This window comes from Collinsella sp. TF08-11AT (genome assembly GCF_003437035.1).
Classification (GTDB): Bacteria; Actinomycetota; Coriobacteriia; order Coriobacteriales; family Coriobacteriaceae; genus Collinsella.
Map to the genome: position 1 here is coordinate 1 of NZ_QSRL01000003.1, position 57671 is coordinate 57671.

Genomic DNA, 57671 nt, shown 5'->3' on the forward strand with positions numbered 1-57671 from the left:
TGCGCGAGGGCAGCGCCACCTACGGGAAGGTGTTCACCTGCACGCTCGACCCGAGCAAGGCCATCTACGTCCCGCGCGGCGTGGGCAACAGCTTCCAGGCGCTCGAGGACGGCACCGCCTACACCTACCTGGTGGACGCCCACTGGTCGCTGGAGCTCAAGAGGACCTACACCTTCGTGAACCTCGCCGACCCCGAGCTCGCCATCGAGTGGCCGATCCCGCTGGACCAGGCCACCGTCTCCGAGGCCGACCTCAACCACCCGATGCTGAGGGACGTCGTCCCCATGGCGCCGAAGCGCACCCTCGTCACCGGCTGCGACGGCCAGCTGGGCCATGCGGTGCGCGCGCTCGCCGAGGATCGCGGCGTGGCGAAGGACTTCGACTTCTGCGACATCGACACCTTCGACATGTCCGACCCGGAGGCCTATTCGCAGTACGACTGGTCGCTCTACGGCACCGTGATCAACTGCGGCGCCTACACGGCCGTGGATAAAGCGGAGACCCCCGAGGGCCGCGTGACCGCCTGGAAGGCCAACGCGACGGGGCCCGCCCTGCTCGCCCGCACCTGCGCCGGGCACGGGATCACGCTCGTCCACGTGTCCTCCGACTACGTCTTCGACGGCACGGCCGAGGTCCACACCGAGGACGAGCCCCTCAGCCCGCTGTCCGTCTACGGCCAGACCAAGGCGGCCGGCGACATCGCCGTGGCCGGCTGCCCGCGCCACTACATCATGCGCTCCAGCTGGGTCATCGGCGAGGGCCATAACTTCGTCAAGACCATGAGGGGGCTGTCCGACCGCGTCGCCGACCCCGAGGATAAGCTCACGCAGGTCACGGTCGTCGACGACCAGCTGGGCCGCCTGACCTTCACGCGCGACATGGCCGAGGGCATCTTCCACGTGCTGGGGACGCACGCCCCCTACGGGACCTATAACTGCACCGGCTCCGGCGCCGTCAGGTCCTGGGCGGACATCGCCCGCGCCGTCTTCGAGGCCGCCAACGGCAACGGGGAGAAAGTGGTCCCGGTCAGCACCGCCGACTACTACGCGAACGCCGCCGGCCCCATCGCCCCGCGCCCGGTCCACTCCGCGCTCGACCTGTCCAGGCTCGAGGCCGCCGGCTTCCACATGCCCGACTGGGAGGAAGAGCTGGGGGAGTACCTCAAGACTTTCGCCATGCAGGATGGTGAAGCCTAATGTTTGGTCAATATGGTCCTTCTGAGACGTTTAAAAATGTGTTGGCGCTACTTCTCACCAAGGTGTTGTTCCCTGGTGCGAGACTTGTCCGCCGCCCCTTTTACCTTCGTGGTGGCAAGTGTCGCTTCGTTTATGGTGAGGGTTTCACCTGTGGTTATTCTTGTCGTTTCGACCTTGCTGGTGACGGCACCCCTCTAATTGTCGGCAAGAACTGCAAGATAAACGATCGAGTTCATATCTCTGCGCATGAGAGTGTCGTTATCGGAGATAACGTGCTCATGGCTTCGAATATTTTTATATCTGATAACAGTCATGGGTCCTATGGCGACGATTCCTCGTTGCCCGATATGGCGCCTGATGATCGAAAGATAGTTACTAAGCCCGTGCGCATTGGCGATAACGTGTGGATAGGCGAAGGTGCAGCGGTGATGCCCGGTGTGACCATTGGCAACGGTGTGATTATCGGTACCAATGCGGTGGTGACTCGCGACGTTCCCGACAACGTGATCGTTGCCGGGGTTCCCGCTAAACCCATTAAGCGATTTGTGGGGGGGGGGTGGCTTCCCAGTGGAAAACGGTAAGACCCCAAAGGTAAGCATCGTCGTCCCCATGTATAACGTGGGCGAATACGCCGCGGCTTGTCTTCGCTCTCTTATGGGCCAGACGTATAAAAACATAGAAATTGTGGTTGTTGATGATGGGGCAACCGATGATACGGCAGATATATGTGCCCGTACCATTGCGGATGATGATCGAGTTAAACTCGTGCACAAGGAGAACGGAGGCCTCTCTTCCGCTCGTAACTTCGGCCTCGCCCGTGCTACTGGCGACTTTGTCACATTTGTGGACGGTGACGATGTCCTGGACAAGTGGGCCGTGGGGCATATGGTTGCCCTTGCCCAGAAGACGGGCGTGCCGCTTGTCACATGTGAATATAAGAAGATTGACTCGACTGACGACTTTGGGTGTCAAGAGATTGGCGAAGGCAAGATCGTTTCCGGCGACGAACTTCTTGGAATGTTGCTTCTGCTTAACGGTGAGTCCGGCTCTGCCTGCGCGAAGCTGTATGCTAGGGAACTATTCCCGCTCCTTGCGTTTCCCGAGGGACAACTGTTCGAGGACTTTGGCGTTGAAGCTACTGTCTTCTCTAGTGTTGATAAGGCTTGTATTTCTGGCGCAGAGCTTTATGGCTATCTTGCCCGCGAGGGTTCCATTACTACGAATAAGAAATACGAAGACAAGCACCTTGAGGGCATGGAAGCGTCTTTGTCAACTGTGAGAGACGTGGTTGATGATAGACCTGAGTTGAAAGATGCGTTTGCTTGCTTTGAGGCTTTTTGCTCTCTTCGCGTTGCGTCGAGGCTGGATTTGAATAAATGCATCGACAGGCGCAAGGCTAAGGCTTATGTCCTTAATGCGAGGAAACGCTGCAGGAAGGTCGCCGGCAACCCTCTTGCGAGCAAGACTTGGCGCTTTCGCTGCGGGCTTTTTGCATCTTCGCCAGCACTTCATAATCTTGTATACAGCCTTTACGGCAACTTGACCGGAAAGGTCGTAGGATGATGGATACACTCGAGCTTGATTTGACAAACTCGCATCGCATTGTTCCTCGCAAATCTGACGCCGGTGCATATAACAACGCCTATTTTCTCCTCGCCCTTCTATCATGCTTTCTCTTTCCTTTTGCTTCGATTTTCTTCATTATTCTTTATATTAGGTCCGAGAAGCATTCGAGTGTGGGCCTGGCGATTCTGGTTGGTCTTTGCTCTGGCGCAATTGCCTATGGGGTTAATACGACATTAATGGCTGACATTGATCGATATACCAACAGTCTGCCTATCTTTCGTGAGACATCATTTTGGGACCTCCTTTCAATCAAGGGTGTCTATTCCTCTGTGGGGTCTCATGGTTACAACCTTTTTGCTTGGATTGTTTCGAGATTTAATGATGACCATCTTCTGCGAAGCGCAGTTACAGCAACTTTTTACTCAGTCTTGGCCTTTATTGTTGACGATTATGCCGTGCTTCAGGGGTGGTCGTTTAGGAGGACTTGTGCCGCCCTTTTGATTTCAGTGGCAATCCCACCGTTTTTCAACGTTCTCTCTTATGCAAAAAGTACCCCGGCTTTTTCGTTGCTTCTGTTGGCACTCTATTTGGACTTTGGGAAGCGTACCGGGCCGGTTGTATTGATTTTGCTTTACGCCTTTGCCGCCTCTACTCATTCATCTGTTTTACCGGTGATAGCTTTAAGAGTTGTGCTGCTTTTCGTAAAAAATGAGATTGCCATTTACGGCATCAGTCTTGCATTACTTCCTTTATCAAATATGCTTTCCGCCGCCTTACCGGCCTCCTTCAGGACGATACCTGTTCTTTCTCTATTTATGAGCGCTTTGGATAAGTTTTCTGTATATAGCGAGTTCAGCGATTGGGGATGGGCCGCGGCATCTCAACATAGTGTGTTGCTTATGGGGTACCGATATTATTTTGAAGCTATCGCTGTTTTCTGCATCCTTTTGGTGTTTAGGCGTTACGACGTTTCTAAATCCGGTTTGCTTGTTTTTTCAGGCATTTGGTCTGCCCTATGCATTGCAGTTTCAGTATTTTTTGCCGCAGATGTTTTCTTTCGGTATGCGATGCCTTGCTCAACGTTGTTTGTCTTAGCTTCTTTGAGTCATAAGGATGATGCCGTAAATCTATTTATAGATATCGCACTTGCGATTATTGCGGTTATCGGTTTTGTCGTTCAGTGGGCTTATCTCGCAAGCGTCGCCGATATGTCCTGCTTTATTCTTCATGGTTTGTTCGGAGTTTAGTTTTGAGTTCTCAACACAAACATTTCTACAGCAATGTCGTTTGGCAGTACGGACTGCAGATTGTTAAGTATATTTTTCCCCTCATTACGCTGCCTTATCTGACACGCGTGCTTCTGCCGGAGGGTTACGCGATCTACGCGTATGTTGTGTCGTTCATGACTTTCGCCCAGACTTTCGTCGATTTTGGCTTCAACCTTTCCGGTACTAAACGCATAGCAAAATCCGAGACTGTCGAAGAGGAGAACCGGGCTATCGGCGCTGTGACAGAGGCTCGCCTGTTGCTTGGTGTAGCGACCGGCGCTGTCGTTGTTGTTGTGGCCTGGTTCATCCCCATTACTCATTCGAACATGCTATATACCATGCTTGCATTTGTTGCTGTATTCGGTAAGGCAGTTGCTCCGGACTTTCTTTTCCAGGGACATGAAAACATGGGCCCATTGACGACTCGCTATTTTGTCTCGAAGGGTGTCTCTACTGCCTTGACGTTCGTCGTTGTCCATTCTATCGATGACATTCTGTGGATTCCTATTCTCGACATCCTTTCGAGCGTTATTGCCCTTGCCTGGTCTTTCATTTCCGCCAAGCGAATGTTCGGTACCACCATTACGTTCGTCCCCCTATGCGAGGCGCTTTCAGAGCTGAAGGTTTCCGCGCTCTATTGTTTCTCGAACATGGCCTCCGTCGTTTTTTCCGGTTTCACTACGCTTTTGATTGGTATCGTGATTACCAACAAGGCGATGATTTCCTACTGGTCCCTTGCTGTGACTGCAATTAATGCTATCCAGTCCCTTTATTCGCCAATTGTGAACAGTCTGTACCCCCATATGGTCAAGGGGGGTGACTACGGTTTTGCAAGGAAGTTGCTCCTTGTCTCTATACCCGTTCTGCTCATTGGCACCATCGCTTTCGCAGCGCTTTCCGATGTAGTTATGCTCGTGCTCGGTGGCAAGGACTATCTATCAGGTTCCTGGGTTATCGCCTGGGCTTCACCCGTACTCCTGTTTTCCTTCTATGCAACGATGGTCGGCTGGCCGATTCTTGGCGCCTCTGGCAAAGTCACTGAGGTTACCTTCACCACAGTTGGATCTGCTGTATTTTGCATTGTTTCGCTTTTGACCGTGTCTGCAATAGGAGTCGCGAGTTTGCAGGTCATTTGCATCATCCGTTGCCTTACTGAGGCAATTATGTGCGTGAGTCGCATTTGGCTCGCGCGCGGATACTTGTTTCCGTCTCGAAGTGTTACCGCCGATTGCGAAAGGTAGGGAATAAGAAATGAAAAAGTGCGTCGGTATATTGTCACGCCATGCAGTGCCGAACTACGGTTCCATTCTGCAAGCATATGCCCTTCAGGATGCGTTCGCCTCAATGGGTATCAATGCTGAGTATGTTGACTACCGCATCCCCCGGGACTTTCCTTTAGCAGATGCCATGAGGACCTCTGGCGCGCTCGGTCCGATTCGTGCGATTCCAAAAGCGATTGGTGCCCGTAAGTTCGAGGCGATGAGGAGTGATTTGTTGAAGCAGAGCCGTAGGGTTACCGACTCAGAAGAGCTCGGTAAGCTTCTTGCGGAGTACCCTGTCCTTTGTGTGGGAGGCGACCAAGTGTGGAACATCATGTCTGATGGAAACATCGAGGGCGCCTACCTTTTGGAGGGCGCATCAGACGATGCCTACAAGTTCTCCTTCTCTTCCTCCTTTGGTAAAAATGGCCTCGATCCACGCGAACGCGAACGTGCCGCCAAAGCGTTTGCGCGCTTTGATAGGCTTTCAGTGCGCGAGGAAAGTGGGCAGAAAACTCTTGAGGAAATGGGACTTGAGGCGCAAACCGTTGTCGACCCCGTGCACCTGCTCTCAAAAGAGGCCTGGTTTGATCGTATTGAGCCTCGTGCTCCCCGCGGGGTGAATGGGAAGTACTGCCTGATCTACAACCTGCATCCAAGCGATGCATTCGACCGCTATTCTGCTGCCGCATGCAAGTCACTCGGCCTCGAGGTCGTTAGCATTCGTCCGTCGCTTCGTAAGACGATGGGGAAGAATTTGTTCTACCCGTCGCTTCATGAATTCCTTTGGCTGTTTGACAATGCTACCTGCGTGCTCACGGATTCATTCCACGGGACTGCTTTTTCGTTGCTGTTCAATACGCCCTTTGTCGATATTCTGCCTGAGCAGTATGCGGAGCGTAACAAAGCAATTCTTTCTCGCTACGGGTTGGATTCCCGCATAAGCACGGAGCTTCAGCCAGAAGAGCTTTGCCTCAACGATTTTGATTGGGCGGGCGTCAATGAGTCGCTTGCCGTCAACCGTGAGTCCTCCTTGGAGTTCCTTTGTGACACCGTTGGCGAGTTCTCCGCCCGTCTTGCTCGCTAGAATAATGAATGGAAGGTCGTATTTTGAGTCAGCCATCTGTTTCCATCATCGTCGCTGTTTACAAATCTGAACAATTTCTGCCGAAGCTTCTTCATTCCTTTGAGGTTCAAACCCATAAGAATCTCCAGATTATTCTAGTTGACGATGGTTCTCCCGATGACAGCGGTCGCATCTGTGATGACTATGCTACACGTGACCCTAGGGCTATTGTTATTCACAAGCCTAATGGCGGCACTTGCTCCGCTAGGAATGCGGGACTTGGTGTCGCGACGGGTGACTATCTCATGATTGTGGACGGTGACGACTGGCTGGAGCCCGATTGTGTCGAATATTTGGTCGACTTGGCAGAGAGCACCGGCTCCGACATGTCCTACTCGGTGAATCTCTTTACAACGCGCGATAGGGAGCAGATTGTTGAGGATGTCCGAGAGACCTGGTCGGCAGAGCGCGCTACCTCTGCCATCATCTATCCCTTTATGCGACTAGGGCCTTGGAATAAGTTGTACAAACGTTCCGTAGTTGTCGACAACAATATTTCGTTTTCCGTTCCTTGGTTCGGCGAGGGTCTGTACTTTGCTACCGAGGTTGCACAGCACTCTAATCATGTGGGCGTCGGTAGACGTAAGGTCTACAACTACCGTCTGAATAACATGGGTAGCGGTCTTACCAACTACAACGTTCAAAATGGCAAGAACGCCCTTGGAAATATTAAATTCATTAAAGAGAACTTGACTCTGGACACTCCGATGGTTCGCCACGCATGCGATTGGCATATCTGGCGAAACTACGAGTTCCTACTCACTCAGATAATAGGTGCGGATGAAATGGACTCCGAAGGTGAACTCGTGAAAGAATGTACGGCGTACGTTAGGAAGAACTGGCTGTCCGTGTTCAAGAACAGCGAGGTCGGCCGTTCCGAGAAAGTAAAGATTGCATGCTGCGGCATGGCACCCGTGCTTTACGCGAAGCTGGTCATAGATCGAAATCGGAAGGGGCTCGAGGCCGATAAAGGCAAGTTCATGGATGTCGAGGAGTAGGTGCATGGCGAATTTAAAGCACGCAATCAAGCAGGGTATCGTCGCTCTTAAAGCCAAGAATATACAGCCTGTGATGCAGGCCGTCGGCGATGAATGCTTGCTCAAGGGGAAGACCGCCCTCGTAGTGGGAGGCTCAGGCGGAATCGGCAAGGCGGTCGCCAAGGCGTTCCTGAAGAACGGCGCGAATGTTGTCATCGCCGGCACTAGGCGCGCGAAGGTCGACAAGGTGGTGTTAGAGCTTGGCGGGAATTGCGCCGGGGTTGTTGTCGACCTTGCCGAGCCAGAGACCTTTTCGAAAGTCATCGACGAGGCGGTGGCATTCTACGGCCCCATCAATATCCTAGTCAATTCTGCCGGCGTTCACACCGAGGACGTCTCCATGGGCGGGTTTCTCGATTTTTCAGTTGAGGAATACGATCGTATCTTGGACATCAACCTGCGCGGCGTCTACTTCATGGTGCAGTCTGTTGCAAAGCGCATGATTTCCGATAAGGTCAGCAATGGGCATATCCTTATCGTCTCATCCTCGGCCGGCAACGAGCCCGCATGGTCTCCCTACCGCGTGTCGAAGTGGGGTCTGAAGGGCATCACTGAGGGCATGGCATCCGCCCTGGTTCCTCATGGCATTGTAGTCAACGCGATTGCGCCCGGCAGTACGGCGACTCCTCTTCTTGGCGTCGAGAAGGGCGACAGCATCTCCGCTGAGGACAACAGGCTTGGCAGGTTCGCCATGCCCGAGGAGATCGCAGAGTTCGCCGTGATGTTGGCCAGCCCCATGGGCGACATGGTCGTTGGCGATACTTTGTACGTCTCCGGTGGCCGTGGGGTCTGTGATATCCGGTAGCGGCTTTGCGGGCGCTTCAAAGTATGAGATCTCCTTTACCGTAGAAGCAGCCTGGCTGCCTCGGAAGCTTGCGTCGAACCGTCTTCGAGGGAGACTAAGCATCGAAACAGCCTCTTTGCCAAGCCTTCAGTTGCAATGAAACTTATGGTGCAACTTTTCGAGGTGACACCTCCGATTGCGGTGTTGTACCAGGTCCTGCCTCCGTTGTCAGAACATTGCCATTGATATGCGGCCGCGTGCTCAGCGTCGATTGAGAACGAGGCCTCAATTCCTGCGCTCGTTGCGCAATCTTTCGGCTGCGTGGTGATCCTCTCTTTATTCGACAATAACGAGAGTTTGGCGTTTTGAGTCGCAGCTGTTGTTCCATCCTGGAAGGTGACAACGCACCTGTAGAGACGTTTCGCAAGTGCGGCACTGGCGGTGAACCGCAGCGTAGGCAGCTTTGAGGCGGCATTGCCAATCCCGGTGTCGTACCAGCCCTTCCCATCATTGTCGGAACATTGCCACTGGTACGAGATGGCACCTAGGGCTCGCACGGAGAAAGACACTTCGGATCCAGTCGAGGCGGCCGTGTCTCGCGGTTGCCCGGTTATTTGGTTAGCGCTTAGTTTTAGTTGCGCAGTGTTTGAAGCCGAGCTAGTCCCATCAGGGAAGAATGCCAAGCATCTATAGCGGCGTTTTGACAATCCCGTACTTGCAGTGAACTCGATTCTCGCCTGCGTGGAAGTCTCACCTCCGATCCCCGTGTTGTACCATGATCTGCCCTCATTGTCGGAGCATTGCCACTGGAACGAAGTAGCCCGCTCTGCTTCGATGGCGAAGAACGCTGTTGACCCTGCGGCAGTTGTGCAGTCTTCGGGCTGGGAGCTGATGGCGTATCGGGCGACAAGGACGAGGCGTGCGGGCTCGCTTGCGAGGGTGCTGCTGTTCGGGAACGAGACTAGGCAGCGGTAGAGCCTCTTCGCGAGCTGGGCATTGGATGCAAACCTCAGGGTTTTCTGCCTGGAAGTTTCGCCGCCTACACCCGTGTTGTACCAACTTGAACCTCCGTTGTCGGAGCATTGCCATTGGAACGATGTCGCGCTTGGTGCCGTTACGGTGAATTCGGCTTGGGCTCCGTTGTATACTTCACAGTCCTTCGGCATGGTTGTTATGGCGTACGTGGTCTCATAGCTTGCTGTGAGGTCGTACTTGGCGCTCCATTTGCTGTTCGATTCTTTTGTGACGCTAGATGCCGCAGTAAGCTCAACCTTGGCGCCATCAGTCTTCCACTCTCTCTGATTCATAGCATAAGCAACAATCCCATTCTGAATCCCCGAGATGCTCGGCGGGAAGGACTGGTCGTCGGCATCGATGGAAAAGCTCTCTTCCTTGGCATCCAGGTGCTGCTGAATGCGGTCGGCATATTTCTCGGCCCATTCATCGGCCTTGCCGTTTCGCACAAAGTAATTGTTGGATAGGTCGGTCGAGCGGTAAGCGTAGTCGGCCTTTTGGTAGTTTGCTGTGTGATCGGAGTGGGCTATTGCCATGAGCTCGTCGGTCAGGCCAAAGTACAGATGTCGCTGGTCCAGGTCCCCGTACCAGTTGTCGCTGGTGTCGTCCCAGGTTAGGTCCATCTGGCACCATTTGCCGTCGATCTTTACGGCGTTCCAGGTGTGGCCGTTGCCGGTGATGCGGCCGTTGGCGATGCCCGCGGCGTCAAGGAGCTTGGAGTAGATGCGCTGGTAGCTCTCGCAGGTGCCCTGGTGGCGCGTGAGGCCGCTTTCGGCCGAGCACCAGTTGAGGCTGTGGTCGTACTCCAGCTGGTCGAGCGTCCAGTCGTGGAGCCACAGCGCCATGTCGTATTCCGAGCCGTTTGTTTCTTGCCTGCACTGGGCCACGGCGTTGTTGACGATTTGTGTGACGCTTGGGCGGGTGGCGTCGTTTACGGTCACCTCCGCCGTGGCGCGCAGGTAGTAGATTCCCTTGTCGTTTTGGGGGTCGTTTCTGTCGTTGTCCATAAAGTAGAAGTAGATGCGGTACGTGCCCGATGCCGTGAAGTCAAAGGTAAAGTCGTGGCCCGCGGTGCCCAGGCTGTAGTAGCTGGCCCATGCCGGGCGCGACGGGTCGCAGACGCTATCCTGGCTGCCGCCGTCCCAATAGGTGGGCACGTCCATGCGCGCTTTGGCCTGGGACGAGCCGTTGGCCTGGGTTACGTGGAAGGTCGTCGCGGTGCCCGCGGGGGCGTCGTTCCACGAGACGGTGAAGGTGACGCCGTTTTGGGTTGCGGTGGCGGAGTGGGCGTAGCCGGTTTGTGCCGTGGCGGAGATGGCCTCGGGCGTGGGGGTGACCTGGGCTCGGAGGGATGGGGTGGGGACTGTGGTGGCCGTGCCGATTGCGGCGGCGGTGCCGGGGGTAGCGGCGGTGCCGTCGGCGCTTTCCGTGTTGACGGCGCTGGTGCCGGTGGACGTTGTGGTGCCGTTCTCTACGGTATCTGCTGCCGCATTTGTGTTGCTGTCGTCTTCAGCTTTGGCTGTGTCGCTGTTCGTGGCGTCGGCTTGCGTCTGCTGCTCGGCTGTTGTTCGAGGCTGGATGGCTTCCGCGATGGCTGCCACGGGCATCGTCGCGCTGGCCATGGACGTGCACGCGATCGCGCAGAGCAGGTAGTAAAGGGGTCGTTTCATAGCGGAGCCTCTCGGTGAGCAGCCAATAGGGTCCGAAGGCAGCTCCAGGCCAGCACTCCGCACATATTTTGTTGGGTTTATTTTACGGGAACCCCAGTCAACATCAGGGAACTTTCTGGGGAATGTTGGGGAGGGGGAGGAGTTGGTCCTCTGCCTCGCTGTGCGCTGATGTCTTCGCCCTCGGCGATGCGCCCGTCGGCGAGGAGTGCGAAGCGGCCATGCTGAACAATGCCACTCCACCTGTCTGTGCATCCAAACTTCTAGATTATGCATATCGGGATTTTCACGGTGTTGTCGGCGATTTTGTCTCGCGGACCGTGTGCATGCATTAGATGAGGAGGCGCTTGTATCCGTAGAGACGCATCGGCATTTTCGATGCGACCGCCGTCAAGACAATTGGGTGTGCATCAAGGCGCTGTTAACTGCATGAGCCGATTTCTTATAACCTGTTTAAGCAAAGCAAGAATGGGGAATAAAGCTTGGTGCCCATCGCGAACTGGCGATGGGGTACGCTACTGCCGTCAATATCGCAAACGACGAAATTCCGACGTTCGCAACATTGACACCAGCGTTGCCTGCTGCTAGCTGGATAAGAGCCTCGATGGTCATAAGTACCAATTCCTCGCTTTCGTCTAGTATCGCATAGGCAAGCATTGTTTTAGGTGGCCGCGAAAGCGTTGGTTGCACTTGCTGCGCCTTTGATTAGCCTGTCCGGGGAGGGTTAGTCGCCGCTTGTTGATCCGGACAGGTTGATTTATTTGGGGGTATTTTGGTCGAGTTCGATATCACTCGTATTCCTCGATATAGTTCCAAAAGTTCATATGCCCATTTCGATCATAGGGTCTCTTTTGCCGAAGTTCAGGCCAAGATTTTAGATTCAGAGTACGTTTCCAATCACGCGTTCTACCCTTTAATTTCCAACGAGATCATTACTGTTCGGTATCGTGGAGGCAAGCGAAGCTGCAAGGTTCGTAATATCGCTTATGCCTCGCATTTCGATCACCGCGTCTTCCAGTACTACTCTTATCTGTGGTCGGACTTATATAACAAGAAGGCTATTGCCGAAGAGTTTGATGAGGTTGCCGTAGCGTACCGCTCTTCGCTTTCATCAGACGGCGCCGTAACTGCTGGTAGCAATATTTCCTCAGCTAAAAAGGCATTCGACTATATGCGTGTGCAAGATTCGGCTTTTGTGCTTACGGGTGATTTCGAGAGCTTCTTCGACAACTTAAACCATGTCCATCTAATGGCGTCGTTGCGTTCGTTGTTTCCCAGTGGACGCTTGCCGGACGATCACTATCAAGTCATTAAAAATATCCTCCGCTATTCGTGCTGGCCTATTGGTGATTTGGCTGCTCGACATGAATTGCCATGGCCAGTAATCGATCCTGCTCGGGAGAAAACGATTAGTGATGCGGCTATCGATCTTCGGTTCAAGTCTATTCGCGAACTTAACAAGCTGGATGTTATCTTGCCAAAGTCTGAGTTTCTTGCAAACAAAAGTAAAGTCATCACCAGGCCGTGGCGGCGAACGGGTATTGATCTCGGCATTCCTCAGGGTCTTGCTGCAAGTGGAGTGCTCGCTAACATCTATATGGCCGATATCGATATGAAAGTCAGGCTTGCCGTTGAACGGGTTGGTGGCTTGTATCTTCGTTATTGCGATGACTTTATTGTTGCCGTTCCAAAATCTGGCTTTGATGCACTTGTAGAGGCAATCAATCTAATGACCGATGTTGATTCCGTTAAACTGCAGCCTGAGAAAACCAAAGCGTTCCGGGTTGATAGCAGCGGGGTTGCTCAGCTTGATTTTGAAAGCGTTCGTACGGGTAAGGTCCTTTCGTACTCCGGTGCACATCCGGCACAGAAAGTTAGCTTCTTGGGGTTTGACTTTGACGGGCGCGTTGTAAGACTTCGACAGTCTACGGTTGGAAGGTACCATAAGCGTCTCCGTGAGGCAGCCAGTGCGATTGCGCGTTCTAATCAGGGGGAGGGAAGGCACGCATCAAAAAAGCGCGTCTCCGCTCTGTATCAACATTATTCGCCGCTTGGTATTAAGGGGAGAGGGTTGTGCCCATCGGCTGGCTCCGACTCTTCTGCATTTTTCCGCTACGGGAACTTTCTTTCCTACGTAGCGAGAGCCCAAAAGGCGTTTCCCAATGATCCGATTGCCCCCGATGAGTCTAAGATTTACAGGAAGATTAAACGCTTGAGTGCTCGGTAGACGATAGTTTTAACGCCAGATCATTCATAGCCATAAATACTTAATCGATATCGGCCAATTCCGATCACTAGGTAACAATTGATGTGCCTTCACGCGGTCGCGGAACGATGCCTCTGAAACTCGAGCCGAACATCAGAATGATATGACAAGAACGGTAGTGTCGCGAAAGTTGGTGTAATGGACTCCTTGGCCCCTGTGTCCAGGATCCGGAATCTATCGATATCCTAGGCCGACTCCACTCTGTCGGCAAGCTCAAGGCTGGATTCGACCATCTTCCCGGCAGTCTTTTCCAGCTCGGCCCAGTCATGACAGCACGATGCTCCCCTTCGCAGCGCCGCGTCGTGCAACTCGGCCATCTTCCTCTCCGAGAAGTAGCGCGAGGTTGCCATGGAAACGGCCAGGATAACCCCGAAAGCGGCCTGAACGCGCCATGGTGCGCGTATTCTAGGCGAAGGCACGGACCCTTCCGAGCCAGGACGGGCCGCTCGCTCGGCCAACTTTGGCGTACCCTGCTGGAACGGCTTCCGTCAACATCCGTAAAACTACCGCAAAGAGGAGGCCACAGTGATAGATAAGAGGCTTATTGAAGCCGTTCCCGGAGCCGAGAGACTTAAATCCGCAATGATTACCCCAGAATTGTTTGTTAAGGACCTCATGCAAGACTATTCTGGGCGTCCGTTATATACATACGAGGAATGGACGCGCGAGCTCATCAACCACTCCAACGCTTTCAAGGAACTGACCAGAGGTGCGGAGTTTCATGCGCCCGTATCCGAGGCAAATGGGGAGTGCGATGCGGTATCAGACGCGTATCAGTTAGATTTCAAGCTCATCTTCGGAAAATCCATGATGCGCGCCGTAAGTCTCACTTCGTCAAGGCGAGTTTCAGACCGCGGAATAACTTTAGAACAACTTTGCAGAAGTCATGTAAAAGAACAGAGAGGCTTACGCCTGCATGCAATTCTCAGGGATTACAGCCTCGCCAAGCTTGACGAGCTTCTAAAAACTGAGAGTAATAAACAATTGAGCGAAGAAGACCGTGAGGCCCGAGGACTTCTTCGCTCAATCAGTCATTCGAAAAACTTGCTGCTAATTTATCCTTGCCGCTTTGAAGGCATCGACAGACTGCCTGAACTTGAGGAAACCGCCAACGCCGCACTTTACTATGACTTCCGGAACGTGCTCGACGTCCGACGGATACACCATCCCGGCAAGGACACCTTCCTTTCATATTTTTGCGACGACCGCATGGTTGTCACAAGAGCGAGCGGGCACGGCCTATCCAAGTTCGACGATATCATGGTCGCAAAAAGCAGAACATACATGGATATTATGCGTATGCGTGATCCCGGAGAGTATCAAAGGCTGCTGAAACTTGTTTAACCGACCGCAAGGGCTAGTTTTGTGGACATCAACCCAAGATGGGACCTGCCAAGAGGACCGGACGCCGCTGCGTTCGGACTCGTTTTTCTGCATTCAAAAGCAACGCTGAGCTCGACCTCACGGCTTGCGCCTGCTGCTCGGCGGCCTTCTGAGGCTGAACCCCCTCTGCAATGGCTGCCATAGGCATCGTCGCGTTGACCATGGACGTGCACGCGGTCGCACAGAGCGGGTGGTAAGGGGGGCGTTTCATAGCGGAGCCTCTCGGTGTGCAGCCAATAGGGTCCGAAGGCAGTTTCAGGTCGGCACTCCGCACATTTTTTGTTGGGGTTTTACGGGAACCCCAGTCAACATCAGCGACCTTTCTGGGGTATGTTGGTTGATCCGGGGTGCGCAAAACAACAGTTTCAAATATTGTTGCTTCCTGTTCAATTCTGTCTATCTACAATTAATCGCAAGCGTATGACCTGAGGAGATTGTTTACAGGTGGAATCGGTCACTATTCATTGGATTGTCTTTTATGTCTTTATCGGTTTGTCGAGCGTTCAGCTTGTCCGCTTTGCTGGGCCCTTGGCGATCGGAGGGCAATACACCGTCGAAGAACTGTATCCCTCCGATGAGTCGGGCAGGCTGAACGTTGCCTACCGAATTCTCGCTCCAACAATTTGTTGCCAGCTCCCGGTGTTTATTATGGCTGCGATTTGCGATGCGTTTTCAGTTCCAGGTCCTTCGCTGCGATACATGCCTACCCTTTTCTATTGGTTGTTTCTTGGGGTAATCAAGCATGCAAGGGGTAAATTGCGGTACCGGACTCTTCCTTTCTCATTCGAGGCGTTCATGTCTCTTTTGCTGTCCGTCGCATTCGATCACTTTGTTATCGATGGCTATCTCGGAGGCCAGGGGCTAGATGTGCTTGATACTTCGAGTATTGCCTTTGAGTTTGAGCTGGCATTATTTGGTGTTGTGACCTTTTGGATTTCAACCTTTTTTAAGCGTTATCAAATTAAGTTTAGCCGTGTGTACTCAAATGCCGCTCCATCATATGTCGTTCCTTCGGACTCCGTATTTGGTTACTCTTCAATCGATACGGGTGAGGCCAGGCTCTTCTCATACGAGCGCGAATATGGCGATCTCTTACCTCAGCGATTTTCAAGTGATCTTCTGTTGAGAAGTGTTTTCTTTGCAATTATGGCGATTGAGGACGGGAATCGGCCCGAGTTTATCCGAACGATCGAGCGCATGGCAGCTCATTTCCATTTGGCAAAAACCACTGGAATAATGCAGCAGACGAGCGATGCTCCTTTGTCTGATATGGATAGCGTTAAACTCGCAATTCCCTATATTGAGCGCATGTGGGACCAGTTTCTTGTTGAATTCGCCCGTTCTGCCGAAGGGGCAGGGGGAGACGCCCTACGAATCTTCAAGTGTTACTACACCTACGATTACTGTATGTTGTCGCGGACTATCCGCAATCATTTTGCGCCGTTTTACGGGGACTATTGTGGAACGAGATTACTTAATGCTAATCGCGTATTTTGTGATGTTCTTGAATTTGAGGAAAGGCAGCGCTACGGATTGCTTCCAAAGACGGTTTCTGCGACTGGATCGATATGCGCCACTGAGCTTGGATGGCTTTCTGGGGAGTACTGTTATTGGGCCGATTACAATACGGTTGTATCCTGCCTGAATGAAAATGATGGCAATGGCGTTAAACTGGTCAGCAAAAATGATGTGAATAAAACCCAGATAACCGAGACGACCTTAAGGCTTAAGGAGCAAGGTGTTTCCGTTCTTGAGGCCAAGTATGTGCCCGGCGCTTCGGCGACCATCGTGTGCATCGGCGATTCCTCGAAGATTTCGAGTACTGTCGGTAGTGACTGGATGGTTGTTAGCTAGGTGAATCATCTTTGCCTTTCCGCATATTGATTGCGCATTCTCGTGCACGGACGCGAAAATGCTTCGCATTAGTTTCAACGCGAAGAGTATTTGCTACATGATTAACTTTTTTGGATGCGCAATTACTGCGCATCTAGGTTAACATCCAGTTAGTGATGCAGTTGTCGTGGGCTCTACGTGAGGCGATGACAAAGGAGGGTCGTTGTTTGGTTGTTATCGGCAACGGCCCTTTGATTTTAGGAGTTACTTTGGCGATGGAATTTTAGACTTTCGCTCAACTTATCGAACTCCTAGAGAGTCATGGCGTTCTAACTGATGCCGCTGCGCTAGATTGCCTGAGGCGCGAAATGAATATTTGCTCGTCGGAACACTGCTGAATATTGGGTCACCTGTGCGGTTCGAATTTTCAATTGTCGAGCAGCTTTGTCTCCGATGAAGTCTTGCAATTCTAGTAAAACCCAAACATATGTTCTATACTTATGGAAGTAGCTTGTTTGGAGGCGCTAGATGGAAGTCGGAAGAGATGACATTGTAGAAAGCGTTGTACGTTTGATAAATGGGGTGGGGCGTAGCCCATATTTATTCGTCGGCTCGGGCTTTTCCCGTAGATACATGGGTACCGACGATTGGGTTGGTTTGTTAAGGCACCTCTGTCCCCGTCTTTCCGATGATCCCTTTCGGCTTGACTCGTACCTGGCACGTTGTCCAGATGAGTCTGACAATAGCGCATTGCCCTCTGCCGCGACGATGCTTGATAAGGATATGCGCATAGCTGTTCTTGAGGACCCTCGCTTCGCTTCTTTTAGAAACGATCATGTAGAGGACATTCGTCAGCGTAAATCTATTTTAAAGATCATGGCGGCCGAGAGGTTATCCTCGTTCAAACCTGAATATATGACGCATGAGCTTGATATCTTGAGAGAGGTTGGCAGGCGGCGTATCTCTGGAGTTATAACAACCAACTATGACTGTCTCCTGGAGTCGCTATTTCCCGAGTTTAAAGTTTTTGTTGGCCAAGACGATCTCGTCTTTCACAGAACTTTTGAAATGGGTGAAATCTATAAGATCCACGGTTCTATGGATAATCCTGAATCTATGGTTCTTGAGGAGGCAGATTACGCAAAACTCGCCGAAACACAGGATTACTTGGCTGCCAAGTTGTTAACTATTTTTATGGAATACCCAATTATTTTTATCGGTTATTCCCTTAACGACCCCGATATCCAAGCTATCCTCATGTCGATTTCGCGCTGCCTCGGTTCTAACAATCTTGCGTTGCTTAGAAAGCGCTTTATCTTCCTTACTAGGGGAGAAAACGCAACCTCAACTCATTCGTTTACCTTTCCAGGTATTGGCGAGATAAGCATGACCGAGATTAGGACGAACGATTTTGGTGCAGTGTATGAAGCAATTGGACAATCCAAATGCTCCTTCTCGCCCAGGATCATTCGTGAGCTTCGCAGGAGCATCTACGCCTTGGCTGATGAGGGCGATCCGAATGACTCTCTGGTAGTTGAAGCGAGTTTTAGCGACCTCGAGAGACTTCCGGAGGGACAGCATCTTGTGCTGGGTATCGGTGTTGCGAATGCTTCTTTAGGGCACGGGCATATGGTCAAAGCCGAACTTCTATATCGTGATGTTGTGTTTGATGACGAACATGTTGCTCCTAAGCTTGCCGTCGAGGAATACCTTCCTTCGCTGCTTGCTTCTAACTCGGGTGGTTTGCCCATGTATAAGTATTTAAGCGCGTATTCAGGGGAAGTTCTTAATCCAAGGATGCTAAAGGAAATAGATGAGAAGAAGGATTTAGATGCTTTTCTAAACAACAGCCTACGAAAGGCAAAAGGTAGCTATCATCATTCGGGAATTAGACACTCGGTTCAGTCTGTTATAGCTAACGAAGGCTTTGAGGAAGCATTTAAAAAGCTTGTGCTACTTGAAGAAGATGAGATCGATCTAAATAAGTTGCTTGAATATCTGAGGGCGCTCATCATGGACGATCGCAAGATAATCCACGGTAATAGCGAGCTGAAACGGCTTATTAGAATGTATGATTTCCTTAAGTACAAGAAGGCCTTCGACATATCGGCTACTAGTGAGTAATCCCACCTAGCGTCTATGAAGAAGGCCATCTTTGTAAACTATGGCATCTGAGCGTATAGTGCGAACACCACGTGCAAATGCATACTTAATATAACGCTTTCTGCTTGAAATCACAATGGTGTCTGTTTCGACCCGCCAATCAAGGGAAGATAGTGTAGAGTATCTTCCTGCAATACAAAAGCTCTTTGGGAGCTTTAAGGGTGACGCTTTCAAATTGAGAGTGTTGCCCTTTTTTCATGTATGCAATGTGTGACGTACTAGCCAAGCACCATCCCGGCAATGGAATGATCGAGCATGGGCGGCTTCTACTGGTTGACGTGATCGTGGTCAAACAAGTGATATCGATTAGAATTAAATCAATTGCGCTGGAAGCCTTCGGGCGACACCTGAAGAGGGTTGATGCGTCGGTCCTCTTTTTTTGTTTGGATGTAAGATTCGGCCAGGCAAAACAAGGATCTCATTTGGGGAGAACAAATATCCGGCGGTTTTCCGCTTCGGGACGCGCGGTTTAAGGGTGCTTTTCGGAAGTGCGGGGAAAAATCGGAAACCTCCGAGCATAAATCGAATTTCGGCAACAAAACCGCAGGTCGCGGAAGGCTAAAACAGGGGTCTGGTCTGTCGATCTCGGTTTTTCACCGCACTTCCGGAAACGCCCGACGGAAGCATGCGGCAAATTTTGGAACCCTCGAGCACATCGTCCTTTTCATGAAAAGAACCCGCAGGTAGAAGCGTTGCCACTATCCAGTGTGGTTGACGTATCTAGAATATGCCGCACACTTCCGGATTTTGCATAAGCTCGACTGGTTTGTTTATCGATTGGGGCAGAGGAATCTTGTCTGGACCTCGTTATATGTATTTAAATGGATGAACTTAACCTATAAGTTAAGTTCATCTAGAAATGGGAGGTGCCCTTTGGCAGAAGGATATGATCTTGTCGAATATAGAGACCTCAAGGGTCGACCGTTTTGGGAATTGACGGCTTCTCCCGACAACTCTCAATTCCAGAAAATGTTGTCAGACCCTAAGCGGAAATTAACCGCTCGAACAATGATCGGCCAGAATAGCACGTCAACTTCTGGAATCTGAGCCTTGACTTTTATACTTGGCTTTCGAAACGGAGAACACAATGAATAAAGTAGATTTATCTGATTTTTACGCCGATACAGAAACCAGCGAAACACGCGCTTATGAACACGCGCTAGATATCGAGTTTATTGTTCATCGCGAGATGAAGCGTCTGGGTTTAAGCAAAAGCGATTTGGCAAAGCGTATGGGCGTGAGCCTTCAGTCGCTTTCGAAGCTGTTGAATTCTCAGCCCAATATGACGCTGAAGACGATCGCTAGGTTCGAGCTTGCTTTGGGTATCAAAATCGTTCCGCAGGTTATCGCCAGCCATTCCAAAGAGTTGCCGTTTCTTTCATCTGATGATTCTGTGCGAGAGCAATGTGCATTGCCTGCCATTCTCCCTGCAGAGCTGTCAGCAGATTGCGATGTGCCTTTTCAGGGTGAATAGCATTTCCTCGATGAATCTAAGTCGAATGAGTTGCCACTCTCACATCCTCTAAAAAGTTCTTAAAACAGCCTTAAAGGCGCCTTGGCTCGCTTTTGCAGCGTACAATACGCATGTTTGACTATGGCAAAAGTAGTTTTTTGGGGAGGGGGAACGCCGTGGAAGTGCTGGCTGTTGGCAACACCGCATATGTTGACGATGGCTTTTGCTCCAAGGCGTTCCCCGGCGACCATGTGTAGGTCGTAGCCGCGCAGGACGCGCGCCGCGATGAGTCGTCGTACCATGCTTCGTGGAAAGAGCTCCTCCAGCACCTGGACCAGGCCTACGAGTTTGAGCGCGTGGTCTACCTTTCTACCTACCTCACCCCGCATACCGTGACTTTTGGCGACATTGGGCTGCTGCGCTCGGTGTTTCGTGCCTGTATGGGACGCAATGTGCAGCTGCTGTTTATTGCGGGGCCCGCGGGTGCAGAGGGCACCACTGGCGGATGTGACGACGACGCCACGGCCGCCAGTGGCGCCCAGACGGGCAAGGGCATTATCGCCCGCGCTGCCAACGACCTGTGCCGTTACTATGCATCGCGCGACGGCATCCAAGCCAAAGTCCTGCGCGTGCCGTATCTGTATACCGCATCGCCGGCATTAACCGACCCATTTTTGGTGCCGCTATTCGACGCATGCTCGGGCGGGTCGGTCGCGCTTCAGGGTGCGGCAGATGCGCCGTTTCCCCTGCTGTGTGCCGAGGAACTCGCGGTGTTGGTGCATCGTATCTTTGACTGCTGGGATGCCAACTTTGAGATGCTCGACGTTGCAGACGCTTTTGGCCACCCGAGGCCTATGGCGTGATCGTTGACGCTCCGGGTGCGAGCGTGACCTATCACACGCTCAGCATCTAGGCGTTTCGTCGCCCAACGGCGCTATACTGCAGCCGTTGCCCACGATGCGGGGAACACCCGCATCGTGGGTTTTTGCTTATGAAGGGACGGTGCCGCGTGGACGTACAGCAGCTAGAAGAGGCTTGGGCTTTGAGGGCCAGCGCGCGTGAGGCGCGATTGGTTGCGGCCTCGCATGTGCCGGCGGCGCTGTCTCTGTTGGGGATTGTACGTTCCGGCGATCGCCTGGTTGCGTTTGCCGATGACTTTGCCGATGCGTTTGCGCGCGGCTTTGAGTGCTGCGACGTGGCTATGGTGGAGGAGCCGTCGGTTGCGGCGTTTACTGCTGCGTCCGAGGGCTTTGATGCTTCGTTTGAGGTCGAGGGGCCGCACCTGTGGTGGTTCGTCAACTCTATTGGCGGGTTTGGATTGCGCGTGCCCGATCTGCGCGCGTTAGGACGTGCCGCGCGTGAGGCTCATGCGCTGCTCGTGGTGGATAACACCGTGGCTGGTGTCTTTGGGTGCGATCCGTTGCGCTTGGGTGCCGTGCTGTCGCTCGAGGCACTTGACCGCGTGTGCGCCGGTGAGGCTCCGCACAAGTTGGTTGCCATATCGGTCGCGCGCTCGCAGCTCAAGCGCCATCGTGTGGATGCTGCTGCCGAGTGCGCGCATGCTCTGCTTGAGGGCTGTGGCTTGGTCAAACTTGATTTGCCTGCTGATGAGGCCGGTGTGCTGGAGCGCGGGCTGGACTCGCTCGATGCCCGCATGCAGGCACATTTCGACCGCGCACGTGCGCTGGCCGAGTACTTGGCTGCCAATGAGATGGTGCACGCCGTGCGCTATCCTGGACTGAGCTCGCATCCCGACCATGCGGTTGCAACTGGAATCCTCGAGCACGGCTTTGGTCCGGCAGTTGAGTTTGACCTTATCGAGCGCAGTGCGGGCGATTTGTTCGATGCTTTGCCGGGGGAGTTTCGCACATCGCCCGCCGGCGGCGCAACGACGCGACTCTCTGCTCCGCGCGGCAAGCAGGGGAGCACCATTCGCCTCTTCGCCGGCACCGACAACCCTCTGCAGGTGGCTGCCACCCTAGACAACGCCCTCCGCAAGTAGCTAATCGGGGTCTGTGCCACGAAAACGGCCTATTTACTACGTTTAAGCCGTAGGGGTCGACCATACCCGCTTATTTTGAAAATCGCCAAGCTGTCTACCAGCGGTTTTATTTTCATAATGCCCGGTATGGTCTAGGGTATTCAACTAAACGTAGTATATGGGCCCATTTTGTGGCGCGAGCCTCAATCCGAGGGCGCGCTGGACAACAATTCAGTCCCAAAAGGACTATCCTGCGTTGATGCTGGCGATGAGGTCGTTGGCTTTGGTGGCGATGACGTTGTTGATGTCGGCCTGCAGCTCCTCGTACGCCGCTATGGCTCGCTCGCCGGCGGGGGTGAGCGATGATCCGCGGGCGCCGTCGCGCTCGATGAGCTTGCAGCCCAGCTGTCCTTCCGCCTCGTTTACAATGCGCCAGGCTTTGGAATACGCCATGCCCATGCTCTTGGCGGCGCGGTTGAGCGAGTGCTCGCGGGCGATGCCCTGCAGCAGCAAGACACAGCCGTGGCCGAACACGCCCGGCAGGTCTTTGTCGCACGCTTGAATGACCAACTTTGCCGTCGTCTTGTACTCCATGTGCTCCGCGTCTCCCCGCTAAAGTGTTTGCTGGGCAAACGCAAAGCCTGCGTCAAACCCTCGTGTGCTCTTCTTAAATCATGCATTGTAGCAGTCAAAGTGCGTTAAGATACTTCCCCAGTATTGGGCGCCCAAGGTTGGGCTGGGTCCTACGAGGCCTGCAGCCGGCCGGTCGCATGGAAAAAGGAGAAACATGGCTACGTTCTTTCCCGGTGAGTCCCACACGTTTTCGGAGTATCTGCTGGTCCCTGGTTACTCGTCCTCGCAGTGCATCCCCAACAACGTCTCTCTTAAGACGCCGCTAACCCGCTTCAAGCGCGGTGAGAAGCCGGCAATCACCCTGAACATCCCCATGGTTTCCGCCATCATGCAGTCCGTCTCGGGCGTCGACATGGGTGTCGCGCTCGCTACCGAGGGTGGCCTGTCCTTCATTTACGGTTCCCAGAGCGCCGAGTCCGAGGCCGCCATGGTCAAGGCCGTCAAGGATCACAAGGCTGGTTTCGTTCAGTCCGATTCTACGCTGACCCCCGATATGACCATGGAGCAGGTCATCGAGCTCAAGGAGAAGACCGGTCACTCCACCATGCCGGTCACCGACGACGGCACTCCCAAGGGCAAGCTCCTGGGCATCGTCACCAGCCGCGATTATCGCCCCAGCCGCGATGACCATCAGAAGAAGGTCTCCGAGTTCATGACCCCGCGTGAGCAGCTCATCGTGGGCGACAAGAACATCAGCCTCAAGGTTGCCAACGACGTCATCTGGGACAATAAGCTCAACGCCCTGCCCATCGTCGACGACTACGATCACCTGATGGGCATCGTCTTCCGCAAGGACTACGACAGCCACAAGACCAACCCCAACGAGCTGCTCGACGGCGATAAGCGCTACATGGTCGGCGCCGGTATCAACACCCGCGACTATGCCGAGCGCGTGCCTCTGCTCATCGAGGCCGGTGCCGACGTTCTGTGCATCGACTCCTCCGAGGGCTTCAGCGAGTGGCAGAAGCGCACCATCGAGTGGATCCGCGCCAACTACGGCGAGGACGTCAAGGTCGGTGCCGGTAACGTCGTCGACGCCGAGGGCTTCCGATTCCTGGCCGACTGCGGTGCCGACTTCATCAAGGTCGGTATCGGCGGCGGTTCCATCTGCATTACCCGCGAGACCAAGGGCATCGGCCGTGGCCAGGCCACCGCGCTGATTGACGTCTGCCGCGCTCGCGACGAGTACTACGAGGAGACCGGCATCTACGTGCCCGTGTGCTCCGACGGCGGCATCGTCTACGACTACCACATGACGCTCGCCCTTGCCATGGGTGCCGACTTTATGATGCTGGGCCGCTACTTTGCTCGCTTCGACGAGAGCCCGACCGAGCGCGTCAACGTCAACGGCCAGTACATGAAGGAGTACTGGGGCGAGGGTTCCGCGCGTGCCCGCAACTGGCAGCGCTACGACCTGGGTGGCGCCGCGAAGCTCAGCTTCGTCGAGGGCGTCGACTCCTACGTTCCCTACGCCGGCTCCCTCAAGGACGGCGTGGGCGGCACGCTCTACAAGGTCAAGTCCACGATGTGCAACTGCGGTGCCCTCTCGATCCCCGAGCTCCAGGAAAAGGCACGCCTGACCCTGGTCAGCTCCACCTCCATCGTCGAAGGCGGCGCCCACGACGTAGTCGTCAAGGACTCCCAGCAAAGCGTCAGCTACCGCTAAGCGGCTTTCCCAGGCACCGCACCTTGCCGTTCAAACCGTCGCTTGCGTACCTAAGTACGCGGCGCTCCTCTTTCACGGCAATCTGCGGCACCTGGAAAACCCGTTCGTGCTAGAACGAGTTTCAGACAAAGGTTGATTCCCAACCACGTTATTTAGATAAAGCGAGATGCCTGCAAGTCGCAGGCATCTCGCTTGTCGTATTTGCTATCATCAGTCAAGTTAACCTTAGGGTCGGGCGGCTTAGCTTTGTTCGCTACAAGTTCCGCACGCAAAGAAGAGCACTTAATGTGCTCTTCGTCTTGCGCAGGACTGTCCGCAGTAGCGAATAAAGCTAAGCCGACCGACCCCATTAAAGATTAAAGGAGCTGATATGTGCGATTGCACAGATCATAAGGATGAGATCCCTGCCTACGACGCGCAGGCCATTGAGTCCCGGTGGATGAAGGCGTGGGACGACGAGAACCTCTTTGCCGTCGACACCGACGCCACCAAGCCCAAGAAGTATGTGCTCGAGATGTTCCCGTATCCGTCGGGCGACCTACACATGGGCCACGCGCGCAACTACACCATCGGCGATGCCATGGCCCGTCAGGCCCGCATGCGCGGCTTTGACGTGCTGCACCCCATCGGCTTCGACGCCTTTGGCCTGCCCGCCGAGAACGCCGCCATCAAGCACAACACGCAGGCTGCCGCCTGGACGTATAAGAACATGGATCAGGCGCTCGCCACGATGAAGCGCATGGGCTTCTCCTACGATCTGGATCGCACCGTTAAGACCTGCAGCCCCGACTACTATCGCTGGGGTCAGTGGATCTTTGAGAAGATGTGGGAAAAGGGCCTGGTCTACCGCAAGAAGAACCCGGTCAACTGGTGTCCCACCTGCAAGACCGTTTTGGCCAACGAGCAGGTAACCGAGGGTAAGTGCTGGCGCTGCGGCACCGAGCCCGAGAAGCGCGACCTCGAGCAGTGGTACTACAAGATCACCGACTACTCCCAGGAGTTGCTCGATGATCTGGAGAAGCTCCCCGGCTGGCCCGAGCGCGTCAAGCAGATGCAGGCCAACTGGATCGGCCGCTCCGAGGGCGCCGAGGTCGACTTTACCCTGTGCGATGCCGATGGCGAGCCCATCGAGGGCGACGAGGGCAAGATCACCGTTTTCACCACGCGCGCCGACACGCTCTTTGGCGTTTCCTTCTTTGTCCTGGCTCCTGAGTACGCCCGTCTGCACGAGCTCGTCGAGGGCACTCAGTACGAGGAAGCCGTCACCAAGATTGTCGAGGACTCCAAGCATATCTCTGCCGTCGAGCGTGCCCAGGGCACCCTCGAGAAGCACGGCGCCTTTACGGGCCGCTACGTGGTGAACCCCGTCAACGGCGAGAAGATCCCCGTGTGGGTTGCCGACTACGTCGTAGCCGATTACGGCACCGGTGCCGTCATGGCCGTTCCCTGCGGCGACCAGCGCGACTTTGAGTTCGCCCGCAAGTACGACCTGCCGATCGTGCCGATCATCCTGGACGATGAGGATCGCGCTGCCGTCGAGGCCAGCGGCGAGACCATCGATACCTTCCACGCCGAGACTGTCGACTGGGATTGCGCCCACGCTGCCGAGGGCACGCTCGTCCAGTCCGGCAAGTACACTGGCATGCGCGGTGGTAAGCACTCCGAGGGCGAGGCTGCCATCGTGGCCGACCTCGAGGCCATGGGCTGCGGTCGTCGCAAGGTCGAGTTCCGCCTGCGCGACTGGCTCATCAGCCGCCAACGCTATTGGGGCAATCCCATCCCGGCCATCCACTGCGAGCACTGCGGCATCGTGCCCGTGCCCGAGGATCAACTGCCGGTGACGCTGCCCGAGAACCTGGACCTGGGCGCCGGCGAAACCCTCGCCGAGTGCAAGGAGTTCTACGAGACCACCTGCCCGGTCTGCGGCCGCCCGGCCAAGCGTGAGACCGATACCATGGACACCTTCACCTGCTCCAGCTGGTATTACCTGCGCTATACCGATCCGCACAACACCGAGCTGCCCTTCTCCCGCGAGGCCGCCGACCGTTGGATGCCCGTCGATAACTACATCGGCGGTATCGAGCACGCCATTTTGCACCTGCTCTACAGCCGTTTCTTTACCAAGGCACTGCGCGACCTGGGTCTGCTGAGTGTGGACGAGCCCTTCACTAACCTGCTGTGCCAGGGCATGGTCAAGGACGAGAACGGCGAGACCATGTCCAAGTCCAAGGGCAACGTCGTGCCCCCGAGCTCGGTCATCGAGCCCTATGGCGCCGACACCATGCGTCTGGCGATTCTGTTTATCGCCCCGCCCGAGAAGGACTTCGACTGGGATCCCAAGGCCGTTGAGGGCGCCAACCGCTTCATCAAGCGCGCCTGGCGTATCGTGTGGCAGCTCGTCCAGTCCGGCGACGCCAACGTGGCCTTCGACAAGTCCGCGCTCGACGAGGTTGCGATGAAGCTCTATCGCGAGCGTCACCGGACCATCGCCAAGTGCACCGAGGACTTCGATCGCGGCCAGTTCAACACCGCCATCTCGGCCGTCATGGAGCTCGTCAACGCGGCGAGCGCCTACCTCAACGCCACCGAGGGTGCCACCCGCGACAAGGCCCTGTGCTATGGAGTGGCCAAGGACATCGTGAGCGTCCTTGCTCCCATCTGCCCGTTCTGGGCCGACGAGCTGTGGCATGAGGCGCTCGGCTGCGAGGGCAATGCCTACACCGCCGCCTGGCCCGAGTTCGACCTGGCCGAGTCCGTTGAGGACACGGTGCAGATCGTGGTCCAGGTGCTTGGTAAGGTCCGCGGCCGCGTCGAGGTGGCCCGCAATGCCTCCAATGAGGATATGCAGGCTGCCGCCGAGGCCGCTGTCGCCAAGTGGCTCGAGGGCAAGACGGTCGTCAAGGCCATCTGCGTGCCCGGCAAGCTGGTCAACCTGGTGGTCAAGTAAGCGCTGCGCGCTTAGCTGACGCATTAAAGACGAGGGACGATCCGGTTGGGTCGTCCCTCGTTTTGTGTTGTCTGCCCTGCTTAGTCTGTGCGTCGCACCGTCTTCTACGGGATGTGTACCAGGTCCCTAAAGTAAACGTTGCCCGTTGCCTCTTCGAACATCCAAATGTTGAGGTAGATGTCGTTGAGGTCGTTGTTCACATCAAAGTCCGGGTCGTCGAAGGTGCCTACAAAGGTGAGCTTGGCGCGCGTTTCCTCGCCCGCTGCGACCTGCTGGCGCATGCGCACATCGCGGACCACGCCGTTGACGTAGGCATAGGAGTCCACATCGCCAAACATCATGTCGACATCGGTGTTGTTTGTCACCGCAAAGATCAACACGGCGTCGCCGTAGCCATCCGTGTCCTTGCCCACGCAGGTAACATGGACGTTCTCGTCTGCCTCAAGGTCGATGGGGAACTGTTCTTGGGAATCGGGACCCAGGCCCTGGGGATCAACGATGTCTTCGTTAATTTTGTCGAAGCTCTCCGATGGCGTCGTTTTCTCGATGGCTTTGGTGCTGCCAGGGTTCGGTTCGCATGTTCCGGTTTTGCCATTCGTGTTGCCGCAGCCTAAGAGGGCCAACGAGCACGTTGCGATGGCGAGCGCAGTCATGCAGAGGGTGCCTAGGCGATTCATGGGTGCCTCCTTGCCGTAGAGGATTTGGAAAGGTTCGTCGTTGTGCGACTTGCTGGCTGGCTTGTTGCAGAATGCCCCTTAGCGTAAGTCTGATCGAAAGGGGCTCGGGGAGGAATGCCCTTGGGGTCCGAACGGGCCTGTGGAATGGGACGCATGGCCCGTTTTGGGGCTGTTGAGGGTGCGCCGCTTGGGGTTCTTCGACCAATTGTCCTATTCTTGTGGAGAAGCTGTGCGCACGCTGACCTGCAGATTCGTACTGTGCTTGCGCGTTTCCGCAGCTATTGGTATAGTTTGCTTGCAAATGAAGTTGTAATTGAAAGAAGTGGGGTTTCGGCCCCGCTTCTTTTTTGTATGGATGGAGGTGCCGCAATGGTCAAGACCAAGACCGAGCAGGCGATCATCGACGCGCTCGAGGCCGTCGCTCCCCAGCACGATGTCGACATCGTCGACGTTGAGCTCGTGGGCGCCACCAAGGCCCCCTGCGTGCGCGTGCGTATCGAGGGTGCCGAGGGTCAGAGCCTGTCGCTCAACGACGTCACGGCCAACACCAAGTGGGTCGGGGACGTGATCGAGGAGCTCGACCCCATTTCTTCGAGCTACACGCTCGAGGTGTCGAGCCCGGGCATGGCGCGCCCGCTGCGCCGTCCGCGCGACTTTGTCCGCTTTGTGGGCGAGGACTGCGAGCTCACCTCCACCGCCACCGAGGGCCGTCGCAAGTACACCGGCAAGATTGCCGCCGCCACCGAGACGAACGTGACCCTCGAGCTCGAGGACGGCGAGTCCGTTACCCTCGATTTCTCTGATGTTAAAAAGTGCAAGTTGAAGCCCACCTACGACTTCAAGCCCGCGAAGGAAGGAAAGTAAGATGGCAGCATCCGACATGATGTCCGCCCTGATGGAGCTTTGCCAGGAGAAGCACATCGACCAGCTCTACCTGATCGACCGCCTTGAGCAGTCGCTCGCCAAGAGCTATGCCGAGATCCTGCATCTTGAGTGGGGCGCCAAGGTGACCATCGACCGCACCACCGGCAAGATCTACGTCTACCGCCTGGAGCCGATCGACGATTCCATGGACGAGGAGGGCAACTTCACCGAGTTCGAGGAGATCGACGTCACCCCCAAGAACACGAGCCGCATCGCTGCCCAGCACGCCAAGGCCGAGATCAACGCCATCGTGCGCAACTCCGCCCGCGAGCAGATCTACGAGGAGTTCTCCGGCCGCATCGGTGATCTCATCAGCGGTACCGTGCTGCAGTCCACGCCCGACTTCACGATCGTCAAGATTCGCGAAGGCGTCGAGGCCGAGCTGCCGCACTTCGATCAGCGTCGTTACGAGAACGAGCGCAACGAGCGTCCGATGGGCGAGCGCTACCTGCACAATCAGCACATCAAGGCCGTGATCATCGACGTTCGCGACCCCAACTCCAACCTGCAGCCGGTTCGTGGCGAGCACAGCCGTCCGCCGATTGTCATCTCCCGTACCCACCCCGAGCTCATGCGTCGTCTGTTTGAGCAGGAGGTGCCCGAGATCTATGAGGGCACCGTCCAGATCAAGTCAATCGCCCGCGAGCCCGGCCAGCGTTCCAAGGTTGCCGTCCACTCGCTCGACGACCGTCTGGATCCCGTGGGTGCCTGCGTCGGCCCCAAGGGCAGCCGTGTTCGCGCTGTCGTGGGCGAGCTCCGTGGTGAGCGCGTCGACGTCATCCTGTGGGATGCCGATCCTGCCGTCTACGTCGCCAACGCCCTGTCGCCCGCTAAGGTCACCCGCGTCCTCATCGACGAGGAGAAGGCCTACGCCGGCGTCATCGTGCCCGACGACCAGCTGTCCCTCGCCATCGGCAAGGAGGGCCAGAACGCCCGCCTCGCCGCGCGCCTGACCGGCTGGCACATCGACATTAAGTCCGAGACGCTTGCCGCCGACATCCTCAAGAACGTTCCCGTTCACGAGGAGCCCGCCGCCGACCTGATCGGTGATGAGGAGGACGAGGACGTCCGCCGCTGCGAGTACGTGTCCGAGGACGGCATCCAGTGCCGCAACCAGGCCCGTCCCGGCTCCCGTTTCTGCGGTGTCCACGACACCGACGCCTTCGATGATGCGGAGGACCTGATCTAGCGCGCGGTCGCGCCGGGCAGGTCCCGGCGCATCTCCCACGCTCGTTCAGTCTCTAGGCACCCAAGGTGCCAGAAAGGGTAGGTGAAGTCATATGGCAAAAGTCCGTGTGTCCACCCTGGCCAAAGAGTTCGGCATGACCTCCAAGGAACTTATGGGTCATCTCGCCGAAATGAAGATTCCCGCTAAGTCCGCTTCCTCCACCTTGGAGGATGCCTATGTCGCCATGGTCCGCAAGCAGCTCGCCTCGGTGATCGAGGCCCGTGCTCAGGAAGTCGAGGCCGCCAAGCAGGCCGAGGAGCAGGCAGCTGCCGCCGAGGAGGCCGCTCGCGCCGCCGAGGCCGAGCGCGAGCGCATCGCTGCCGAGAAGGCACGCGAGGAGGAACGCCGCCAGTTTGCCGCAGCCCAGGCTGCCGAGGAGGCCGCCCGCGCCGAGGCCGAGGCCAAGAAGAAGGCCGAGCAGGAGCGCCTTGCTCGCGAGAAGGAGGAGGCTGCCCGCGAGGCCCAGCGCCGCGCCGTTCCCGCTTCCGACTCCGGTTCGCGCTTCCGTTCGCTGCTCGACCAGATCGCCGCACAGGAGACCGTGCTCAAGGAGAAGAAGGACGCCGAGGACAAGGCCAAAGCCGAGCGCGCCGCCGAGCGCGGTAACCGTCGTGGCGGCAACAACGACCGCCGCGGTGGCCGTCGTAACGATCGCAACGCCTCCGACAATAACTCCGATCGCAACGCCTCCGAGAGCCGTCCGCACAGCCATCGCACCAACGCCAGCAACAACGTCGCTGCCGGCATGGACTTCCCCAACCCCGATAGGCAGGGCAAGGGCAAGAAGCGCAAGGGCGGTCACAACAACGAAGAGGACCACTACAGCCGTATGGCTCGCGAGGCCGAGGAGTACAGCCGTGAGAAGGTGCTCGAGGAGGCTCGTGCCGCCGTCGAGGAGGCCTCTCGCGAGTCCACCGGTCGCCGCAAGAAGCGCAAGGAGAAGCGCGAGCGCGAGGCTGCCAAGGCTCAGGAGGAGCGCAAGATAGAGGAGGCGCTGGCCCAGGGCGTGAACCCCGAGGAGCTCGACGCCATCAAGGTTTCCCAGGGCGTTACCGTTCAGGAGCTCGCCGAGGCGCTCGACGTTCCGGCCAACGACATCATCAAGCGCCTGTTCCTACTGGGTACGCCGCTCACCATGACGCAGTCCATGTCCGACGACCTCGTCGAGCTCGTTGCCGATGACCTGGGCCGTCAGATCAAGATCATCACCCCCGAGGAGGAGAACACCTTCTCGTTCTACGACGATCCCGCCGACCTTAAGCCGCGCGCCCCGGTCGTCACCGTCATGGGCCACGTCGACCACGGCAAGACGAGCCTCCTCGACGCCATCCGTCACACCGGTGTCGCTGCCGGCGAGGCGGGCGGCATCACGCAGGCCATCGGCGCTTCGCAGGTCATGATCAACGACCGCAAGATCACCTTCATCGATACCCCGGGCCATGCCACCTTTACGGCCATGCGTGCCCGTGGTGCCAAGGTGACCGACATCGTCATTCTGATCGTGGCTGCCGACGACGGCGTCATGCCCCAGACCGTCGAGTCGATCAACCACGCCAAGGCCGCCGGCGTACCCATCGTCGTCGCCGTCAACAAGATCGATAAGCCGGGCGCCAACCCCGACCGCGTGCGCCAGGAGCTCACCGAGTACGGTGTCATCCCCGAGGAGTGGGGCGGACAGAACATGTTCGTCAACATTTCGGCCAAGCAGAAGATCGGTATCGACGATCTGCTCGAGACCGTGCTGCTTCAGGCCGACGTGCTCGAGCTCAAGGCCAACCCGGACACCTTTGCCTCCGGCAACGTCCTCGAGGCCAAGCTCGACAAGGGCCGCGGCTCGGTCGCTACCGTGCTCGTGACCCGCGGTACCCTGCACGTGGGCGATACGCTGGTCGCCGGCCTCACCTACGGCCGCGTCCGCGCCATGCTCGACCCCAAGGGCCGCGCCGTCACCGAGGCCGGTCCCTCCGACGCCGTCGAGATCCTGGGTCTGCAGTCCGTACCCAACGCTGGTGACGAGTTCCGCGTGTTCGAGGACGAGCGCGAGGCTCGTGCCCTTGCGGACGAGCGTTCGCTCAAGGCCCGTATCGAGGAGCAGAGCCGCGTCAAGCACGTCACGCTCGAGAACCTCTTTGAGACCATTGCCGACGCCGAGGTCAAGGAGCTCAACCTGATCATCAAGGCCGACGTCCAGGGTTCCATCGAGGCCCTTCAGGACTCGCTCGACAAGATGGATCAGTCCGAGGTTCGCATCAACACGATCCACTCCGCCGTTGGCGCCATCAACGAGACCGACGTCGTTCTGGCCGACGCCTCCAACGCCATCATCATCGGCTTTGGCGTCCGTCCCGACGGCAAAGCCCGCTCCGCCGCCGAGCGCGAGGGCGTCGAGATCCGTTGCTACGACGTCATCTACAAGTGCCTCGAGGAGCTCGACGCAGCCCGTATCGGCATGCTCAAGCCCACCGAGGTCGAGGTTTCCACGGGTACCGCGACCGTTCTGGATACCTTCAAGGTGCCCAAGGTCGGTATCGCCGCCGGTGTCCGCGTCGAAGAGGGCGAGATCGCCGCGACCGATTCCGTGCGCCTGGTGCGCGACGGCATCGTGGTCTTCAACGGTAAAATCGCCTCGATGCGCCACTACAAGGACGAGGCCAAGAGCCTCAAGAGCGGCTCCGAGGGCGGTATTGGCCTGGAGAACTTCCAGGACATCAAGCCTGGCGACACCATTGAGGGCTACCGCATCGACCAGGTTGCCCGTACCGAGTAGGGGGTAGCGCTATGAAGCAAACGCAGGCAACCCGCCGTTTGGGCGAGCAGCTTCGCGAGAAGCTCGGTTTTATCCTGCTCTTTGAGGTTTCCGATCCGCGTCTCGACCTGGTCACCCTGACCGCGGTCGAGGTCGCGGTGGACCGTTCGTTCGCGCGCGTGTACGTGTCGTGCGACGCGAGCCGCTACGACGAGGTCATGGAGGCGCTCGCCAGCGCCAAGGGCCGCATCCGTAGCCTGCTGGCCCGCTCGCTCGATTGGCGCGTCACGCCCGAGCTCGATTTTCGCATCGATCGCTCGACCGATGAGGCTGAGCGCATCACGCGCGCGCTGGAAAACGTTCCCGCCACGCTTGTGATCGAAAAGGACGAGGACGGCTATCCCATAGCGGATGCCGCCCAGGAGGCAGCTTTAGATGAGTAATTCCGCCGACCTCGCATCGTGCGAGTCTGCAGATATTCAGCGACGCATCCTTGAGCTCATCGAGGGTGCGTCCTCCATTGCGATTTCGGGTCACACCTCTCCCGACGGCGATGCCCTGGGCTCCGTGTTGGGCCTGGGCCTTTCGCTCATGAAGGTGTTCCCCGACAAGGACATCGCCTTGCTGCTGGCAGACGACGATCCCGTTCCGCGCATCTACCGTTTTATGGAGGGCGCCGATCTGCTGGTGCCGGCATCTTCCTACACCGGCAACCCGGACCTGTTCATCTCGGTGGACGTGCCGGTCGTCGAGCGCCTCAATAACTCTGCCGAGGTGCTGCGTCGCTCGGCCCACGTGGCGTGCTTTGACCATCATCCGGCACGCGAGGAGTTTGCCGAGGTCAGCTTCAGGTGCGTCGATGCCGCGGCCTGCGCCATGATCATTGACCGCTTTTTGGCCGATTGCGGCATTACCGCAAGCGATAGCATTGCCACCTGTCTGCTGTGCGGCTTGGTCACCGATACCGGTCGTTTTCAGTATCAGAACGCCGACGCTGCCGCGTTCCATGCAGCCTCGCGTCTGGTTGCCCACGGTGCCGATCCGGCGCGTGTGGCACTCGAGGTCTACCAGAGCATGCGCGTTGAGTTTTTGCACCTCAAGTCCATCGTTATGGGCCGCATTAAGACGGTGGCCCACGGGCGCGTCGCGTATAGCTACGCGTACCAGAGTGACCTTGAGGCGTGCGGTGTCACCTCGGATGAGTGCGACGGTCTGGTTGACGTGGTGCGCTCGGTGATGGGCGTCGAGGTCTGCCTGTTCCTGAAGGGCATTGAGGGCGATACCAAGGTGCGCGGCAACCTGCGCTCCAAGGGTGACCTCAACGTGTCCGAGATCGCTGCTGCCTTTGGCGGAGGCGGACATCCCGCTGCCGCCGGTTTTTCCAACAACGGAACGATTCTCGAGACGCTCACCGTGGCACTTCCCATGCTGGCCGAACTGGTAGGGGAGGATCCCACTTCGGTGACCATCGAGCTTTAACTTTTTGGATGGTACATGGCTCGTCGTACACCTTCTCAACTGAATATGCTGCTCGCCGTCGATAAGCCGGTGGGCTGCACGTCCCACGATGTGGTTTCGCAATGCCGGCGCGCCCTCCATGAGCGGCGCGTCGGCCATGCCGGCACGCTCGACCCCATGGCATCGGGTGTCATGGTGGTGGGTGTGGGCCAGGCCACCCGTCTGCTGGGCATGCTAACCCTCGATACCAAAAGCTATGTCGCCGACATTTCGTTTGGCGCCGAGACCAATACCGATGATGCGGAGGGCGAGGCGGTCCGCACGGTGGCTGTTGCCAACGAGCTCCGCGATCCTGCCTATGCCCGTGAGCGCTTGGCCGCTATGCTGGGTCCGCAGATGCAGGTGCCGCCGGCGTTTTCGGCTATCTCGGTCAATGGCGTTCGCGCCTACAAGTCTGCTCGCGAGGGCAATGCGGTGGACCTACCTCCGCGCCCCGTCGAGGTCTATGCCGCCGGCCTGATCGCCGTGGGAGGCGAAGGTGATACGTGTGTGTGGACCGTGGCGTTCTCGGTGAGCAAGGGCACCTATATCCGTGCGCTCGCTCGCGACTTGGGCCGCGCCTGCGAGAGCGCCGCGCACATTTCCGCGCTGCGCCGCACGGCCTCCGGTGTTGTTTCCATTGGCGCCTGTCATGCGGTCGAGGAGCTTTCTCCCGAGTCCGCGCCTGGCTTTGCCCTGGATCCCATTGCGGCCCTGGGCGCCACGCGTGTTGACTTGCCGGGCAATCTTGCCGAAGACCTGCTCTGCGGCCGACGCATTCCCGTTGAGCGTGCGCTTGCCGATTTCGATGCTTCGAAAGCGCCGTTTGCGCTGGTGCTCGATGGGGGACTCAAGGCGCTCGCCCGCATCGAAAGTGGCCGCTTTGTCATGGAGCACGTGTTTCCGCAGGCAATCGGCGGTGTTCGATGATGTTGTCCGCTCGCGAGCTCGCGCGTATCTTTTTTGAAGGCGAGTCGGACGAGGCTCGCATCGTCACTGCCGATGCGTTTGATGAGTGCGAGCACTTGGGTGCTGCCTCGATCGCCATTGGCGTGTTCGATGGCGTTCACCGTGGACACCGGGAACTCATCGAAGCGCTTGTCCGTGATGCCCGTGCCCATGGCTGCAAGGCGGTCGTGGTCACTTTCGATCCCGATCCGGACGTTGTGGTGAGTCCTTCGCCCGCTCAAAAATTGATGACGACGGCCGACCGTCTACATGCCTTGGCTCAGACCGGGGTCGATGCAGTGGTGGCCGTTCCCTTTACGCCTGAGGTTGCGGCACTCGACCATGTCGGTTTTCTCACACTGTTGTCACGCGTGGTCGACATTCGTTCGATTCGCGTTGGCAGCGATTTTAGGCTGGGTCGTGGCGGTGCTTCTGGTGTTGCCGAGATGCGCGCCTGGGGTTCCGAGCACGGCGTTGACGTGTATGGTCACGATCTGCTTTGCGAGGGCGGTGAGGCCATTTGCGCCACCCGCATCCGTCATGAGCTGGGACAGGGCCATGTGGAGCTGGCTGCTGAGTTGCTCGGCCGCCCGTATATGCTGCGCGGCGGTGTTATTCGCGGCCGTCACGAGGGCTCTGGCATGGGCTTTCCCACGGCAAACCTGCAGGTTCCCGACGGCATTCAGGTGCCTGCCGATGGCGTGTATGAGGGCCTGGTGCTCGTCGATGACACCGTATGGCCTGCTGCCGTTAACGTCGGCCTGCCGCCGACGTATGCCGACGATGCCGCTTCATCGCATCTCGAGGCTAACTTAATTGGTTATACGGGCGACCTGTACGGCGCTTCCGTTTCGCTGGCGTTTACGCGCTGGCTGCGTCCCTCGCGTGTGTTCGAATCGCTGGATGAGTTGATCTCGACCGTCGAGGGTAATATCGAGGATATTCGTCACAACTTGGGCGAGCAGGGGGCGAGTATCCGTGATTAGCGATGAGGAAAAAGACCAGGTACGCGCTGCGTCCGACTTAGTTGCCATCGTGCAGGAAACGGTTGAGCTCAAGCCCCGCGGCCATGAGTTTTGGGGTTGCTGCCCCTTCCATGGCGAAAAGACGCCTTCTTTCCACATTATCCCCGCTACGCAGGTCTGGCACTGCTTTGGCTGCGGCGAAGGCGGCGACGTCTTCACCTATATCATGAAGCGCGAAAACCTGAGCTTTCCCGAGTCAATCCGCTATTTGGCCGATCGTGCGGGTATTGAGCTGCATGACACCGGAGATCGTCGCGAGCGCGGTACCAAGCGTGCCCGCATCTACGATCTGTGTGCCGAGACCGCCCAGTTCTACCACACCATGCTTATGCGCGGTAAGGACGGCCGTCCACGCGAGTACTTTGCCAGCCGTGGTATGGGTGGCGACGTCTGCCGCCGCTACTGCTTGGGCTTTGCACCGGGCCGCAACGCGCTGGTGTCGCACCTGTCCCAGGCGGGTTTTACCCCGCAGGAGATGATCGACGCCAACGTTGCCGTGAGACGCGGGCGCGGGCAGCTTGCCGACCGCTTCTACGACCGCGTGATGTTTCCCATTTTTGATGAGCAGGGTCACAACATCGCCTTTGGCGGTCGCATCATGGGAGACGGCCAACCCAAGTACCTCAACACCGCCGAGACGAGCGTGTTTCATAAAAAGCGAAACCTCTACGGCTTTAATTGGGCCAAGGAGTTTATCGTCGCACAGGATACCGCCATCGTGGTAGAGGGCTATACCGACTGCATCGCCTGTTGGGAGGCGGGGATTAAAAACGTTGTCGCCACGCTGGGCACCGCGCTCACGGAGCATCACGTCAAGACGCTCACCCGCTTTGCTAAGCGCATCGTGTATATGTTTGACGGCGATGCCGCGGGCCAGAAGGCCGCCCGTCGCGCGATTCAGTTTATCGAGCAGGATTCGATGGACCTTCGCTGCGTGGTGCTGCCCGACGGCAACGACCCCATGGAGTTCATCACGGCACATGGTGGACAGGAGCTGCAGGCGCGCATCGACGCTGCCGAGCCGCTTATGGACTTTGTCTACCGCTCGCTGCAGGAGTCGAGCGACATCACCACGCCGGGCGGTCGCGCCAAGGCGCTGGAAGATGTGCTGACGCTTATCTATCCGCTGCGCGATAGCTATATGATCGACACGTACTTTATCCAGATTGCCGACCTGCTTGGTTTGGACCTGGAGACCGTGCGCGCGAGCTCGGGCCGCGTGTTTCGCGACGTCGCCAAGCGCGAAGATGCGGAGCGCCGTCGCGAACAGAACTATGAACGCCAGCGGGCGCAAGCTGAGCGATCTGGTAGCGCGGGCGGTCGGTCGTCTGGTTCGCAGGGGACATCTCGTGGTGCTTGGGCATCGGGCGCGACGCCGCCGGTGTCCGCGCCGGTCGAGGAGGAGCCGTACGACCATGTCCCGCTCGATGCCTACGGCGCCGCGCCCGTGGAGCTCGTCGACGATCTGCCGCCGATCGATGTGCCTGATGATATGGGTGCTGTGCCTGTGACTGATGGTTCGGGCGCTCCGGCTGCGGCGGCGCCGATGGTTCTTACTGATCTTGAGCGCAAGTCCTTGGCAGGGGAGCGCGAGCTGTTGACGATGCTCACGAGCTACCCCGACCTGTTCCGCACGTATGCCGACCGCATCTGCTCTATCGAGTGGGTTGACCCACGTCACGAGTCCATCGCATGGGCCGTTCTGGCAACGCCGCCGGGAACCGATCCTGCAGCCTGCATGGATGCGGCGCGCTCGGTCTGTCCCGAGGCGGCAACGCTTGTGAGTGCCGGGCGCATCTCCGCGACGAGCAAGCACCCCACCGAGACGAACATCGTGTTCATGCTCGATACGCTCGAGCTCTACACCATCAAGCGCCGCATGCGTGCCGCACAGGCCAAGCTGCGCCAGGACCGTTCGCTCGATGATGAGGCCCGTCGCGCGCTGACCGTGCAGGCCGCGCAGGATTCGCAGCGTCAACGCGAGCTGCAAAAGTCTATCGGCGGCGTGGCGGACCCGTTCCGTTTGATCGGTCTGGAGGCCGCAGGCACCGAACAGGCCTAGATGTTGTGGTCAACCAGCGTATTCTCGCCTATATCCAGTCCTCTTTTTGGGTATAGACGCCTATGTGTGTGCTAAAGTATTGAGTCCTGTGGACTATGAAGGGAGAATCTGTGCCAAAAAAGACTGAGAGCACGGGTACTGGGCTGGAATCCTACGTTGCAAAGCTCATGGGCAACGGCTCAAACAGGACTTCGGTAACCGAGGACGAGATTCAGGTCGCCCTGAAGGATATCGATGTTTCTGACGAGCAGCTCACCGCGGTGTATTCCGCGCTGCGCAACAGCGGCATCCAGATTATCTCCGCGAGCGGAAACGACGACGCCCCCATGGACGTCGACGATGACGATAACGATACCGATACTGACGATTTCGATGACGACGACGAGCACGATTCCGGCTCGCTCGACGATCACGAGCTCAAGATGGCCCGTCAGGCCGACGCCGAGATGGGTTCTTCCAAGAGCAAGAAGAAGCGCACCGTGCGCACGTCCCGTTCACGCTCCCGCGTGCGTGGCATCGATGCCTCCACGGTGATGCTGACCGGCGATCCGGTTCGTATGTACCTCAAGGAGATCGGCAAGGTCGACCTGCTGACCGCCTCCGAAGAGGTCGATTTGGCCATGAAGATCGAGGCCGGTCTCGAGGCCACCGAGAAGCTCGAGGCTGCCGATGCCGGCGAGCTCGAGCTCACGCGTGCCGAGATGCGTCGTCTTACGCGCATTGAGAACGTGGGCCTCGAAGCCAAGCAGGCACTCATCAGCGCAAACCTGCGTCTGGTCGTCTCCATCGCCAAACGCTATGTCGGCCGCGGCATGCTGTTCCTTGACCTGATCCAGGAGGGTAACCTCGGTCTGATCCGCGCCGTCGAGAAGTTCGACTACCAGAAGGGCTTCAAGTTCTCCACGTATGCCACGTGGTGGATCCGTCAGGCCATCACGCGCGCTATCGCCGACCAGGCCCGTACCATCCGTATTCCCGTGCACATGGTCGAGACCATCAACAAGCTTGTCCGCGTGCAGCGCCAGCTCCTTCAGGACCTGGGCCGCGACCCGACCCCCGAGGAGATCGGTGCCGAGATGGACATGAGCGCCGACCGTGTCCGCGAGATCCAGAAGATCTCGCAGGAGCCCGTGTCGCTCGAGACCCCCATCGGCGAGGAAGAGGATTCCCAGCTGGGCGACTTCATCGAGGACTCCCAGGCCATCGTTCCGCCCGATGCCGCCAGCTTCTCCATGCTTCAGGAGCAGCTCACCCAGGTGCTCGACTCGCTTGCCGATCGCGAGCGCAAGGTTATCGAGCTACGCTTTGGCCTTGTCGACGGGCATCCCCGCACGCTCGAGGAAGTCGGCCGCGAGTTTGGCGTCACGCGCGAGCGCATCCGCCAGATCGAGTCCAAGACCCTGGCCAAGCTCCGTCACCCGAGCCGCAGCAGCAAGCTCAAAGACTATATCGAGTCTTAGGGTTACGGCGTTCTTCCGAACGCCGTAACTGGCCGACGCTGCAAACCCGCCAGAGCGGCAATCTGCCTTTCAACTTCGGCGGCATGATCGAAAGATCAATGCCGCCTCGTTTCAAGGCACCTTGCTCGCTCTGGCGGGTTTTCGCTGTCCGTCCTCTATCTGCGGCGTTGCTATGGCTGTCAGTTGTGCGACAGTTTGGGGGTGGTTATTGGGGACAGACTTAAATGAGTAGCTTTGGTCGGTACTTAGGGATGTTCCTTTTCTGCCGGCACTTTGGGACACTCCTTGTCTAGTCATTCAAGAACGTCCCCAATGACTAGGTCGGAAAAATTCTCAAAAAAGTTCTTGCCCTAAGCTGATTCGTCCGTATAATAAACCTCGTTGCTTGAGAGCACGCACCTATTCCTCGGTAGCTCAATGGTAGAGCACGCGGCTGTTAACCGCGCTGTTGTAGGTTCGAGTCCTACCCGGGGAGCCAGAATTTCTCAGCCCATTTCGCTGGGCTTTTTAATTCCTCGGTAGCTCAATGGTAGAGCACGCGGCTGTTAACCGCGCTGTTGTAGGTTCGAGTCCTACCCGGGGAGCCAGGTTGTAAAACCCGTCGCTTATGCGGCGGGTTTTTTCATGCCGCGACCACTTGACTCGAACGTTGCCATATCAACATTTCGTGTCGAGGATGTAATCCCGCGACCCACCACCTCAACATGGCGCGGTCGTTGTAAAATATTGCAATGATTGCTCCCACGACATGGTGCCGCGAGCACCAGATAAGGAGATTCTTGTGTCTGAGACCATTAACGGCAGCCTGAGCGTCTCGAACGACGTTATTGCCGATATTGCCGGTTATGCCGCGATGACGTGCTATGGCGTCGTCGGTATGGCTGAGCAGCTCCAGGGCGCCGAGAGCGTGCGCCTGCTTGCCGGCCAGCGCCTCCGCAAGGGCGTGCTTGTCTCCGCCGACGAGAACGGCCTTACGGTCGATCTTCACGTCGTGCTCGAGAACGGCGTCAACATGAAGTCCGTCTGCCACAATCTTTCGAGCTCCGTTGCCTTCACCCTGCAGGAGATCGCCCAGATCGATCCCGCCAGCCTTAAGATCGGCATCCATATCGACGCGCTCAAGAGCCGTCTGAACTAGCATCCGAAAACGGAGATTCAAATACCCATGATTGCAAAGACCATTCGCACCTGTTTTCCGATCGCTGCGGCTGCCGTTTCCGACAAGGCCGAGGAGATCAACAAGCTCAACGTCTTTCCCGTGCCCGACGGCGACACCGGCACCAACATGTCGCTCACGCTCGCCTCGGTGACCAAGGAGCTTCCTGCCCTTCCCGCCGATGCCGACATGGAGGCCATTGCCGGCGCCATCACCCACGGCTCCCTGATGGGCGCCCGCGGCAACTCCGGCGTCATCACTTCGCAGATCCTGCGCGGCGTGGCCGAGGGTCTTGTCTCTGCCGACGAGCCCATTACGTCCGCCAACATTGCCTATGCGTTCCGCCGAGCCGTCAAGGTCGCCTTCCAGGCCGTCCGTAAGCCCATCGAGGGCACGATCCTCACGGTGCTGCGCGATGTCTCGACCAAGGCCGACGAGTGCGAAAAGAAGAAGTTCTCGGCCGAGGATGCGCTCGACGCTATCGTCGTCGAGGCCTACCAGTCCGTCGCCCGCACGCCCGACCTGCTGCCCGTTCTGAAGGAGAACGGCGTGGTCGACTCCGGCGCCTTCGGCTTTGCTATTTTCCTTGAGAACTTTGTTGCCGCTGCGCTTGGCCGCAGCACCGTTGTCGAGGATTTCTCTGCCACGTTTGATTCCGCTGGCTCTGCCCACGACGCGGCCCTTGGTCGTGTTGAGATCGAGGCCAACGACGACTGGGAGGGCTCGGAGTTCCGCTACTGCAACGAGTTCCTCTTTAAGGCCGACGCTCCTTTTGACGAGGACGAGTGCCTCAAGTTCCTGGGCTCCATGGGTGACTGTGAGTTGCTCGTGGGCGCCTACCCCGACTACAAGATCCACGTGCACTCCAACACCCCCAACCTGGTGCTCGAGCACATGCTGCAGCTCGGTCAGATCTACGAGGTCTTTATCCACAACATGGAGATGGAGGCCCACGACCGTACCGCCAAGATTCATGAGGACCAGGAGAAGGCTGCCGAGCCCGCCAAGGCGCTGGGCTTTGTCGCCGTTGCCGCCGGTTCGGGCGAGGCCGACATCCTCAAGTCCCTCGGCGTCGACGTGATCGTGTCGGGTGGTCAGACCATGAACCCCTCGACTGCAGACCTGCTGGGCGCCGTCGACCAGGTCAACGCGACCTCGGTTATCATCCTGCCCAACAACGGTAACATCCGCATGGCTGCCGAGGCCGCCGCCTCTGCCTGCACTGACAAGAAGGTCGCCGTCGTTCCCACCAAGACCGTTCCGCAGGCCTTCTCCGCGCTGTTCGCGGTCCTGCCCGATTCCGATCTCGAGGACGCCGTCGCCGCTATGGTCGACGCCATCAGCGAGGTCCGCGATGGCGAGGTCACCCGCGCCGTGCGCGACTCCAGCGCCTCGGACGGCTCCCCGATTCACTCCGGTGACGTCATGGGTATCATTGCCGGTTCCATCGATGTGGTCGGCTCCGATGTGAAACAGGTCACGCTCGATTGTATCAACCGTATGCAGGAGGAAGAGGAGGGCGACGCGCTGACGATTCTGGCCGGCGAGGAGCTGTCCGATGAAGCCTTCCAGGAGATCGTCGACGCTATCGAGGAGGCTCAGCCCGACCTGGAGATCGACGCCCATCGTGGCGAGCAGCCGCTCTATCCCGTGATCTTCTCGATCGAGTAGGCATCTGCCCATGTCTGAGCTCTGCTCCGTGCCGCGCGTCTCGGATCGCTTTGCCCAGAGCAATGCGCTCGACGAGGATATCGCGCGACTCAAATATGTTTCGGGTAAACGTGAGGAGGCCCTTCGCCGTCTGGGAATTCGGACGGTGGGGGACCTCCTTCTGCATATCCCTCATCGATACCTGGACTTTACGCGCTCCTGGTCCATCGAGATGGCGCCCATCGGTACCGTGTGCACCATCATCGCCACGGTCGACCGTATCGTTCAAAAGAAGCCGCGTCCGCGCATGCAGGTGACCGAGGTCTCACTCGTTGACGAGACGGGCGTGCTGCAGGTCGCCTTTTTCCGTCAGCCTTGGATTGCCCAGCAGCTTAAGCAGGGCGACCGCCTGGCCGTGATGGGCAAGGTCGAGTTTGCCTACGGTTTTAAGCAGATGGCCTCGCCGCACTTTGAAAAGCTCGATGACGGGCGTGCTGCGGGCACCATTTTGCCGGTCCATTATGTGAGTGACGGCGTGAGCCAGGCATGGATGCGCCGCATCGTAAGTGGCGCGCTCGAGGTCGTCGGCAATCCCTTCGACCCGATTCCCGCACGCTTGCGCGTTAAGCGTCGCCTGATGAGCAATGCTCGTGCGCTTCGATCAATTCACTTTCCCTCGAGCATGGCTGAGCGCGATATCGCGCGCGCACGGCTTGCCTACGAGGAGTGCCTTTACCTGCAGCTGGCGCTGCGCCTGCGCAACGACGGCAGCCTGGTCGATGTGGTGCCCTACGCCCACGCCGCGGGCGAGCACCTGGCCGCGCTCAAGCAAGCCCTGCCATTTTCGCTGAGCGACGAGCAGGAGGCCGCGTTCCAAGATATCCTGCGCGATATGTGCGATGGCGGGCGCGTGATGAACCGCCTGCTGCTGGGCGATGTCGGTACCGGTAAGACCGCCGTTGCCGCCTGCGCGCTGGCTGTGGCTACCGATAGCGGCACGCAGGCCTGCGTTATGGCGCCCACGGGCGTGCTGGCGCGTCAATATGCCGATAAGACCGGCCCCTTGCTCTCGCAGGCTGGCATGACCTGGGCGCTCCTGACGGGCGCCACGCCAGCGGCCGAGCGCGAGCGGATCCATGCCCAGCTGGAATCGGGCGAGCTCGATGTCCTCTTTGGCACCCACGCGGTGCTTTCGGATAACGTGGCGTTCAAGCATCTGTCGCTCGTGGTCATCGATGAGCAGCACCGGTTTGGCGTCGGCCAACGCAACGCCCTGCGTGCGAAGGGCCCTGGTGCCGATCTGCTCGTTATGACGGCAACGCCCATCCCACGTACGCTGGCGCTTTCGGTCTACGGCGATCTGGACACGAGCATCATCCGCCATCGGCCCGTCCCTGGCGCTGGCGTGACGACACGCGTGCTTACCGAGTCGAGCCGCGACCTTGCCTATGGCGCCATCCGCGAGGCGCATGAAAAGGGTCAGCAGGCCTACGTGATTTGCCCGCTCGTGGAGCCGAGTGACTCGGCCGATGATCTGGAGGACGTGCCCGGTATCGCCCGCGACGACGAGGGCCGCGTGACGGTCCCCGTGCCGCTGCACGATACGGCGACCGAGCTCGATCGCCTGCGTCTGGCGTTGCCGGGTCTTGCCATCGAGCGTCTTCATGGTCGCATGCCTGCGGGGGAGAAGGACCAGGTCATCGATGCCTTTAAGCGTGGCGAGATCGATGTGCTCGTCTCGACTACGGTGGTCGAGGTGGGCGTCGACGTGCCCAACGCCACCGTCATGGTCATCGAGAATGGCGAGCGCTTTGGGTTGGCGGCCTTGCACCAGCTGCGCGGGCGCGTGGGCCGCGGCAGTGTGTCGGGTACGTGCCTGGTCATGACGCACTCCAAGGGCAACGGCGGCGCGTCGGTGGCACAAGAACGCCTCCAGTCGCTCGAGAAGACCTCGGACGGCTTTACGCTCGCCCAGATGGACTTGCGTCTGCGCCACGAGGGTGAAATCCTGGGTTACCGCCAGCATGGCGGCGTGACCTTGCGCTTTGTGGACCTGGACGCCGACGAGGAATTGATCGAGTGGGCCCATTTGGACGCGGTCGAGCTCTTGCGGTATGCTTGCAACCTTGACTCCGTGGCGACGCGTCCCTTGCGCGATGCGGTCGCCACGCGGTATCGACACATCTTTAAGGAGGTCAGCGGAGGATGAGAATCATCGGCGGCGAATGGCGCGGTCGTAAGATCGAGGAGCCCCGTGGTCGCGATGTCACCCGCCCCACGACCGATCGCGTGCGCGAGGCGTGCGCATCTATGGTCATGTCGGCATTCGACTTCGATCTGGACGAGGTCCGCGTGCTGGATGCCTTTGGCGGCTCCGGTGCCTTGGGCATTGAGATGCTCTCGCGTGGTGCCCGCTCGCTCACCACGTTCGAGATCGATCGCAACGCTGCTCGTCTGATTACCAAGAATATCGAGTCGCTGTGCCGCGACCGTGCGCGTTGGCGCGTGGTGAGCGGCGACGTGCTGGCAAGCACTTCGCGCGGCCGCGTGCCGGGCGGTCCCTTTGACCTGGTCCTGCTCGACCCGCCCTATGCTTATGGCGCCGAGCCGGTCGAGGGGCTGCTGCAGAACTTGGCCCAGCAGGACTTGCTGGCGCAGGGTGCCTATGCGCTGTTCGAGCACGCTGCCGCCGATGCGGGTGCGCATCCGGCAGGCTTTGAGATCGTGCGTGAGAAGCGTTACGGCATTACCTCGGTCGACCTGCTTCGTTGGGTTGGCAACGGCGAGGATGATGGCAACGATAGCGACGCACCCACGGAGGATGCTCATGAGTGACACCATTAACCGTGTAATCGTCCCGGGTACCTTCGATCCCATCACGTTTGGCCACATCGACGTGATTCGCCGTGCCCGCCGCATCTTCCCCAGCGTGATCGTGGCCGTTGCCGAGTCGCAGGGAAAAAACGGCGTGGGCACCACCTTTATGCTCGATGAGCGCGTGGCGCTGGCCCGTGAGGCGCTCGGTGATATTGACGGCGTCGAGGTGCTACCCTTCACCGGCCTCTTGGTCGATTTTGCCCGCGAACAGGGAGCAGGAGCCGTGGTCAAGGGTCTGCGTGCTATGACCGACTTTGAGTACGAGCTGCAGCAGGCCGACCTCAACTACCGCCTGGATAACGAGCTGGAGTCCATCTTTGTCATGAGCGCGCCGCAGTACGGCTATATCTCGAGCTCGGTGGTTCGCCAGATTGCCTCGCTCGGTAGTGACGTCTCTAATTTTGTTCCGCCCAATGTGGTCAAGGCGCTCAAACATCGCTTTTCGTGACGTTTTTTAATGCCTGGTGGCATGTGGTAAACTAACACGATGATATGTTACCTATGAAAGGAGACCGGATGCCGGGCGAGAATTTTCCTGGCGACAGGATCGTGAGTCTTGTCGACGAGCTCGAGGGGCTCATCGAAGAGGCTAAGACGCCGTTCGGCAAGAACGCCCAGATGAAGGTTATCGACGCCGACGTCTTCTTTAACATCCTCGACGAGATCCGCATGAGCTATCCCGAGGAATGGCAGAAGTCCCGCCGTATCCTCAAGGAGCGTGAGGAGCTTATGGCTTCCGCCGCCGCTCAGGCCGATTCCATCATCGCCGATGCTCAGCAGCAGGCCCTCACCATTGCCGGTGAGCAGGAAATCGTTCGCTTAGCGCAGCAGCAGGCCGACGATATTCGCGACCGTGCCCAGCAGTATGAGCGCGAGACGCGTTATGCCGCCGAGGACTACGCCGAGCAGGTCTTTACGCACCTCGAGGAGAACCTCAAGAGCCTGACCGGCACCGTCACCCGTTGCCGTCAGCAGCTCAACGAGGGTGCCGCCCAGCAGAATGGTCAGTGGTAATGGCTGAGTTCCCGAGCGTTACCGTCGATCTTTCCGAGCAGCTCGAGTTTCCCGGAGACTCGTACCCGCTGACCGGTAAGGTCGATGTCGCCACCTATACGGTGGGCGAGAAGGAGTACCAGCTACAGGACGGCATTGACTACGATGTGGTCTTTACCAATGCCGGCACCGGTGTTCTGCTTACGGGCATGGTCCGCGCGCACGCAACCGGTGAGTGCGACCGTTGCCTGGAGCCCGCTTCGTTTGATATTGCCGGTGAGATCGAGGAATTCTATCTCTTTAACGAGCCCGAGGACCCCGAGGCCTACGAAGATGGCTACGAGTTACTGGGCGAGGATCGCATCGTCGATCTGGGTGAGCCTATCAACGACGCGGTCGTCATGGACACGCCGTTCGTTGTCCTGTGCAAGCCCGATTGTCGCGGCCTATGCCCCACTTGCGGCATCAATCTCAACGTCGAGCAATGCGATTGCGCCGCTCAAGCAGAGGCCGACTGGGTCGCTGCCACGGAAAATCCATTTGCAGCATTGAAGAATCTCAAGCTTGACGAGTAAAACTGTGGTAGTATCGCTACTTGCGCGTAATCGCCACACTGGATAGTTCATAAGGAAGGTCACTATGCCCGTACCTAAACAAAAGCAGGGTCGTATCCGCACTCACACCCGCCGTTCCGCCAACATGAAGATCTCGGCTGCGGCTCAGTCCACGTGCCCCCGTTGCGGTGCTGTCAAGCTCCCGCACCACGTGTGCCCCAGCTGCGGTTTCTACAAGGACCGCGAGGTTATCGTTACCGAGTAACTGTATACTCTGGATGCGATGCCGTTCCAACTGGAACCACAATGGCCGGCTCAATGAGTCGGCCATTTTTGTATAAGGAGCATATGAAATGAGTAACGTTCGCGTTTGTGTAGACGTTGTGGGTGGAGACGAGAAGCCCCAGGTTGTCCTCGACGGTATCGAGGCGGCGCTTGCGGCGGATCCCGATATCGAGGTCTTGGCCGTCGGTCCCGCAGAGATCGTGAACCCCTTTGCCGCGGCTCACGCTCGTGTTGAGGCCTTGGAGGCGCCCGATGTCATCGCCATGGATGACGATCCCATTCGAGCCGTGATGACCAAGCGCAAGTCCTCGATCGTGCTTGCCTGCCGCGCTATCAAGAAGGGTAACGCGGACGCCTTCTTCTCCGCCGGCTCCACCGGCGCCATGACCGCTGCCGCTACCGCCTATGTGACGCCGTTTAGGTATCAGGCCGAAGGCAAGAAGCAGCCGATACGTCCCTGTCTGACCAATGCGCTACCCAATCGCGCCGGCGGTCTGACGGTGCTGTGCGATATGGGCGCCAACCCCGATGTTGAGGTGGACGATATGGTGCGCTTTGCGCAGATGGGCAGCGCCTATGCCCGCGTCGTCTTGGGCGTTGACCATCCTCGCGTAGGTCTGCTCGCCAATGGCACCGAGGACGAGAAGGGCTCCAACTTTACCAAGGCCTGCTTCCCGGCCATGAAAGCCGCCGTTCCCGGCTTTGTGGGTAACTGCGAAGGCACCGATCTTACGTCGGGCAATTTTGACGTCGTGGTCGCCGACGGCATGTCGGGCAATATTGCGCTCAAGGCCACCGAGGGCGCTGCCAAGTTTTTGCTGCAGGAGCTCAAGGGCGCCTTTATGGCCTCGCTCGGCACCAAGATCGCCGCGCTGCTCATCAAAAAGCAGATGCGCGGGATTAAGGCCAAGCTCTCTGGTGATGCCAAGGGCGGCGCGATTCTTTTGGGCCTGCGTGGCGTGGTCCTAATCGGCCATGGCGCCACCTCGGTCGAGGCTGTTAAAAACGGTACGCTCGCGGCGGCCGAAGCCGTGCGCGCGGGGCTGGTCGAGAACGTCGCCAACTCCATGGACGGCATCGTTTTGTAAGAGCGAGTTAGAGCGCTGTTATGTGCCTCGCGGCCTGCTTCGTGGGGTAGAATCAGAACCGTGTCTTGGTACCGCCCGGGCGGTACCATTCTTTTGGTATTCATGCACTATGAGAGGAAGCGCTATGGACCGCTCCGAAATCTTCGACAAGATCGCCGAGGTCGCTGCTGACGTTCTGGGCGTCGATGTTGCCGAAATTAGCGATGAGACCACCTTTGACGATCTCGATGCCAACTCGCTCGAGCGCCTGCAGCTGGTTACGGCTATCGAGGACGAGTTCAACCTCGAGATCGATGACGAGACTCTGCTCTCGCTCAACTCTGTCGCCGACGCCGTCGACGCGATCGAACACGCCAGGGAGGCCTAGGTCTTGGCTTTGTCTGAACGACTTACGCGTGCCCAGGAAATCCTGGGCCACGAGTTCAATAATAAGGTGCTGCTGCGCGCGGCGCTTACGCATCCCTCGGCAGTCGAGGGCCAGCCGGTTTCTGCCAGCTATGAGCGCCTTGAGTTCTTGGGCGATTCCATTTTGGGCGCCGTCGTCGCCCGTTCGCTCTTTGAGTCCTATCCGGAGTTTGACGAGGGCAAGCTCACGCGCCTGAAGGTGTCGCTTGTCTCGGGCGCCACGCTGTCCGAGGTTTCTCACGAGTTGGGCATCGACGACATCATCATCTTTGGTGCCTCCGAGACCGGTACCGGTGCGCGCGGCCTGCATTCGGCGCTCGAGAACGTCTACGAGTCGCTCGTGGGCGCGCTGTACCTGGACGCCGGCTGGGATGCCGCAGCGGAGTTTATCCACCGTACGCTTAAGCCGCATTTGGCTTCCGAGCGTGCCGAGCACCCCGCGAACCCCAAATCGTTCTTGCAGGAGTGCGTGCAAGGCGACGGCCACGAACCCCCGGCGTATAAGCTCGTTGGCTCCGAGGGCCCGGCGCATGCGCCCACCTTTACCGCCGTGGTGTTGATCGATGGTATTCGCCAGGGTCGCGGCTCCGGCTCCTCAAAGAAGGAAGCCGAGGGAGCCGCTGCACTCGAGGCACTTGACCGCATGGGCTACACCACCAACGGCGTGATTCTCAACAAGAAGCCTGTTTAAGCGAGGAACCGTGTATCTCAAGTCCCTCACGCTCAAAGGGTTCAAGTCGTTTGCCGACCGCGCCCATATGACGTTTGAGCCGGGCCTGACCGTCATCGTCGGTCCCAACGGCTCGGGAAAATCGAACATCTCTGACTCGATTCTGTGGGTCCTGGGCGAGCAGAGCGCCAAGCAGCTGCGCGGCCAGGCCATGGAGGATGTCATCTTCTCGGGCTCGTCAGCGCGCAAGCCGGTGGGTGTCGCCGAGGTCACGCTGGTGCTCGATAACTCGGACCATATGCTGCCCGTCGACTTTGACGAGGTCGCCATCACCCGTCGTATGTATCGCTCGGGCGAAAGCGAGTACCTCATCAACTCGAGTCCGTGCCGCCTGATGGACATTCAGGACATCCTGCACGATTCGGGCTTGGGCAAGGATACGCATTCCATCATCAGCCAGGGCAAGCTCGACGCCATTTTGCAGAGCCGCCCCGAGGAGCGCCGCGCCCTCATCGAGGAGGCCGCCGGCATCTCCAAGCACAAGCGCCGCAAGGAGCGTGCGCTCAAAAAGATTAAGTCGATGGACGAGCACCTGACGCGTGCCCGCGACATCAATAAGGAAATTGCCCGTCAGCTGCGACCGCTGGAGCGTCAGGTCGATCGTGCGCGCAAGTACAAAGAGCTGTCCTCGCGCGCGAACGAGCTTACGCAGATGCTAGCCGTCGACGAGCTGCGTTCGCTGCAGTCGCAGTGGAACGACCTGGAGAGCCGCTCCAAGGAAGGCGCCGCCGAGCTGGAGCTTGCGCAGTACCGCATGGGCGAAAAGGAGCGCGAGCTCGAGAAGCTCCAGGTCATGCTCGAGGAAAAGGGCCTGTTTGTGGGCGATCTGGGCGAGCAGCGCCGCCATATGCAAGATGTGGTCGGTCGCATTAACTCCGATATGCGTCTGCTCGAGGAAAAGGGCCACAACATGGTGTCGCGCCTGTCCGACATGCGCGGGCAGATTTCGAGCTCCGAGCATCAGCGTCGTCGCGTGGTAGAGGAGCTCGAGGATGCACGTGCGCAGCTTGAGGAAGTGACCGGCGCGCACATGCAGGCCCAGGAGGACGTTGACGCCGCCGGTCCTGCCGCCGCCCAGCTCCACGAGCGTCGCGTGGCACTCGACAATCAGATTTCGCAGCTCACGCGCGAGCAGCGCGATGTGCAGCGTGTGGCCGATAACGCCGCGCTCGAGCTCGCCAAGGTGAAGGACTCGCTGAGTAACGCCGAGGTCGAGGACAACATGTACGCCTCGCGCCTGGAGCAGATCGATGAACAGCTCGAGGAGGTCACGGCCTCGCTCGAGAGCCGTCGCGACCGCGCCGAGGAGCTTGAGGGCGCTCTTGAGGAAGCGCGCCAGGCTCAGGTCGATGCGCGTGAGGCAACCGAGACGGCACGCGCGTCCCTGAAGAACCTGCGTGCCCGCGAGAGCGAGGCGCGCAACAAGTTATCCGAGGTGCGCTCGGAGCTTGCCAGCCAAAAGAAGCTCGATGCCCGCATGGCCGACAGTTCGCCGCTCGTAAGCCGTCTGGTGGGCGCGCTGGGCGATGATGTCTCAGGCCGTCTGGGCGACGTGCTCGAGGCCCCGCGCGAGCTTGAGGGCCTGGTTGAGCAATTGCTCGCCGGCGATATCGATGCGCTGCTGTTCGACGATACGTCCGCGCTTGAGCGTGCCGGTCGTGCGGCCCTGGACCAGAAGAAGGCCTCGGGCGAGGCGCTGCTGGTGGCGCGCGGCGTGAGCGGCGGTGCAGCTGCCAAGGGCGCTGCCGGCTCTCGTCTGGTCGATCGTCTGTCTGTGCGCTCCGGTTATGGTTCGATTGTCGAGGCGCTGCTCGGTGGCTATTACGTGGTCGATGACTTGGCCACCGCGTTGGCGGCGCCGGTTGTGGATGGCGTGACCTATGTGACCCCTGATGGTGCCCGCGTTGCCTGCGGCGGCTTGGTACGCGTGGGCCTCGATGCCGGTGAGGCATCGGGTGCCTTGGAGCGCAAGCGTCGCATTCGCGAGCTGGAGGGCCTGGAGCCCGATCTAGCTGCTGTGTTTGAGCATGTGTCGGATCAGGTCGTCGAGGCCAATGCGGCCGTTGAGGAGGCGCGTGCCGCCGAGGGCGATGCCGCCGGCGAGATCGCCCGTCTTGAGGGCGAGCGCCGCTCGCTGCTCTCCGAGATTGGCCGCCTGGAGCAAAGCGCCTACAACGCCGAGGTCGAGCGCGTGCGCATCTCCAAGCGCCGCGAGCAGGCCGCCGAGGCCGTTCGCGCTGCGCGCCCGCGCGTTGACGAACTCACCCGTTCGCGCGACGAGGCCCGCGCGCAGGCAGGCGACCTGGGTCTCCAGATTGCCGAAGCCAACGACGAGCTCGATCGCGTGCGTCGTGACGATTCCGAGGCAGCCGGCAAGCTCGCCGATGCCAAGGTCCGCCTGGCTCAGACGAGCGAGCGTCTGCGTTCGCTGAAGGGCCGTGTGCCCGACTTGGAGCATCGACTCGAGGGCATCGACCGCCGTATCCGCGGAACACGCCAGGCCTCGCGCTCACTCGAGCTGCTGCGCCTGCGTGTCGACCCCATGCACGAGCGCTATTCGGCCCTGCTGGATCGCGCATCGGATTGGGCCGCGCGTCTGCGTGATCAGGCTTCGCTCGAGGAGGCGGACTCGGCCTCGCTCAAGAAGACCATCGAAGACGCCAAGGCCGAGGTCTCCCGCGCCAAGGAGTGGGTCGATGCCGCCACGGCGACGCAAAACGAGTTCAAGGTTTCCCGCGGCAAGCTCGAGGTTCAGGTGGAGGCGGCCATCAAGGCCATTACCGCCGATGGCACTACGGTGCTCGAGGAAGCGCTCATGCTTCCTGCTCCCACCGACCGCGACGCCGCCGAGCGCGAGCTCAACCAGCTCGTGTGCCAGATCAACAACCTGGGCCCTGTGAACCAGGTTGCCATGGAGGAGTACGAGCAGCTCAAGCGCCGCGCCGATTACATCGAGGAGCAGCTGGCCGATCTGGAGAGCGCGCGCAAGGCGCTCACCAAGATTACCGTGGCCATCGACCGTAAGATGCGTAAAGCCTTCTTGGTGACCTTCGAGAAGGTCGATGCGAACTTCCGTGAGATCTTCGCCATGCTGTTCCCGGGTGGCCAGGCTCATCTTGAGATGACCGATCCCGAGCATCCTGCCGAGACGGGCATTGAGGTTGTGGCGCAGCCGCGCGGCAAGCGCATTACTAAGATGATGCTCATGTCGGGTGGCGAGAAGAGTCTGACGGCGCTCGCCCTGCTCTTTGCCGTGTACCGCACGCGCACGGTGCCGTTCTATGTGCTGGACGAGGTCGAGGCGGCGCTTGATGACGCCAACCTGTCCAAGCTCATCGGAGCCCTCGATGTGCTGCGTTCCGATACACAGCTCTTGGTCATTTCGCATCAGCGCCGTACTATGGAGGACGCTGACGTTCTCTATGGCGTCTCGATGCAAGCCGACGGCGTCAGCCGCGTCGTCTCGCAAAAACTCGATCGCGAAACCGGAAAGGTCGTGAATGCATAATGGGATTCTTTGACGCTCTCTCGCGCGGACTTGAGCGCAGCCGCGAGGCCCTCAACGAGGTCTTCTACTTTGGCGGCGAGGTCGACGAGGACTTTTGGGAGGACCTTGAGGACACCCTCGTCATGGGTGACATGGGTGCCGAGGTCGCTATTCAGGTCTCCGATGACCTGCGCGATGCTGCTGCCAAGAAGAACCTTAAGACCGCCCCGCAGCTTCGCCGCGCTCTGGCCGAGCAGCTCGAGGGCCATTTTGTGCCTGTTGAGCGTGATCCGTTTTCCGATACGCCGAGCTGCGTGCTGTTTGTGGGCATCAACGGCGCCGGCAAGACCACAACGGTCGGCAAGATTGCGAGCGCCATGGCTGCCCGCGGCAAGAACGTGGTGATCGGTTCGGCCGATACCTTCCGCGCCGCCGCCATCGAGCAGCTCGATGTGTGGGGCCAGCGTGCCGGCGTACCGGTTATTAAGCGTGACCGCGGCTCCGATCCGGCGAGCGTGTGCTATGACGTGCTCGATGAGGCCGATAAGCGCGGCAGCGACCTGGTGCTCATCGATACCGCCGGCCGTCTGCACACAAGCCCCGAGCTCATGCGCGAGCTTGCCAAAGTGGTCAACGTGACGCGTAAGCGCGCCGCCAATATGGCTGCCGGCCCCATGCCTGTCTCGGTCGTCCTCGTAATCGATGCCGCCACCGGCCAGAACGGTCTGAACCAGGCGCTCGAGTTTAACGAGGCGCTGGGCCTGGACGGTATTATCATGACTAAGCTCGACGGCACGGCTAAGGGCGGTATCGCCATGGCCGTGGCCGAGAAGCTCAAGCTCCCGATCCTGCGCATCGGCGTGGGCGAGCAGGTCGATGACCTGCAGGAGTTTAACGCCAAAGATTTCTGCCGCGCCCTGGTGGGCGAGTCCAACTAAGGAGTAACCAGTGTTTGATTCCCTGAGCGATCGCCTCAACGACACATTTGACCGCCTGCGCGGCAAGGGTAAGCTGACCGAGGCCGATATCACCTCGGCCATGCGCGACATTCGCATGGCGCTGCTCGAGGCCGACGTTAACTTTAAGGTCGTCAAGGAGTTCGTTGCTAAGACCAAGGAGCGCTGCATGACCGCCGAGGTCATGGAGTCGCTGTCGCCGGCGCAAAACGTCGTCAAGATCGTGCTCGACGAGCTCACCGAGATGCTCGGCTCCACCGAGAGCAAGCTCGTTTTTAGTAACCGCATTCCTAATGTCATCATGCTCGTGGGCCTGCAGGGCTCCGGTAAGACCACGGCTGCCGTAAAGCTTGCCTACCTGCTCAAGAAGCAGGGCCGCTCGCCGTTGCTCGCCGCGTGCGACGTCTACCGTCCCGCCGCTGCCGACCAGCTGGCCACGCTCGGTGGAGAGATCGGCGTTCCGGTCTTCCGCGGCGACGGCGCGCACCCGGTCGACATCGCCAAGGGTGCCATTCAGGAGGCCGTCGACCACCTGCGTGACGTGGTCATTGTCGATACCGCCGGTCGTCTTCAGATCGACGAGCAGATGATGCAGGAGGCCGTCGACATCAAGAAGGCCGTCAAGCCCGACCAGGTGCTGATGGTCGTCGATGCCATGACCGGCCAGGATATCGTTAACGTCGTCTCGACCTTCGCCGATCGCACCGACTTTGACGGCGTGATCATCTCCAAGCTCGACGGTGACGCCCGTGGCGGTGGCGCACTTTCGGTGCGTCAGGTGACCGGCAAGCCCATCAAGTTCGTGAGCATGGGCGAGAAACCCGATTCTCTTGAGCCGTTCTATCCCGATCGCATGGCCAAGCGCATTCTGGGCATGGGCGATGTCGTCGGCATCATCGAGAAGGCCCAGGAGGCAGCCGATGCAGAGCAGCTCGAGGCTGCCGAGCGTATGCTGCGCGAGGGCTTCACCATGAACGATATGCTTGACCAGATGAAGGCCGTCAAGAAGATGGGCGGCATGAAGGGCATTCTGGGCATGCTCCCCGGTGGCCAGCGTGCACTCAACCAGATGGGCGGCAACCTGGACGAGGGCATCTTCGATAAGAACGAGGCCATCATCATGTCGATGACCAAGGAGGAGCGCCTGCGTCCCTCCATCATCAACGGCCAGCGCCGCGCCCGCATTGCCAAGGGAGCCGGCGTAACCCCCACCCAGGTCAACAGCCTTATGAAGCAGTGGGGCGAGATGAATAAGATGATGGGCCGCATGCGCACAATGGCCAATCAGGCGCAGGCCGGCGGCAAAAAGGGCAAAAAGGGAAAGAAGGGCAAGAAGATGCGCATGCCCAATATCCCTGGCCTGGACGCTATGGGTCTGGGCGGCATGGGCGGCCTAGGTACGGGCGGTCCTAAGTCCGATATGGAGCTGCTGCGCCAGATGGAAGCGCAGATGCGTAATAAGAAATAGAGCTGTAATTCCAGCTTGATATGGCAAAGGCCACTCGGAAGCTACCGGGTGGCCTTTGTTGTTGGCTTTGATTGTTGAGTTGCGTTCGGCTTCGCGCCCCGAGCTCGCGGTGCCGTGCCGTTAGTGGCAGCCGCAGCCCTCGTGGCCCTCGTGCTCGTGATGGCCGTGGCAGCCGCAGGACCCGCCATGCTCATGGGTGTGCTTGTGGTCGTGGCTGTGGCAGCCGCACGTGGCCTCGCCGTTCTGTGCGAGCGTGCCGGCGATAAGGGCCTCGACGCAAGCGTCGCAGCTGCCCTGGGCACCTGCGTATACCGTGATGCCGGCTTGAGCAAGCGCGTTGATAGCGCCTCCGCCGATGCCGCCGCAGATGAGCGTGTCCACGCCGCCGTTGGCGAGCAGGCCCGCAAGTGCGCCGTGGCCGGTGCCGCCGGTGCCCACGACCTGCTCGTTGAGCACCTTGCCGTCCTGAATGTCGTAGATCTTGAACTGCTCGCTGCGGCCAAAGTGCATAAAGATGTTGCCATTGTCGTACGTGGTTGCCACCCTCATGGTGCCGACCTCCTTTGCTGGCCATGCGGCCGTTGTCGTGGTGATGGGGGAGTACGCGATATTGCCGCCTTCGATGATGAGCGCCCGACCATTGACCAGCGCGTTTGCCACCTTGCGATGCGCGCGGCTGCAAATAGCCGCCACCGTGGCGCGCGCGATACCCATCTGCTTTGCGACTGCCTCTTGGTTAAGGCCTTCCAGGTCGCACAGGCGCAGCGCCTCGAGTTCGTCGACCGTCATGTCGATGGCGTCTCCGCTGGCTAGGCCGTCAGGGGTAAAGCCGCGGTATTCGGGGATGATCCCGACGCGGCGCAGTTTCTCGCGTCTTCCTGCCATACGTGCTCCTTATCTGACATATGTCAACAATAGAATAGCGAACGCGCAGATTTACGCAAGGAATTTCTGGCATATGCCAGAAAATGAAGGCATATGTTTGGGCTGTGGGGCCGCATGTGCCTGGGATACAATGAATCTCACTTTTAGGCGACTGACAGGAGGGTCAATGAGCAAGGCTGATCAACAGTTTGTAACCATGTGCCGCGATATTTTGGGCCATGGCACCACCACCGAGGGCCAAAAGGTCCGCCCGGTGTGGGAGGATGGCACCCCTGCCTATACCATTAAAAACTTTGGTGTCACGGCACGCTATGACCTGCGCGAGGAGTTTCCGGCGCTTACCTTGCGTCGTACGGCCCTCAAATCTGCCATGGATGAGATCCTATGGATCTATCAAAAGAAGTCCAATAACGTGCATGACCTCAACAGCCATATTTGGGACGAGTGGGCCGACGAGACTGGCTCCATCGGCAAGGCCTACGGGTATCAGATTGGGCAGAAGAGCCATTATGCCGAGGGCGACTTTGACCAGATGGATCGCGTGCTGTACGACCTTAAGAACACGCCGTACAGCCGCCGCATTATGACGAACACCTATGTGTTTAGCGACCTGTCCGAGATGCACCTGTATCCGTGTGCCTACAGCGTGACGTATAACGTGACGCAGCGTCCGCAGGATGATAAACCGACGCTCAACATGATTCTCAACCAGCGCAGCCAGGATATTTTGGCTGCGAACAACTGGAATGTGTGCCAGTACGCCATTTTGCTGATGATGGTCGCGCAGTCGGTCGATATGATCGCTGGCGAGCTGCTGCATGTGATTGCCGATGCCCACATTTACGACCGTCATGTCGATATCGTTCGCGAGCTTATTGAGCGTCCGCAGTTTGCTGCGCCCAAGGTAACGCTCAACCCCGATGTGCATGACTTCTATGCGTTTACGACCGATGATCTGATCGTCGAGGGCTATGAGCACGGCCCTCAGGTCAAGAACATCCCCATTGCGGTGTAGGTGACGCGCATGAGGTGTAAGCTTTCTGCCATTGTTGCCGTGTGTGACGATTGGGGCATTGGGTGCGAGGGTGACATGGTCGTGTCCAATCGCGCCGACATGCGCCATTTTGTGGCGTGTACCAAAGGTTGCCCGGTCATTATGGGACGCAAGACGCTGCTGAGTTTTCCCGGCGGACGTCCGCTCAAGAACCGCCGCAATATCGTGCTCACGCGCGATGAGGACTTTGCTCCCGAGGGCGTCGACGTGGTGCATAGTATCGACGAGGCGCTTGCCGCGGTTGCCGATGAACCCGTTGCCTGGGTAATCGGCG

The 57671-nt window shown here is 58.4% G+C and carries 47 protein-coding genes and 2 tRNA genes (1 of these 49 running past the window's edge); 44 read left to right on the plus strand and 5 right to left on the minus strand.

From position 1 onward, the window contains the following. The 8 genes from DXC79_RS03060 to DXC79_RS03095 all read left to right on the plus strand — a co-directional run. Positions 1 to 1196, plus strand: a 1196-nt coding sequence (locus DXC79_RS03060; RefSeq protein ID WP_117635095.1) for a sugar nucleotide-binding protein, incomplete at its 5' end; no start/stop codon positions are given. Continuing rightward, positions 1196 to 1777 (plus strand): DapH/DapD/GlmU-related protein, encoded by a 582-nt coding sequence (locus DXC79_RS10280; protein WP_117635096.1) that lies wholly within the window; start codon positions 1196 to 1198, stop codon positions 1775 to 1777. The genes DXC79_RS03060 and DXC79_RS10280, both read left to right, overlap by 1 nt. Continuing rightward, on the plus strand, positions 1764 to 2759 hold the full coding sequence (locus tag DXC79_RS03070) for a glycosyltransferase (RefSeq protein ID WP_147327474.1): 996 nt from the start codon (positions 1764 to 1766) through the stop codon (positions 2757 to 2759). Before DXC79_RS10280 ends, DXC79_RS03070 begins: the two co-directional genes overlap by 14 nt. Beyond that, on the plus strand, positions 2759 to 4009 hold the full coding sequence (locus tag DXC79_RS03075) for a hypothetical protein (protein ID WP_147327475.1): 1251 nt from the start codon (positions 2759 to 2761) through the stop codon (positions 4007 to 4009). The genes DXC79_RS03070 and DXC79_RS03075 overlap by 1 nt, the downstream gene beginning before the upstream one ends. A 2-nt stretch (positions 4010 to 4011) precedes the next feature. Further along, complete coding sequence (locus DXC79_RS03080) at positions 4012 to 5271, plus strand: oligosaccharide flippase family protein (protein WP_158550954.1); 1260 nt, start codon at positions 4012 to 4014, stop codon at positions 5269 to 5271. 10 nt (positions 5272 to 5281) lie between these two features. After that, positions 5282 to 6376, plus strand: coding sequence for a polysaccharide pyruvyl transferase family protein (locus DXC79_RS03085; RefSeq protein WP_117635100.1), 1095 nt, complete (start codon positions 5282 to 5284; stop codon positions 6374 to 6376). Positions 6377 to 6384: 8 nt separating this feature from the next. Further along, entirely contained in the window at positions 6385 to 7413 is a 1029-nt protein-coding gene (locus DXC79_RS03090; RefSeq protein ID WP_117635101.1) for a glycosyltransferase, read from the plus strand. 4 nt (positions 7414 to 7417) lie between these two features. Continuing rightward, a complete protein-coding gene (locus DXC79_RS03095) occupies positions 7418 to 8257 on the plus strand; it encodes an SDR family NAD(P)-dependent oxidoreductase (RefSeq protein WP_158550955.1) in 840 nt (279 codons plus the stop codon). A 35-nt stretch (positions 8258 to 8292) separates the two neighbouring features. On the opposite strand, the gene DXC79_RS03100 is transcribed toward DXC79_RS03095, so the two are convergent. Beyond that, positions 8293 to 10920 carry a transglutaminase domain-containing protein gene (locus tag DXC79_RS03100; RefSeq protein WP_117635103.1) on the minus strand — a complete coding sequence of 876 codons (2628 nt, stop codon included), beginning with the start codon at positions 10918 to 10920 and terminating at the stop codon, positions 8293 to 8295. 769 nt (positions 10921 to 11689) lie between these two features. Here DXC79_RS03100 and DXC79_RS03105 point away from each other — a divergent pair. Beyond that, a complete protein-coding gene (locus tag DXC79_RS03105; protein ID WP_117635104.1) occupies positions 11690 to 13144 on the plus strand; it encodes a reverse transcriptase domain-containing protein in 1455 nt (484 codons plus the stop codon). A 224-nt stretch (positions 13145 to 13368) separates the two neighbouring features. Here the strand turns inward: DXC79_RS03105 and DXC79_RS10260 are convergent, their stop codons facing one another. After that, positions 13369 to 13500, minus strand: coding sequence for a hypothetical protein (locus DXC79_RS10260; protein ID WP_255413169.1), 132 nt, complete (start codon positions 13498 to 13500; stop codon positions 13369 to 13371). Between the two features lie 208 nt (positions 13501 to 13708). Between DXC79_RS10260 and DXC79_RS03110 the strand changes: the two genes are divergently transcribed. From DXC79_RS03110 to DXC79_RS03135, 6 genes are all read left to right on the plus strand, one after another. Next, complete coding sequence (locus DXC79_RS03110) at positions 13709 to 14527, plus strand: hypothetical protein (protein WP_117635105.1); 819 nt, start codon at positions 13709 to 13711, stop codon at positions 14525 to 14527. Positions 14528 to 15010: 483 nt separating this feature from the next. Next, the gene (locus DXC79_RS03115) at positions 15011 to 16420 is read left to right on the plus strand and encodes a hypothetical protein (RefSeq protein WP_117635106.1); all 1410 of its coding nucleotides are present in this window, start codon (positions 15011 to 15013) and stop codon (positions 16418 to 16420) included. A gap of 507 nt (positions 16421 to 16927) precedes the next feature. After that, positions 16928 to 18523: an SIR2 family protein gene (locus DXC79_RS03120; RefSeq protein WP_117635107.1), complete on the plus strand. Its 1596-nt coding sequence runs from the start codon at positions 16928 to 16930 to the stop codon at positions 18521 to 18523. 1126 nt (positions 18524 to 19649) lie between these two features. Continuing rightward, a complete protein-coding gene (locus DXC79_RS03125; RefSeq protein WP_117635108.1) occupies positions 19650 to 20036 on the plus strand; it encodes a helix-turn-helix transcriptional regulator in 387 nt (128 codons plus the stop codon). Between the two features lie 335 nt (positions 20037 to 20371). Further along, complete coding sequence (locus DXC79_RS03130) at positions 20372 to 20878, plus strand: hypothetical protein (RefSeq protein WP_117635109.1); 507 nt, start codon at positions 20372 to 20374, stop codon at positions 20876 to 20878. 146 nt (positions 20879 to 21024) lie between these two features. Continuing rightward, positions 21025 to 22017 (plus strand): PLP-dependent transferase, encoded by a 993-nt coding sequence (locus tag DXC79_RS03135; protein WP_158550956.1) that lies wholly within the window; start codon positions 21025 to 21027, stop codon positions 22015 to 22017. Between the two features lie 225 nt (positions 22018 to 22242). Here the strand turns inward: DXC79_RS03135 and DXC79_RS03140 are convergent, their stop codons facing one another. Continuing rightward, on the minus strand, positions 22243 to 22590 hold the full coding sequence (locus tag DXC79_RS03140; RefSeq protein WP_117635111.1) for a winged helix-turn-helix domain-containing protein: 348 nt from the start codon (positions 22588 to 22590) through the stop codon (positions 22243 to 22245). A 193-nt stretch (positions 22591 to 22783) separates the two neighbouring features. Here DXC79_RS03140 and DXC79_RS03145 point away from each other — a divergent pair, with 193 nt between their 5' ends. Next, complete coding sequence (locus DXC79_RS03145) at positions 22784 to 24295, plus strand: IMP dehydrogenase (protein ID WP_117635112.1); 1512 nt, start codon at positions 22784 to 22786, stop codon at positions 24293 to 24295. Positions 24296 to 24665: 370 nt separating this feature from the next. After that, positions 24666 to 27242: a leucine--tRNA ligase gene (gene leuS / locus DXC79_RS03150; RefSeq protein ID WP_117635113.1), complete on the plus strand. Its 2577-nt coding sequence runs from the start codon at positions 24666 to 24668 to the stop codon at positions 27240 to 27242. Positions 27243 to 27346: 104 nt separating this feature from the next. Here the strand turns inward: leuS and DXC79_RS03155 are convergent, their stop codons facing one another. Beyond that, positions 27347 to 27919, minus strand: coding sequence for a hypothetical protein (locus DXC79_RS03155; RefSeq protein WP_117635114.1), 573 nt, complete (start codon positions 27917 to 27919; stop codon positions 27347 to 27349). Positions 27920 to 28288: 369 nt separating this feature from the next. On the opposite strand from DXC79_RS03155, the gene rimP reads away from it, so the two are divergent. From rimP to ffh, 25 genes are all read left to right on the plus strand, one after another. Then, entirely contained in the window at positions 28289 to 28783 is a 495-nt protein-coding gene (gene rimP / locus DXC79_RS03160; RefSeq protein ID WP_117635115.1) for a ribosome maturation factor RimP, read from the plus strand. A 1-nt stretch (position 28784) separates the two neighbouring features. Beyond that, entirely contained in the window at positions 28785 to 30032 is a 1248-nt protein-coding gene (nusA, locus tag DXC79_RS03165; protein ID WP_006234042.1) for a transcription termination factor NusA, read from the plus strand. 91 nt (positions 30033 to 30123) lie between these two features. After that, positions 30124 to 32838, plus strand: coding sequence for a translation initiation factor IF-2 (gene infB, locus DXC79_RS03170; RefSeq protein ID WP_117635116.1), 2715 nt, complete (start codon positions 30124 to 30126; stop codon positions 32836 to 32838). 11 nt (positions 32839 to 32849) lie between these two features. Further along, entirely contained in the window at positions 32850 to 33260 is a 411-nt protein-coding gene (gene rbfA / locus DXC79_RS03175) for a 30S ribosome-binding factor RbfA (protein ID WP_117635117.1), read from the plus strand. Continuing rightward, on the plus strand, positions 33253 to 34296 hold the full coding sequence (locus DXC79_RS03180) for a bifunctional oligoribonuclease/PAP phosphatase NrnA (RefSeq protein WP_117635118.1): 1044 nt from the start codon (positions 33253 to 33255) through the stop codon (positions 34294 to 34296). The genes rbfA and DXC79_RS03180 overlap by 8 nt, the downstream gene beginning before the upstream one ends. 15 nt (positions 34297 to 34311) lie before the next feature. Continuing rightward, entirely contained in the window at positions 34312 to 35244 is a 933-nt protein-coding gene (truB, locus tag DXC79_RS03185; RefSeq protein ID WP_117635119.1) for a tRNA pseudouridine(55) synthase TruB, read from the plus strand. After that, positions 35241 to 36248 (plus strand): riboflavin biosynthesis protein RibF, encoded by a 1008-nt coding sequence (gene ribF / locus DXC79_RS03190; RefSeq protein WP_233502969.1) that lies wholly within the window; start codon positions 35241 to 35243, stop codon positions 36246 to 36248. The genes truB and ribF overlap by 4 nt, the downstream gene beginning before the upstream one ends. After that, positions 36241 to 38349, plus strand: coding sequence for a DNA primase (gene dnaG / locus DXC79_RS03195; RefSeq protein ID WP_117635120.1), 2109 nt, complete (start codon positions 36241 to 36243; stop codon positions 38347 to 38349). Before ribF ends, dnaG begins: the two co-directional genes overlap by 8 nt. Before the next feature lie 110 nt (positions 38350 to 38459). Continuing rightward, positions 38460 to 39809, plus strand: a complete 1350-nt coding sequence (gene rpoD / locus DXC79_RS03200) for an RNA polymerase sigma factor RpoD (RefSeq protein WP_055286388.1) — start codon at positions 38460 to 38462, stop codon at positions 39807 to 39809. A gap of 403 nt (positions 39810 to 40212) precedes the next feature. Then, positions 40213 to 40287 (plus strand) — tRNA-Asn (locus tag DXC79_RS03205). Between the two features lie 34 nt (positions 40288 to 40321). After that, positions 40322 to 40396: transfer RNA gene (locus tag DXC79_RS03210), tRNA-Asn, on the plus strand. 161 nt (positions 40397 to 40557) lie between these two features. Next, the gene (locus DXC79_RS03215) at positions 40558 to 40947 is read left to right on the plus strand and encodes an Asp23/Gls24 family envelope stress response protein (RefSeq protein WP_187361832.1); all 390 of its coding nucleotides are present in this window, start codon (positions 40558 to 40560) and stop codon (positions 40945 to 40947) included. 27 nt (positions 40948 to 40974) lie between these two features. Further along, positions 40975 to 42636 carry a DAK2 domain-containing protein gene (locus tag DXC79_RS03220; RefSeq protein WP_117635121.1) on the plus strand — a complete coding sequence of 554 codons (1662 nt, stop codon included), beginning with the start codon at positions 40975 to 40977 and terminating at the stop codon, positions 42634 to 42636. A gap of 10 nt (positions 42637 to 42646) precedes the next feature. Beyond that, positions 42647 to 44824 (plus strand): ATP-dependent DNA helicase RecG, encoded by a 2178-nt coding sequence (gene recG, locus DXC79_RS03225; RefSeq protein ID WP_117635122.1) that lies wholly within the window; start codon positions 42647 to 42649, stop codon positions 44822 to 44824. After that, positions 44821 to 45450 (plus strand): 16S rRNA (guanine(966)-N(2))-methyltransferase RsmD, encoded by a 630-nt coding sequence (gene rsmD, locus DXC79_RS03230; RefSeq protein ID WP_117635123.1) that lies wholly within the window; start codon positions 44821 to 44823, stop codon positions 45448 to 45450. Before recG ends, rsmD begins: the two co-directional genes overlap by 4 nt. Further along, positions 45443 to 45940: a pantetheine-phosphate adenylyltransferase gene (coaD, locus tag DXC79_RS03235; protein WP_099431641.1), complete on the plus strand. Its 498-nt coding sequence runs from the start codon at positions 45443 to 45445 to the stop codon at positions 45938 to 45940. The genes rsmD and coaD overlap by 8 nt, the downstream gene beginning before the upstream one ends. Before the next feature lie 68 nt (positions 45941 to 46008). After that, complete coding sequence (locus DXC79_RS03240; RefSeq protein WP_022094019.1) at positions 46009 to 46506, plus strand: hypothetical protein; 498 nt, start codon at positions 46009 to 46011, stop codon at positions 46504 to 46506. Then, entirely contained in the window at positions 46506 to 47060 is a 555-nt protein-coding gene (locus DXC79_RS03245) for a DUF177 domain-containing protein (protein WP_117635124.1), read from the plus strand. Before DXC79_RS03240 ends, DXC79_RS03245 begins: the two co-directional genes overlap by 1 nt. 64 nt (positions 47061 to 47124) lie before the next feature. Continuing rightward, positions 47125 to 47304: a 50S ribosomal protein L32 gene (rpmF, locus tag DXC79_RS03250; protein ID WP_022094017.1), complete on the plus strand. Its 180-nt coding sequence runs from the start codon at positions 47125 to 47127 to the stop codon at positions 47302 to 47304. Positions 47305 to 47392: 88 nt separating this feature from the next. Continuing rightward, the gene (gene plsX / locus DXC79_RS03255) at positions 47393 to 48412 is read left to right on the plus strand and encodes a phosphate acyltransferase PlsX (RefSeq protein ID WP_117635125.1); all 1020 of its coding nucleotides are present in this window, start codon (positions 47393 to 47395) and stop codon (positions 48410 to 48412) included. A gap of 124 nt (positions 48413 to 48536) precedes the next feature. After that, the gene (locus DXC79_RS03260; protein WP_117635126.1) at positions 48537 to 48779 is read left to right on the plus strand and encodes an acyl carrier protein; all 243 of its coding nucleotides are present in this window, start codon (positions 48537 to 48539) and stop codon (positions 48777 to 48779) included. A gap of 3 nt (positions 48780 to 48782) precedes the next feature. Further along, the gene (rnc, locus tag DXC79_RS03265) at positions 48783 to 49508 is read left to right on the plus strand and encodes a ribonuclease III (RefSeq protein WP_117635127.1); all 726 of its coding nucleotides are present in this window, start codon (positions 48783 to 48785) and stop codon (positions 49506 to 49508) included. A 10-nt stretch (positions 49509 to 49518) separates the two neighbouring features. Continuing rightward, positions 49519 to 53055, plus strand: coding sequence for a chromosome segregation protein SMC (smc, locus tag DXC79_RS03270; protein WP_117635128.1), 3537 nt, complete (start codon positions 49519 to 49521; stop codon positions 53053 to 53055). Further along, complete coding sequence (ftsY, locus tag DXC79_RS03275; RefSeq protein ID WP_117564147.1) at positions 53055 to 53972, plus strand: signal recognition particle-docking protein FtsY; 918 nt, start codon at positions 53055 to 53057, stop codon at positions 53970 to 53972. The genes smc and ftsY overlap by 1 nt, the downstream gene beginning before the upstream one ends. A 10-nt stretch (positions 53973 to 53982) precedes the next feature. Continuing rightward, complete coding sequence (gene ffh, locus DXC79_RS03280; protein WP_117635129.1) at positions 53983 to 55458, plus strand: signal recognition particle protein; 1476 nt, start codon at positions 53983 to 53985, stop codon at positions 55456 to 55458. Between the two features lie 120 nt (positions 55459 to 55578). On the opposite strand, the gene DXC79_RS03285 is transcribed toward ffh, so the two are convergent. Then, complete coding sequence (locus tag DXC79_RS03285; RefSeq protein WP_117635130.1) at positions 55579 to 56343, minus strand: DUF134 domain-containing protein; 765 nt, start codon at positions 56341 to 56343, stop codon at positions 55579 to 55581. A gap of 166 nt (positions 56344 to 56509) precedes the next feature. Between DXC79_RS03285 and thyA the strand changes: the two genes are divergently transcribed. After that, complete coding sequence (gene thyA, locus DXC79_RS03290) at positions 56510 to 57358, plus strand: thymidylate synthase (RefSeq protein WP_117635131.1); 849 nt, start codon at positions 56510 to 56512, stop codon at positions 57356 to 57358. A gap of 9 nt (positions 57359 to 57367) precedes the next feature. Then, positions 57368 to 57671, plus strand: partial view of a dihydrofolate reductase gene (locus DXC79_RS03295; RefSeq protein ID WP_117635132.1) — the 5' portion only. Its footprint extends 215 nt past the window's final position; only the first 304 of its 519 coding nucleotides appear in the window; its start codon is at positions 57368 to 57370; its stop codon lies off the right edge, out of view.

What these genes read in the sequence shown, in the direction of transcription:
- DXC79_RS03240 (WP_022094019.1), top strand. Translation starts at nt 46,009, where the DNA reads ATGCCGGGCGAGAATTTTCCTGGCGACAGGATCGTGAGTCTTGTCGAC.
- DXC79_RS03215 (WP_187361832.1), top strand. Translation starts at nt 40,558, where the DNA reads ATGGTGCCGCGAGCACCAGATAAGGAGATTCTTGTGTCTGAGACCATT.
- DXC79_RS10260 (WP_255413169.1), bottom strand. Translation starts at nt 13,500, where the DNA reads ATGGCCGAGTTGCACGACGCGGCGCTGCGAAGGGGAGCATCGTGCTGT.
- coaD (WP_099431641.1), top strand. Translation starts at nt 45,443, where the DNA reads ATGAGTGACACCATTAACCGTGTAATCGTCCCGGGTACCTTCGATCCC.
- DXC79_RS10280 (WP_117635096.1), top strand. Translation starts at nt 1,196, where the DNA reads ATGTTTGGTCAATATGGTCCTTCTGAGACGTTTAAAAATGTGTTGGCG.
- rimP (WP_117635115.1), top strand. Translation starts at nt 28,289, where the DNA reads ATGGTCAAGACCAAGACCGAGCAGGCGATCATCGACGCGCTCGAGGCC.
- infB (WP_117635116.1), top strand. Translation starts at nt 30,124, where the DNA reads ATGGCAAAAGTCCGTGTGTCCACCCTGGCCAAAGAGTTCGGCATGACC.
- DXC79_RS03140 (WP_117635111.1), bottom strand. Translation starts at nt 22,590, where the DNA reads ATGGAGTACAAGACGACGGCAAAGTTGGTCATTCAAGCGTGCGACAAA.
- truB (WP_117635119.1), top strand. Translation starts at nt 34,312, where the DNA reads ATGGCTCGTCGTACACCTTCTCAACTGAATATGCTGCTCGCCGTCGAT.
- DXC79_RS03090 (WP_117635101.1), top strand. Translation starts at nt 6,385, where the DNA reads ATGGAAGGTCGTATTTTGAGTCAGCCATCTGTTTCCATCATCGTCGCT.
- rsmD (WP_117635123.1), top strand. Translation starts at nt 44,821, where the DNA reads ATGAGAATCATCGGCGGCGAATGGCGCGGTCGTAAGATCGAGGAGCCC.
- rpmF (WP_022094017.1), top strand. Translation starts at nt 47,125, where the DNA reads ATGCCCGTACCTAAACAAAAGCAGGGTCGTATCCGCACTCACACCCGC.
- ribF (WP_233502969.1), top strand. Translation starts at nt 35,241, where the DNA reads ATGATGTTGTCCGCTCGCGAGCTCGCGCGTATCTTTTTTGAAGGCGAG.
- DXC79_RS03095 (WP_158550955.1), top strand. Translation starts at nt 7,418, where the DNA reads ATGGCGAATTTAAAGCACGCAATCAAGCAGGGTATCGTCGCTCTTAAA.
- nusA (WP_006234042.1), top strand. Translation starts at nt 28,785, where the DNA reads ATGGCAGCATCCGACATGATGTCCGCCCTGATGGAGCTTTGCCAGGAG.
- DXC79_RS03100 (WP_117635103.1), bottom strand. Translation starts at nt 10,920, where the DNA reads ATGAAACGACCCCTTTACTACCTGCTCTGCGCGATCGCGTGCACGTCC.
- DXC79_RS03155 (WP_117635114.1), bottom strand. Translation starts at nt 27,919, where the DNA reads ATGAATCGCCTAGGCACCCTCTGCATGACTGCGCTCGCCATCGCAACG.
- leuS (WP_117635113.1), top strand. Translation starts at nt 24,666, where the DNA reads ATGTGCGATTGCACAGATCATAAGGATGAGATCCCTGCCTACGACGCG.
- ftsY (WP_117564147.1), top strand. Translation starts at nt 53,055, where the DNA reads ATGGGATTCTTTGACGCTCTCTCGCGCGGACTTGAGCGCAGCCGCGAG.
- recG (WP_117635122.1), top strand. Translation starts at nt 42,647, where the DNA reads ATGTCTGAGCTCTGCTCCGTGCCGCGCGTCTCGGATCGCTTTGCCCAG.
- DXC79_RS03125 (WP_117635108.1), top strand. Translation starts at nt 19,650, where the DNA reads ATGAATAAAGTAGATTTATCTGATTTTTACGCCGATACAGAAACCAGC.
- DXC79_RS03180 (WP_117635118.1), top strand. Translation starts at nt 33,253, where the DNA reads ATGAGTAATTCCGCCGACCTCGCATCGTGCGAGTCTGCAGATATTCAG.
- DXC79_RS03120 (WP_117635107.1), top strand. Translation starts at nt 16,928, where the DNA reads ATGGAAGTCGGAAGAGATGACATTGTAGAAAGCGTTGTACGTTTGATA.
- DXC79_RS03260 (WP_117635126.1), top strand. Translation starts at nt 48,537, where the DNA reads ATGGACCGCTCCGAAATCTTCGACAAGATCGCCGAGGTCGCTGCTGAC.
- rbfA (WP_117635117.1), top strand. Translation starts at nt 32,850, where the DNA reads ATGAAGCAAACGCAGGCAACCCGCCGTTTGGGCGAGCAGCTTCGCGAG.
- DXC79_RS03075 (WP_147327475.1), top strand. Translation starts at nt 2,759, where the DNA reads ATGGATACACTCGAGCTTGATTTGACAAACTCGCATCGCATTGTTCCT.
- DXC79_RS03285 (WP_117635130.1), bottom strand. Translation starts at nt 56,343, where the DNA reads ATGGCAGGAAGACGCGAGAAACTGCGCCGCGTCGGGATCATCCCCGAA.
- DXC79_RS03145 (WP_117635112.1), top strand. Translation starts at nt 22,784, where the DNA reads ATGGCTACGTTCTTTCCCGGTGAGTCCCACACGTTTTCGGAGTATCTG.
- DXC79_RS03085 (WP_117635100.1), top strand. Translation starts at nt 5,282, where the DNA reads ATGAAAAAGTGCGTCGGTATATTGTCACGCCATGCAGTGCCGAACTAC.
- DXC79_RS03245 (WP_117635124.1), top strand. Translation starts at nt 46,506, where the DNA reads ATGGCTGAGTTCCCGAGCGTTACCGTCGATCTTTCCGAGCAGCTCGAG.
- plsX (WP_117635125.1), top strand. Translation starts at nt 47,393, where the DNA reads ATGAGTAACGTTCGCGTTTGTGTAGACGTTGTGGGTGGAGACGAGAAG.
- DXC79_RS03220 (WP_117635121.1), top strand. Translation starts at nt 40,975, where the DNA reads ATGATTGCAAAGACCATTCGCACCTGTTTTCCGATCGCTGCGGCTGCC.
- thyA (WP_117635131.1), top strand. Translation starts at nt 56,510, where the DNA reads ATGAGCAAGGCTGATCAACAGTTTGTAACCATGTGCCGCGATATTTTG.